This window comes from Wenzhouxiangella sp. YN9 (assembly GCF_056324165.1).
This window is the reverse complement of the sequence record NZ_JBJNIP010000100.1, coordinates 55,823-111,507: the sequence shown is the minus strand read 5'-3', so window position 1 is coordinate 111,507 and position 55,685 is coordinate 55,823. Positions and strand designations below refer to the sequence as shown.

Genomic DNA, 55,685 nt, shown 5'->3' with positions numbered 1-55,685 from the left:
CGGGGATCAGACCAGTCAGGCGCCTTATGCGGTGCAGTCGATTAGCAACATGCTGCAGGAATTCGGCGTGACCGTGCCCGGCAACATCAACCCGCAACTCAAGAACGTGGCGGCGGTCACCATTCATGCCGAGCTGCCGCCCTTTGCCAAGCCCGGCAGTGAAATCGACGTGACCGTCAACTCGATGGGCAACGCCGAAAGCCTGCGCGGCGGCAGCCTGCTGATGTCACCGCTGCGCGGTGCCGACGGCGAGGTCTACGCCATTGCCCAGGGCAATCTCGTGGTCAGCGGTTTTGGCGTGTCCGGGCAGGACGGCTCCAGCATCACCGTCAACGTGCCTTCGAGCGGGCGCATTCCCGGCGGTGCCACCGTGGAGCGCACCGTGGCCAGCGGCTTCGGCCGCGCCGAGCACGTCATGCTCAACCTGCACACGCCCGATTTCACCACCGCCCACCGCGTCGTCGAGACCATCAACGACAAGCTCGGTGAGGACACGGCGCGTGCGCTCGATGCGGTCACGGTTCAGGTGCGCGCCCCGCGCGACTCTTCGCAGCGCATCAGCTACGTGTCTGTACTCGAAAACATGGAAGTCGAGCCCGGCGACGCGCCGGCGCGGGTAATTGTCAATTCGCGCACCGGCACGGTGGTGATCGGCAATCACGTGCGGGTACTGCCCGCGGCGGTGGCCCACGGCTCGCTGTCGGTGACCATCTCCGAGCGCGCGGAAGTCAGTCAGCCCGAGGGTTTCTCGCGCGGGCAGACCGCCGTGGTACCGCAGAGTGATATCGAGGTGGAGCAGGAAGGCGGGCGCATGTTCCTGTTCGAGTCGGGAGTCACGCTCAACGAGATTGTGCAGGCGGTCAATCAGGTCGGTGCCGCACCCGGTGACCTGGTTGCCATCATGGAAGCGCTCAAGCAGGCCGGCTCGCTGCGCGCCGAGCTGGTGGTGATCTGAGCCATGAGCGCCCCGGCGGCAAGCAGCGGGTTCTACGGCGATATCCAGTCGCTGACCCAGCTGCGTCATGACGCAGCCGGCGGTCGGGAGGGTTCGCTGCGGGCCGCCGCGGAGCAGTTCGAGGCCCTGTTCATCCAGATGATGTTCAAGAGCATGCGCGAGTCCGGTATCGAGGGCGGGCTGTTCGACAGCAGCCAGATGCAGACCTATTACCAGATGTTCGACAAGCAGGTGGCGCTTGATATTGCCCGCGGCGACGGTCTCGGGCTGTCGGACATGCTGATGCGCCAGCTTGGTGGTCAAGAGGGTGCCGCAGCAACGCGCCCGGATAGCGAACCGGCGGCGCTGAATCTGCCGCCGCGCAGCGTCGTGCTGCCGCCAGCGCTGGTTGCCGACAATCGTTTCGACAATCGCGCTGACAATCGGCAGGCGCCGGCGCAAATGGAAGCCGCCAGCGAGCCGGCTGCGGTGACGCGCGCACCGGCCTTTGCCGGGCGCGAGGATTTCATCGCCACGCTCGAACCCCTGGCCGAGCAGGTGGCCCGGCGGCTCGATGTGCCGGCGCGCGCCATTGTCGCCCAGTCGGCGCTGGAAACCGGCTGGGGCCAGCATGTGATGCACGACGGGCAGGGCCGGCCGGCGTGGAATCTGTTCGGCATCAAGGCCGGGGACGACTGGCAGGGGCGCAGCGTGACCGTGCCCACCATGGAAGTGCGCGATGGCGTGGCCGTGCGCGAGGTGGCGCGATTCCGGGCCTACGATTCGCCGGCTGAAGCGATGGCTGATTACGAGCGCTTTCTGAGTCAGCGGGAACGCTATGCCGGGGCGCTCGGTTCGGGGCAGGACGTTCGCGCCTTTGCTGGCGCGCTCAAGCAGGCCGGCTACGCCACCGACCCGGATTACGCCGGCAAGATCGAGCGTATCGCCGGGCGGCTGGAGCCGGCCACGCCCATTCAAGCTTCTGCAACTGTTGCCGCTGAAGACGGTCAGGCCGGCATGAATCCGGTGAAGGGTTAGCAATCATGGTCAATGCATTCAATACCTCGTTGTCGGGCCTGCTGGCGTTCCAGCGGGCGCTGTCGACCACCTCGCACAACATCGCCAACGCCGCCACCGACGGCTACAGCCGCCAGCGCGTCAACCTGGGCACCATGCCGCCGCAGTTCTGGGGCGGCAACCATCTGGGTGCAGGCGTGCGCGTCAACAGCATCGAGCGCGTCTACGATCAGTTTCTGGGCAACGAGGTGCGCAGCGGGCTGGCCGGCAAGGCGCGGCTGGAGACCTTTCACGGTCTGGCCGCGCGTACCGGCGACCTGCTCGGCAGCGATACCCGCGGACTCTCGGCCGGCATGCAGGAATTCTTTTCATCGGTCCAGGCCCTGGCCAATGATCCGTCCTCGATTCCGGTTCGTCAGGCCATGCTCGGCGAAGCCGGCGCGCTGACCCAGCGCATCACCAGCATGGACGGTCGCTTGGCCGAGATGGGCCGCGAGGTCAGCCAGCGCGTCGAGGCCTCGGTGGATCGCATCAACTCGCTGGGGCAGGGCATTGCCGATCTCAACCAGCGCATCACCTCGGCGCCCGGTGCCGCCAGCGGCAGCCTGCCGGCGGATCTGCTCGACCAGCGCGACCGGCTGCTCGCGCAGCTGTCGGAGCAGATCGATGTCAGCGTCGATCAGCTCGACAGCGGCGCGGTCAACGTCTACATCGGCACCGGGCAGTCGCTGGTGCTAAACATCGACGTCAACGAGCTCGACGTGGGCAACGGCGCCTTCGGCCCGACCGATCAGACCGTGATGCAGGGCGGTGCCGATATCGGCCGCCAGCTCTCCGGCGGCACCCTGGGCGGACTGCTGGATTTTCGCAGCCAGACGCTCGAGCCGATACGCAACGACCTCGGGCGCGCGGCGGTGGCCCTGGCTGAATCGTTCAACAGTGTTCACCAGCAGGGCATGGATCTCAACGGCCAGCTGGGCGGGCGCTTCTTTGATGTCGGCGGTCCCAACGTGCTTCCGGCCAGCAATAACGCTGGAGCGGCAACAGTCGATGTGCGCATCGACGACGCCGCGGGCCTGAGCGGCGACGATTATCTGATGGAGTACGACGGCAGCAGCTGGTCGCTGCGCAACACCGCCACCGGCCAGGATGTGGCGCTGAGCGGCTCGGGCACCGCGGCCGATCCCTTCGTTGCCGACGGGCTGTCGATCGAGGTCAGCGGTGCGGCCGCGGCCGGAGATCGGTTTGCCATTCAGCCCACGCGCAACGCCGCGGCCGGCTTCGAGCGCCTGATCAATGACCCGGAAGCCATCGCCGCGGCCGCACCGATCACCACCGGCAGTGGCATCGACAACGTCGGCAGTGGCGAAATCTCTGGCGGAGAAGTGCTCGATATCAATGATCCCAACCTGCTCGATGACGTCACCATCACTTTCATCGACGCCAATACCTATCAGATCAACGGCAGCGGCAGCTTTGCCTACAGCGACGGCGATGACATCGACGTCAACGGCTGGCGGGTGCAGATCAGCGGCAGCCCGGCTGCCGGAGACGAATTCACCGTCGCGGCCAACAGCGGCGGCGAGGGCGACAATCGCAACGCGCTGGCCCTGGGCGATCTGCGCCAGGCCGGCGTGCTTGCCGGCGGTGCGCGCAGCATTCTCGAGCACACCGACAGCATGATCACCGAAGTCGGCGCGGCCACGGCCGCGGCCCAGGCGTCTCTTGATTCACAGGACTCGCTGCTGACCAGCTCGCAGCAGGCGCTGGAGTCGGTGCGCGGCGTCAATCTGGAAGAGGAAGCCGCCAACATGCTCAGGTATCGCCAGGCCTACGAGGCCTCGGCGCGCGTCATACAAACGGCCGACAGCATGTTCCAGTCACTGCTGGGTGCCCTGAGGTAGCTCGATATGCGAATTTCCACATCGTGGCTTTATCAGTCCGGGCTCAACGGCATGCTGGGCCAGCAATCGAAGCTGTCGCAGGTGCAGTACCAGCTGGCCACCGGAAAGCGCATCAACAACCCGTCCGACGATCCGGTGGGTGCCGCACGCCTGCAGGAAGTGCAGCGGGCGATCGATCAGCAGACGGTCTTCGTCGACAACATCGGCCGCGCCCGGCAGCGCCTGTCGGTCGAGGAAAACACGCTCTCGGCGGTTGGCAACGCGCTCCAGCGCGTGCGCGAGCTGGCCGTGAAGGCCGGCTCCGACAGCGTCGATGACAGCTCGCGCGGGATGATCGCCACCGAGTTGCGCCAGCGCATCGACGAGCTGCTGGCGCTGGCCAACAGCCAGGACGGTGACGGGCAGTACATTTTTGCCGGCGCTCGCAGCGGCGGCAAGCCGTTCGCGTTGTCCGGCGGCAGCGTTGCCTATTTCGGCGACCATACCCGCCGTGAATTGACCATCGGCCCGGGCACCACCGTAGCCGACGGTGACACCGGTGATGCCGTGTTCATGCGCATTCGCGACGGCAACGGCCGGGTGCAGGCCCGCCCCGATGGCGGCAATGCCGGCACCGGCATCATCGAGCTCGATGGGCGCATGGATCCGGGCGCCTGGACCGGCGATGACTACACCCTGACCTTCACCGCCGCCAACGCCTGGGAAGTGACCGACTCGGGAGGCGCCACCGTGACCACCGGCAGCTACGAGCCGGGTGAGGCAATCGGGTTTGCCGGCGTGGCGGTCAGCATTGCCGGCGAACCCGCAGCGGGTGATCAGTTCAGGATCGAGCCGGCGCGCAACATCAGCATGTTCGAAACCGTCGATCGCCTGGCCAGCACGCTCGAGCAGCCGGCCGTCGGCCAGGCCGGCCGGGCAGATCGCCGCCAGGTGCTCGAAGACACCCTGGTGCGGCTGGACAAGGCGGAAGAGCATCTGCTGACCGTGCGCGCCGACCTTGGTGGCCGCCTCAAGACCCTCGATCACGTCGAAGAAAACCACGAGGACATGAAGCTCACGCTCCAGGAGCTGGGCTCCGACATTCGCGATCTGGACTACGCCGAAGCGATCTCGAAGATGCAGCAGACCCTGGTGGCCCTGCAGGCCGCGCAGCAAAGCTATGTTCAGATCCAGGGGCTGTCGCTGTTCAACTATATTCGCTGATCGGCAGCAGCCGCGCCTGCCGGCGCGGTGGTTTCCGGTCGGGGCGGCCTCGGCAAGCGCTGCTGGCTGCCGCCAAGGGCGGGTTCCGGCATGGACTTTGCAGGTCCAAGGTGCAATCAGGACATCTTCAAGGAGAGCGCCCATGGCGTTGCGTGAACCGCCGGCCAGCGCCGGCGCGACGAGCAAGATCGAGCAACTGCGTGATCTGCAGGAGGCCGGTGACCTGGACCGGGCCGAATCCGGCTATCGCGACTGGCTGGCTGCGCACCCGGACGACGCCACGGCGTGGCAACTCCATGGCGTGGTCGCGTTTCAGCGCGGCCAGTTCAAGCTGGCCGTCGAGCGGCTTTCGCGCGCGCTTCAGATTCGGCCGGACTTTCCCCAGGCCCTGTCGAACCTGGGCAGCGTGATGCTGGCCATGGCGCAGATCGAGCAGGCAGAGAAACTGTTTCGCATGGCGCTCAAGTACGACCCGGACTATCCGGAAGCGGTCGGCAACCTGGGCGCGCTCCTCAATACCCGCGAGCGGTTCGACGATGCCCTGCCGGTGCTCGAGCGCGCTGTTGCGCTGCGCCCGACGCACGCCATGTCACATAACAATCTGGGCAATGCACTGGAAGAACTGGAGCGCAACCACGAGGCGCTCGACGCCTACGAAGAGGCCCGGCGGCTGGCGCCGGACAATGTGGTATTCACCGCTAACCTCGGCAAGATCCACCAGCGTCTGGGCCGACACGACCACGCCGTCGACTGCTTTGCCGCAGCGCTGGAGAGGGATCCGCACTGCGTCAGCGCGCTGTGCGGCATGGCCAGCGCCCGCCGGATCAAGCCCGAAGATCAAGAGGTGCAGCGGTTCAGCGAAGCCTTCTCCCGATTCGACAGCCTGCCGTACCGCGAGAAGGTGGACTTCCTGTTCGCCTGGGGCAAGCTCAGCGACGACATCGGCGAGCACGAGCAGGCGTTCGCCTGCTTCCGCAAGGCCAATGAATTCCGTCGTCACACCCGCCCGTATTCACGCCGCGGACATGAGCGCGAGCTCGAACGACTGCGCGACGTCTTCTCGGCCGAACGCCTGGCGGCGTACAAGAGCTCGAAATGCCAAAGTCGGGTGCCGATATTCGTGCTCGGCATGCCGCGTTCGGGCACCACGCTGACCGAGCAGATCATCGCCGGTCACCCCGCGGTTCACGGCGCGGGGGAGCTCAGGTGTCTGGAGCGCAGCGTGCGCGCCAATCTGATGCGCGAGACCGCTGGTAGTGCGGTCCTGGATCCAGGGCGACTGACCAGCGAGCGGCTCACGCGGGCGGCTTCGGCCTATCTGACCGACCTGCCGTGCGACTATCGTGATGACGAATTCGTGACCGACAAGATGCCGGCCAACTACCGCCATATCGGCGCCATTGCGCTGATGTTTCCGCGCGCGGCGATCCTCCACGTGCGCCGCCATCCGGTCGATAATCTGCTGTCCTGCTTCCAGCAGAATTTTGCCCGCGGACAGGCTTTCTCCAACGACCTGGAGGATGCGGCGCACCACTACCACGTCTATCGTCGTCTGATGGCCCACTGGCGAGACGTGCTGGGCGATCGCATTCTCGATGTCGACTATGAAGCGCTGGTGACCGACCCGGAAGGCCAGTCCCGACGCATTGCCGAATTCATCGGGCTGGACTGGAACGAGGCCATGCTCTGCCCGCACAAGGTCGAGCGCAGCATTCGCACGGCCAGTCAGTGGCAGGTGCGCCAGCCAATCCACACCGGATCGGTCGAGCGCTGGCGGCGCTACGAGGAGCAGCTCCAGCCGCTCATCGAGGCGCTGCAGGATTGCGGTATATCGGTCTGAATCCCGGAGGCGCTGTGGAGCGGCGCTCCGCACACGGCGCCTGCGGTCCAATGACGCGGTTCCATTGCCCCAGTTTTTGTGACCATCGGGATAAAACGCGGCAACCCTAAAGTTTCTCCTTCCTGGTCCGCTAAAGACATTGAACGCGACTAATGGCTCCCGCCGGCAATGCAAGGGGGCGTCGTTAGGCGGGACCAAGCGGAAACAGTGGCTACATAAGGAGGAAACTCATGGGCCAGGTCATCAACACCAACATTCTGTCGCTGAACGCTCAGCGCAATCTCAATAATTCGCAGAGCCAGCTGGCGACCTCGCTCGAGCGTCTGTCTTCCGGCCTGCGCATCAACAGCGCCAAGGACGACGCGGCCGGTCTGGCCATCTCCGAGCGCTTCACCACGCAGATTCGCGGCCTTAACCAGGCCATGCGCAACGCCAATGACGGCATCTCCTTCGCGCAGACTGCCGAAGGCGCCTTGTCGACCATCGGCGATAGCCTGCAGCGCATTCGCGAGCTGGCGGTGCAATCGGCCAACGACAGCAACTCGGCCCAGGACCGTCAGGCACTGAACAACGAAGTGCAGCAGCTGATTGCCGAAGTCGGCCGCGTGGCAGATTCGACCGAATTCAACGGTCAGGCCATTCTCGACGGCACCCTGTCGGATCTCGTTTTCCAGGTAGGTGCCAACCAGGGGCAGACCATTTCAGTTGACGGTGTGGATGCGCGTACCTCTCAGCTTGGTGCGGCTGTTGCTGAGGGCGATACCATGACTGCCTCGGATCTGGCTGCATTCACCAACGACATCACGATCAATGGCGCTGATATCGACCTTAGCGGTGTCGATGAGAACAGCTCCAGCCAGGATATCGTTGACGCCATCAACCTGGTTTCCAGCGACAGCGGCGTGTTCGCGCAGGTGGCGAGTGAAACGGAAGCCAATATCGGCGCGTTCGACAGCAACAACGCCGGCAACCTTACGATCAACAACGTCGTGATCGATCTGAGCAGTGCGAGCGATGACAGTGATGTGGTGGCCGCCATCAACGCCGTATCGGCTCAGACAGGGGTCACAGCATCGGAAGACACCGGCGTTGTTCTGACCAGCTCGGGCAGCTCCATTGATGTAGAGAGTGATACGGCTAGTCAGTTTGGCACATTGACTGGAACCACTGAGGAAACTTATCTGGCCGGCATCACCCTTTCGACTGACGTCGATGGCGCGATCACTGTTCAGGGTACAGATACGGCTGATTTCGGAATCGACAGCGTTACGTCTCAGAACAATGTACTGGGCGATGTCAACGTGCTGACGCGCTCCAACGCCTCTGACGCCCTGCAGACCCTGGACTTTGCCCTGCAGCAGGTCAGCGGCCTGCGCGCCGAGCTGGGTGCGGTGCAGACGCGTTTCGAGTCGACCATCGACAATCTGTCGATCGGCACCGAGAACCTGTCGGCTGCGCGCTCGCGGATCCAGGACGCTGACTTCGCTCTGGAGACGGCCAACCTGACCAAGGCGCAGATTCTGCAGCAGGCCGGCACCTCGGTACTGTCGCAGGCCAACGCCACGTCGCAGAACGTGCTGGCTCTGCTCCAGTAATCGCAGCGGTCATGACCAACATGACCATGGGTCAAGGGGGGCCGGGCGGCAACGTCCGGCCCCTTTATGCATGACAGAAAGGTGAGGCAACAGCCGGGAGGCAAGTGATGGATACCAGCTTGTCAGTGAACCATCCAATGATTCGCGCGGCAGCGGACGAGCGGCAGACCGCGCCGCCTGGCCAGGCGGTGGCAGGTGCCCGGGGCGCAGGCGCGCAAGCGCTTCGATCCGGTTCGATCGATACCGAAGCGCTGCAGGCGCGCATGGAAAGCCTGGCCGAGCGCCTGCAGGACTACATGCGCGAGAACGGCAGGCAGCTCGAGTTCCAGGTCAGCGACGAATCGGGTCAGGTGGTCATTCTGGTGCGCCATGCCGAAAGCGGCGAGGTGCTCAGAAGCATTCCGCCTGAAGAGGCGCGCGCTCTGGCCGAGCAGGCCAGCCTGCAGCAGCAGGCAAGATTGCTCAGCCTGGAAGCATAGAGGGCACGGATTTTGCACAAGTTCGGGACAGGGCAGCACGACAGAGCCGCGCAACAGGAACAGCGCGACACTAGAGGCAGCCAAAAGAGGCAGCCAGAAGACGTGACAAGAACAGCTGGAACGACCGCTATGAATAACACGCATTTTGCATCCGGCATTGCAGCCGAAGGAGACAGGGCATGATTCAGTCAATGGGCGTGGGTTCGGGCCTGGACCTCGATTCGCTGGTTCAGCAGATCGTCAGCGCCGAGCGGCAGCCGGTTGCCAGCCGTCTCAACCGTCATGAGGCGCGCTACAAGATGGAGCTGTCCGCCCTGGGCAACTTCAAGGGCGCGCTGTCGGGGCTGCAGTCTGCGGTGGAGGGCCTGACCGAAGGCGGCGCGATGAGCTCGGGGCGCAGCGCCAAAAGCAGCAGTACGGAAACCTTTGGCGCCGCGGCCGAGAGCAAGGCGGTTGCCGGCAGCTACAGCGTCGAGGTGCGCTCGCTGGCCACCGCGACCAAGCTTGCTTCCGGTCCCTTTGCCGACTCGCAGACAGCCGTGGGCACGGGCCAGCTGACGCTCGCCCTCGGCGATGCCGCTTTCAGCCTGAACATCGATTCGGGCAACAACACGCTGGCGGGCATTCGCGACGCCATCAACACAGCGGCAGACAATACCGGCATCTCGGCCACCATCATCAATGAATCCGGCGGCAGCCGGCTGGTGCTGACCGGCCAGGATACGGGGGCGGAGAACGACGTCACCATCACCGCTTCCGGCGGCGACGGCGGACTCGACAGCCTGGTGCACGACCCGAACGGTTCGGGCACGAGCAATCTTGCCGTCATCGAGACGGCGACTGACGCGCACGTGCGCGTGGAAGGCTTTGATCACTACAGCGCCAGCAACAGCGTCACCGGCGTGATCGATCACGTGACTCTGGATCTGAAGAAAGCCGATGTGAGCAATACACATGTGCTGACCATCAGCGAGAACCTCAGCTCGGCGCGGGAGCGGCTCGATGAGTTCATCGACAAGTACAACACCCTGATCGATGTCACCAACAAATTGACCGCCTATGACCCCGAAAGCGATCGTGCCGGCCCACTGCAGGGCGACGCCGGCGTGCGTGGCGTGATGTCACAGATCCGCAGCATCATCTCCGGCCAGGTGGGACAGGTTGCGGGCCAGCGCGACTCACTGGCAGTGTTCGGCATCACCACGGCGGCCGACGGCCAGCTCGAAGTCGACTCGGAAAAGCTTGATGGCGTGCTCGAGGCGCGGCCGGACGCGCTCGCCTCGCTGCTGGGCGGTGACAAGGGTATTGGCACCAGCCTGGACAGCTATCTCGGCAGCGTGCTGGGCAGCGGCAACCTGCTTGCGTCGCGCCAGGATGGCCTCAGCGACCGGCTCGATCAGATTGCCGATGAACGGCTGCGGCTCGATGATCGCATGGCGCAGGTCGAGGCTCGCTATATCAAGCAGTTCTCGGCAATGGATTCACTGGTGGCTCAACTCAATCAGACATCGGGTTTTCTCCAGCAGCAGCTGGCCAATATGCCGCTGGCGCAGAAGAAGTGATGGCGGCTCTCAAGTCGAATGCCGACGCGCCGCTACAGGGCCTGAAACCCGATCACGATTGCCAAACAGGTGGAACCCATGCTCGAAGCCTATCGCCAGAACAACGCGCTCAACGCTGAATACGCCGATCCGCACCAGCTCGTCAGCATGCTCTTCGACGGCGCCATGGAGCGCTTGTCCCGCGCCATCGGCCATATCGAGCGCGGTGAGACGGCGGCCAAGGGCGAGTGCATTTCGCGCGCGGTCTCCATTATCGCCGCGCTGCAGGACAGCCTCGATCACGATATCGGCGGCGAGTTCTCGCAGCGCCTCGAGGCGCTCTACGATTACATCACGCGGCGCCTGACCGAAGCCAACCTGCACCACAACAGCGCGATCATTCGCGAAGTGCAGGAACTGATCCAGCCGGTGCGCGAGGCCTGGAAGGCCGTGGGCCCGGAAGTGCGCGGCGCCTCCGGGCAGCGCTCGGCAGCGAGCGCATCATGACCGCGATGCCGTCCACTCGGCTGGACCGGATTCGCGAGCTGAACCTGGCCATCCGCGAAGAGGTGCAGCAGGCCAACCTGGCCGGCGCCAGCGAGCTGGCCGCGCAGCGTCACCGGCAGCTGATGGCGCTGTTTGCTAATATTCGCGAAGCGGCCGAGGATGAGGCGCTGGTGACCGAACTCTACACCACGCTTGAAAGCGACCGCCAGCTGATGCGTGATCTGGCAACTCTGCGTGAGCGCCTCGAGCATGAACTCGGCAGCGCCCGCAAGTCGACCCGTTCAGCGCGCGCCTATCTGGAAGCACAGCCGGGCTAGAGCCGCTGCCGCCTGCAGGGCGTGGCAAGCCCGGCTTCGATCGGCCTGGATCGGCCCGGATCCGGGCGCCCAGGCGCATTGATCAACCGGGAGCGGCACATGGTCACCTATGAAGACAATCTGCCCCTCAAGTGGGCACCCGCCAGCGGCAGCGAACCCGCTGCCGACTGTGGCCGCAATCGGGCCAATCTGCTGGTGCTGGAGTCGGTTGCGGCGATCGAGGAAAAGCCCTCCGAGCACGCTTTCGAAGACTGTCCGGAAATACAGCAGGAACTGCGCCGCCTCGACGTCAAGTTGCATGTGCTGATGGAAATGGTGGCCCGGCTGCTGCGCGAGGAAGAGAGCCTGGGGCCCTCCCGCCCGGTACGCATTGCCCTCAAAACCCTGGAGTTTCGCGCCGCCGATGGCGAAGCCGCAGCCGGACAATCGGGAACGGTCAGCCTTCAGCTGCACTCAGGTGTGCCGACGCCGCTGGTCATGAACGGCCAGGTGGTGGAAGAGCTCGAGCGCGACGGCGAACGCTGGGTGTGCTTCGAGCCCGACCGCCTTTCCGAACCGCTGCGCGACGCGCTGTCGCGCCATGTCTTTCGTCATCACCGCCGCCAGGTTGCCGCCAGCCGCCGCGAGTAGTTTTCCGGGCAGCCGGCTTTTGCTGCTGGCAAGAGCCTGCCGCTTGCAGGTATATTGTCCCTTCATCATGACTTCTGAACCTGAGCACAGCAGCGGCGCCTCGTCGCGCCCGGGTTATCTGCTGCCGGGCGGGCTGGTGCTGGCGTGTCTGTGCCTGGCGTTGTGGCTGTGGTTTGCGCCGCAGCCGACAGCGCCGGCACTGTCTGCCGCTGTGCTCACTGCGCTGGTGATTGCCGTTGCAATGACGCTGCCGACCAAACGCCACTCCGGCCGCTTTCGCCGGGCTTCGTCCGCTGCCGGGGGTGCCGCCGAGCCGTTGTCGGAACAGCCTGGCGCTGTCGACGGCATCCAGGCCGGGGAGCTTCGCTTTCTCAAGGTCTTTCGCTACAACCCCATCGCCATGGCGCTGGTCCGCCCCGATCAGCGCATTGCCTACACCAATCGACAGTTTCGCCTGCTCAGCGGCCTGGACGAATCCGCGCTGGTCGGCCGCGCTGTCGAGCACATGGTGTGCGGAAACGGCCGGGAGGCGCTGCGCGCCATGATTCAGCGAACCCTGGACAACCGCGCCGAAGACGAATGGCAGGAGTTTCGTTTTGTCGGCACCGGCGGACGGCACTGCTGGACGCGATTGAGCACCGAGTGCATCCAGGATGCGCAGGGGCAGGTGATCTACGCGCTCGTCATGGCCGAAGACATCAGCGAGCGCCGGCGCTTCGATGCCGAGCGGGCGGCCTATCAGAAGCGTCTTGAAGGGCTTTCACGTCGCCTGCTCGACGCCCAGGAAGAAGAGCGGCGCCACGTCGCGCGTGAGCTGCACGACGAGCTCGGACAGACCATGACCGCCATCAAGCTGGGGCTGCAGACGCTGCGCCTGGCGCCTGAACCATCGCAGCAGCAGATCGATCATATTTCTGCGCGCGTGGATGATCTGATTGATCAGGTGCGTCGCCTCTCGCGTGAACTGCGACCGTCGCTGCTCGATGATCTGGGCCTGGAAGCCGCGCTCCGCTGGCTGATCGACCAGCACCGGCGCGATCACGACATGCACGTTCACTTCACGGTCGAAGGCCTGAAAGAGCGGCCTTCTCATCGAGTCGAGTCCGCCTGTTTCCGGATTGTTCAGGAGGCGCTGACCAACGTCATGCGCCACGCCCGGGCAACGGCGGTTTCCGTGCGCCTGCGGCGCTGCGGTGACCAGCTCGAGTTCAGCATCGACGACGACGGCTGCGGGTTCGATCCCGGGCTGGCACGGGCGCAATCGAGCGGCGGTCGCAGCGTTGGCCTTTTGAGCATGCACGAGCGCGTGACCCTGCTCGGCGGCGAGTTCCGGATTGATTCGGAAATCGGGCTGGGCACGCGCGTTTCCGGCTGTATTCCAGTGGCCGATGCGGCGGCCGAAGAGCGCTTGTCCAGCGTGGGCGACCAACAACATGATCAGGAAGTGCAACATTGAAGCTCCGGGTCTTGCTGGCCGATGACCATCATCTGGTACGTTCGGGCATGCGCGCGCTGCTCGAAAGCTTCGACGGTATCGAGGTGGTGGCCGAAGCCGCCGACGGCTGGGAGGCAATCGATCTGGCTCGCGAGCACCGGCCCGACCTGGCGCTGATGGACATCGCCATGCCAGAGCTCAATGGTCTCGAGGCGCTTGCCGAGCTGCGCCAGCGGGTGCCGGAAACGCAGGTCATCATGCTGTCGATGCACGCCCATGAGGAATACGTCTTGCAGGCCCTGCGGCAGGGCGCCAGCGGTTATCTCCTCAAGGACTCGGCGCCGCTGGAGCTGCAGCTGGCGGTGCGTGCGGTCGAGCGCAACGAGACCTACCTCAGCCCGGCCATTTCCCGGCAGGTCATCGACGATTACCTCAGCCGAATCGACCAGGGCGACAGCCCGCTGGACCGGCTGACTCGTCGCCAGCGCCAGGTTGTGCAGCAGATCGCCGAGGGCTATTCCACGCGCGAAATCGCCGCGCGGCTCAACGTCTCGGTCAAGACCGTCGAAAGCCATCGGGCCAACCTGATGCGCCGGCTCGAGGTCCGTGATGTGGCCGCCATCGTGCGCTTTGCCGTGCGCTACGGCCTGGTAGCCGACCGAAACTGAGATCGTCTTCAATCCCCCCGCAAAAAGATCAGGGTATCCCCGATGCCGATTTCAGGGTTTGCCTGATCGCCTTTCCGGCGCGGTGACGTAAAACTGTCATCAACGTCTTTAGCGACGCAAAATTGACGACCTTAAAGGGGGGTCCCATGATGCAACCCGCACTGCAGGCGCGGGTCAGTGCACAACTGACCGTCACGCCCCAGCTTCAGCAAGCCATCGGACTGCTTCAGCTGTCCTCGCAGGAACTCGAGCTCGAGTTGCGCAACGCGCTGGAAAACAACGTCTTTCTCGAGGCCGAAGACCTTGAAGACGAGGACGGGCAAGCAGCCGACGACCACACTCTGCAAGAATCCGGCCAGCTGCCCGACGACTGGCCGGTCAGTACTGCGTCAACGGCTTCCGGGCCGCTGCCCGAGCCGGATTACGCCGCCCCCGAAGCCGACCTGAAAGATCACCTGGCCTGGCAGCTGGACTTGTCTTCGCTGTCGCAGCGCGACCGCTTCATCGCCGCGGTCATCATCGATGCGCTCGATGACGACGGCTACCTTGCAGCAACGCCCGAGGCCCTGCTTGAAACTCTGGCGCAGGCGGCGGTCGACGCAGATGAGCTCGAAGCCGTGCGCCAGCAGATTCTGCAGCTCGATCCGGTCGGCTGCGGTGCGCTGGATCTGGCTGAGTGCCTGGCGCTGCAGCTTGAAGGCCGCGCGGCCTGCCAGACCGTGAGTGCCTGCGCCCGGGCCCTGATCGGCCTTGATCTGGCCGAGCTTGCCGAAGCCGACAGCAACCGTCTGGCCGAGCGTCTGGATTTTGCGCCGGAAACGGTGGCGCGCGCCCTTGAGCTGGTACGCGGCCTGCAGCCCTATCCCGGGCGGCGTCTCAGCGGTGTGGCGGCAACCACCATCGTGCCCGATGTGCTGATCCGGCGCCGTCGCGGGCGCTGGGTAGTCGAGCTCAACCAGCAGGTGCTGCCGCGGCTGCGCCTCAACCGGCTCTACGAGGGTCTGATGGCGGAGTCGCGACAGGCGGGCGCGCATGCGGGCATGAGCGGCCAGCTGCAAGAAGCGCGCTGGCTGGTCAAAAGCGTGCAGATGCGCAACGAGACCCTGCTCAAGGTGGCCGCCGCCATCATGCAGCACCAGCACGGGTTCCTCGAGCGCGGTGAACTGGCCATGAAACCGATGGTATTGCGCGAGATCGCCGCGGCAGTGTCAATGCACGAGTCCACGGTCTCGCGCGTGACCACGCGCAAGTACATCCAGACGCCGCGCGGCAATTTCGAGCTGAAATACTTCTTCTCCAGCCGCCTGGCCACGCGCAATGGCAGCAGTTGTTCGGGCACGGCAGTGCGCGCCCTGGTGCGCCGCCTGATCGAGCAGGAAGAGCCCTTGAAGCCGCTCAGCGACGGCCAGATCGGCAAGCTGCTGGCCGCTCGCGGGGTACGCATTGCCCGGCGCACGGTGGCCAAATATCGCGAGGCGCTTGATATTCCACCGCTGGCCGAGCGCCAGGCGCTGGCCCGCAATCTGGTCGCCCGGCAGGCGCGGGCGCGGGTCTAGCGGCGCCAGGGTTTTTCGACTGCAGTCCGTTGTGCAGCAACAGTTTCAAAAAGGGGTCAATTCACCATGGATCTTTCCATCGAGTTTCCGGCTGATGCAGCCGTCAGCGATCTGAGCACCACCGCCGTCGACGCCAGCGGCCCTGATGACAGCGAAGGCCTGGTCGGGGAGTCGGTTGCCATGCATCAGGTTCGCCAGCTCATCCGCCAGGTTGCGCGCTTCGACACCAACGTGATGGTGCTCGGCGAGTCCGGCACCGGCAAGGAGCTGGTCGCCCGCGCAATTCACGACCGCTCCGACCGCGCCGACAGGCCTTTTGTGCCGGTCAACTGCGGTGCCATTCCATCTGAGCTGCTCGAAAGCGAGTTGTTCGGGCACGAAAAGGGCGCCTTCACCGGCGCAATTTCGCGCCGCCGCGGGCGCTTCGAGCTGGCCGAAGGGGGCACCCTGTTTCTCGACGAGATCGGCGACATGCCGGTGGCCATGCAGGTCAAGCTGTTGCGGGTGCTGCAGGAGCGCAGTTTCGAGCGTGTCGGCGGCACCGAAACGCTGCGCTGCAACGTGCGCGTGGTGGCGGCAACGCACCGCGACGTCGAACAGCGTATTGCCGAAGGCGAGTTCCGCGAGGATCTGTTCTACCGGCTCAATGTCTTTCCGATTCATATCCCGCCGCTGCGCGAACGCGTCGAGGATCTGCCCGCGCTGGTCGAGCACTTTGCCGTGCTCAACGAGGCTCGCGGCACCGGTGAGGTGGCTTTTACCGACGGCGCGCTGGCGTCGCTGGCCCAGCACCCCTGGCCGGGCAACGTGCGCGAACTGGTCAACCTGGTCGAGCGCATGGCCATCCTCAGCTCCGGGCGCAAGGTTCAGGCCCGCGACCTGCCGGCACGCTATCGCGTTGACTGCGAGGAGCTGGCTTCGCCGGCCCCGGAAACCGGACTGCAGGTGCCGTTCGAGGAGCGGGTGCTGCCGCAGCTGCCTGAAGACGGCCTCGACCTGAGACAGTACCTGGCCAACATCGAGTCTGCCCTGATCAGCCAGGCGCTGGCCGCTACGGCCGGCACGGTGGCCCACGCCGCCGAGGTGCTGAGCCTGCGGCGCACCACGCTGGTCGAGAAAATGAAGAAATACGGCCTCGAGTCGGCGGACTTCTGACGGCCCGTCCGGCCGTCCTGGAACGAGTTTTGCTTGCTGAATGGGTATGCCGCACAACATGGAGGCCCAATGACGGAATCAGCGCACCGGCTCGAAGAAGCGTTCGGCGCATTCAACCGTCTTTCCGAAGAGCTGACCGGCGCTTACCGTGATCTGGAACAGCGCACCGCCGGTTTGGCCGAGGAGCTGGCGAAATCGCGGCGCGAAAAGGAGCGTCAGCGAGCCGAAAAAGAGCGCCTGGCCGACCGTCTGGGCGCGCTGGTCGACTCGCTGCCCGGCGGCGTGATGGTGCTCGACGAGGCCGGTCGGATTGGTGAAAGCAACGCTCGGGCGCAGCAGTGGCTGGGCGCCGACATTGACGGCGAGCGTCTGCCGGCAGTGCTGGCTCGGGCGGCGGCGCAGCCGCAGACCGACGCCGACGAGCTGCGGCTGGCTGACGGTCGCGAACTGACGGTGTCAAGACAGGCGGTCGAGGGCGGCCTGGAAACCATCGTGCTGTTGACCGACGTGACCGAGCAGCGTCGGCTGCAGGCGCGCCTGGCGCGCAACCGCCGGCTGGCGGCGATGGGCGAAATGGCCGCGCGCCTGGCCCATCAGGTGCGAACGCCGCTGTCTTCGGCCCTGTTGTATGCCGCTCATCTGAGCGATCGGGAACTGAGCGCCGAGCGCCGCCGCAGATTCGGGCAGCGGCTGATCGACCGCCTGCGCGACCTCGAGCACATGACGCGCGACATGCTGGGTTTCGTGCGCGGCGGCTGTGGCCCGACCGAGCAGCTGGCGGTTGCCGAACTGCTGCAGGAGCTGCGGGCCGCGCTGGCGGCCGCCATGGCCGGCGGCGCGCGGCTGGAGGTGGTCGACCGCAGCGCCGGGGCGTGCCTGCAGGGCGACCGTCAGGCGCTGGTCGGCGTGCTCTGCAATCTGATCGAGAACGCATGGCAGGCCGGCGACCGGTACACGCAGGTGACGCTGGAGGTCGAGCGTGGAATCGATGGCCTGGTGCTGTTGCGGGTGCGCGATAACGGCCCCGGCATCGAGCCGGAAGACCAGCTGCGCATCTTCGAACCTTTCTTTACCCGCCGCGGCGGCGGCACCGGCCTGGGGCTGGCGGTGGTTCGCTCGGTGGTGCAGTCGCACCAGGGTGAGGTCCATCTTGCATCCACGCCGGGGCAGGGCAGCTGTTTCACCCTCGAGCTGCCGCGCGTGGCGCGCGGCAGTCGTGACTATCCGGCGGCGGCCGTTGCTGGAGAGCAGTCATGAGTGATTTCCGCATTCTTCTGGTCGAAGACGACCAGCCCCTGCGAGAGGCACTGCAGGAAACCCTCGAGCTCGAACATTTCGACGTGCTGACTGCCGCCGACGGCCGCGCGGCGCTGGAGGTGCTCGAGCACACAGCCATCAGCCTGGTGATTTCCGACATCCAGATGCCGGGCTGGGACGGTCTGGAATTATTGCGCCGGCTGCGCCGACAGCATTCGGACCTGCCGGTGATGCTGATGACCGCCTTCGGCAGCGTGCCGCAGGCGGTGTCGGCGGTGCGCGCCGGCGCGGTGGATTATCTGATCAAGCCGATCGAGGCCGATCAGCTGATCGAGCGCGTTCAGCGTTTCCGTGGTCGGCCTGAAGACTCTGCAGAGCTGGTTGCCCACGATCCACTCTCGCGCAGCCTGGCCGATATGGCGCGGCGGGTGGCCGCTGCCGAGGTCAGCGTGTTGCTTTCCGGCCCCAGCGGCAGCGGCAAGGAAGCCTACGCCCGCTACATCCATCACCATTCCGGTCGCGGCGAGGGCCCGTTCGTGGCCGTCAACTGCGCGGCCATTCCCGAAACCATGATCGAGGCCGAGCTGTTCGGCCACGAGAAGGGGGCGTTTACCGGCGCCGATCGGGCGCGCGTGGGCCGGTTCGAGTCCGCCAATGGCGGCACGCTGATGCTCGACGAGATTTCGGAGCTGGATATCGGCCTGCAGGCCAAGCTGTTGCGGGTGCTGCAGGAGCACGAAGTCGAGCGCCTGGGCGGCAGCGGCAGCATCAAACTCGACGTGCGCGTGATCGCCGCCACCAATCGGGATCTGGCCAGCGAGGTGCGGGTCGGGCGCTTTCGGGAGGATCTGTTCTATCGGCTCAACGTGTTTCCGCTCAGCCTGCCGGCGCTGGCCGAGCGGCCGGGCGATATCCAGCCGCTGGCCGAGCGCGCCCTGGCGCGCCATCATCGTGGCCGGGGCGTGGTGCCGGCCCTGACCGGGGAGGCCCTGGCTGCGCTCGAGGCGCACGCCTGGCCAGGCAACGTGCGCGAGCTCGATAACGTGATTCAGCGCGCTCTGGTGCTGGCCGGGGGGCGCGAGGAGATTCGCGCCGGCGACCTGTTTTTCGAGCATGTCACCGCGGCCGCGGCAGGGCCTGCCGAGGACAGTGGCGGCGACCTGCAGCGCTCGGTAGCCGATCGCGAGGCCGAGGTCATTCTCGACACCCTGCGCCACGAAGCCGGGCATCGCGGTCGCACCGCCGAGCGCCTGGGCATCAGCCCGCGCACTCTGCGCTACAAGCTGGCCCGGCTGCGCGAGGCTGGGCTGCGCATTCCCGGTGACGGTGGCCCGGAATTTGCAGCAGACAGGGCATCGGTCTGAGCGGCCGGCAAGAAGGAGATGGATCAATGAGCGATATGTCGATTCAGCAGGTTCTGTCGCAGATGCGCGCGCTCAAGAGCGCCTCCGGCCTGGAGCAGGGGCAGCCGGCAGCGCAGGGCGGCAACGAGGTCAACTTTGCCGAAATCATGAGCCGCTCGCTCGAACGGGTCAACGAAAGCCAGCAGACGGCGGCCGGAATGTCGGCGGCGTTCGAGCGCGGCGAATCGGACGCGGATCTCACTGAAGTGATGATCGCGATGCAGAAAGCGCGGGTGTCGTTCGAGGCCATGAGCGAGGTGCGCAACAAGCTCGTCGACGCCTACAAGCAAATTCAGAACATGCCCATTTGATAAGGGCCGGGACGCAAGGAATTTCAAGCAATGGCGGCACAGGATCTGGTGGCTGGCAGGGATCAGGGCAGCGGGGCCTCAACGGCCTCGGTCTCGGGCCTGAACGTGATCGATCAGGTACCCGGTCTGCGGCAGCTGTTGCTGCTGGTGGGCCTGGCGGCCGCCGTGGCCGTGGGCGTGGGCATTGCGTTGTGGTCCTCGCAGGACACCGGCTATGGCCTGCTCTACGGCAATCTCGATGATCGCGATGCCGCCCAGGTGGTCCAGGCGCTGGAGGCCGCTGGCATCGAGCACCGTTATGAGTCCGGCCGCGGCGCCATCATGGTGCCGACCGATGCCCTGCACGAGGCGCGTTTGCAGCTTGCCTCGCAGGATCTGCCGGCCGCCTCCGGCGCCGGCTTCGAGATGTTCAATGAGTCCGGCGGGTTGACTGAAAGCCAGTTCATGGAAGGTGCGCGCTATCAACGCGCGCTCGAGGTCGAGCTGCAGCGCACGGTGGCCAGCATCAGCGCGGTACGCGCCGCGCGGATTCATCTGGCGATGCCGCGCGACAGCGTCTTCGTGCGTGACCGCCGCCCGGCCAGCGCCTCGGTGCTGGTGCAGATGCATCCCGGTCGGCGGCTGGAGTCGGGCCAGGTGATGGCGATTGTCAACCTGGTGGCCTCGTCGGTGCCCAACATGGCGCGCTCACAGGTCGCGGTAATCGACCAGCACGGCATGCTGCTGTCGGCAAGGCTCAACGAGGAAGAAGACCCGGCCAACGCCGCGCTTGATCGCGTGCAGCGCATCGAGGAGCGCCTCAGTCGGCGCATCGAGCAGCTGCTCACGCCGGTGGTTGGTTACGGTCGCGTGCGTGCCCAGGTGGCCGCCGATCTGGAGCTCTCCAGCACTGAAGAAACCCAGGAACGCTACGACCCGGCCGGCCAGGTCATTCGCAGCGAGCAGGGCAGCGAGCAGCGCGGTGATGCCGACGCAGTCACTGCCACCGGTGTGCCGGGGGCGCTCAGCAATCAGCCGCCGGCGGCCGCCGGTCAGGCCGGAAACAATGGCGCCACCAACCAGGACGGCAGCGTCGACGGCAACCAGCCGCCGGTGACCAGCCGCGATTACGTTCGCAACTACGAGGTCGATCGCACCATTCGCCACATTCTGGCGCCGGCCGGCGAATTGCGCCGCCTGTCGGTTGCGGTGGTGGTCGACGAGCAACGCGTGACCAATGACGATGGTGAAGTGGTGAGCCAGCCGCACTCGGCAGAGGCGCTCGAGCGCATGACCACGCTGGTGCGTGAGGCGGTCGGTTTTGACCCGGCCCGTGGCGACACCGTCAGCGTGGTGAACGCGGCATTCCAGACGGCCGAGCTGGGTGAAGACGCCAGCACCGACACGTCTTCCTTCATGGACCGGATCGACCTGATGGGGCTGGCCCGGATTGGCGCCGGTGTCCTGGTGGTGCTGCTGCTGATCATGGCGGTGATCCGTCCGCTGTTGCGCCAGCTTGTGCAGCTGCCGGCCAAGCGCCAGCTGGTAACGCATTCGCCAGCCAGCCTGAGCCACGACGCCAGCGCGGCGCAAGACGACAGGAAGTCGCTGGTCAGCGATCCGAGCCAGCAGTATGAGGAATGTATCGCCGCGGCCAAGTCGGTGGTCTCGCAGGACCCCAAGCGGGTGGCCCAGGTGGTCAAGCAGTGGGTAGGCGAGGATGAGTAGACAGAAGCCGGGAGAGCTCAACGGCACCGAACGCGCGGCGATTCTGCTGATGTCGCTGGGCGAGGAGCAGGCCTCGGAGGTGCTCAAGCACATGGGTGCGCGCGACGTGCAGCGCATCGGCACCTCCATGGCAACACTCGATTCGGTGTCGCGTGATCAGGCCCTGGATGTGCTCGACGCCTTCATTGCCACGGTAGAAGACAAGACCTCTCTGGGCGTGGGCTCCGACGATTACGTCCGGCGGGTGCTGGAGCAGGCGCTGGGCGACAAGGCCTCGGGTCTGATCGATCGCATTCTGCTGGGGCGCAAGAGCAAGGGGCTCGAAGCGCTCAAGTGGATGGATCCGCGCAGCGTCGCCGAGATGATTCGTCAGGAACACCCGCAGATCATTGCCATCGTGCTGGCCTACCTCGAGGCCGATCACGCCGCCGAGGTGCTCGACACGCTGCCCGAGCGGGTGCGTCCGGACGTGATCATGCGGATTGCCACGCTCGACGGCATTCCGCCGTCGGCCTTCAACGAGCTCGACGAGGTGATGGAAAAGCAGTTCTCCGGCAATGAAAACCTCAAGTCATCGAGCGTGGGCGGGGTGCGTGCCGCCGCTGAAATCCTCAACCTGGTCGACGGCAATATAGAAGAGTCGGTGCTGGCCGGTGTCAATGAAGTTGACGAGAGCCTTGGCCAGAACATCCAGGAACAGATGTTCGTGTTCGACAACCTTGCAGACATCGACGACCGCGGCATTCAGACGCTGCTGCGCGACGTGCAGTCCGACACCCTGGTGCTGGCGCTCAAGGGTGCCGAATCGACGGTGCGCGAGAAGATCTTCAAGAACATGTCAAAGCGTGCCGGCGAGATGCTCGAGGAGGATCTCGAAGCCAAGGGGCCGGTCAGGTTGTCCGATGTCGAGGCCGCGCAGAAGGAAATCCTGGGAACGGCCCGCCGCCTGGCCGATCAGGGCCAGCTCGACCTGGGCGGCAAGGGCGAAGAGTATGTCTGAGATTCTGGCGCGCGAAAAGCTTGACAAGCTGGAGCGTTGGCAGGCGCCGGATGTGGCCCGTGCCGGCGGCCGGGACAGGCCGGCCGGAGAGCAGCGCCGGCCTTCGGTCTACAGCGCGCGCGCGCTAGAAGCGCTGCAGAAGCAGGCCTGGGACGAAGCCTGGGCCGAAGGTCTGGCCGCCGGTCGCCAGGCTGGCGAGGAAGAGGTGCAGGCGCGCGCACGCCAGCTTGAATCACTGATCGAGGCGATGCAGCAGCCGCTGGAGGCAGTGGATGAGGAAGTCGAATCCGAGCTGGTGCAGCTGGCCCTGGCTGTCGCCCGGCAGATCATACGGCGGGAGCTGCGCAGCGAGCCCGAACACGTGATTGCGGCGGTGCGTGAGGCGCTTGCCGAACTGCCCGCCAACAGCCGTCAGGTACGCGTGCATCTGCACCCGCAGGATGCCGAGCTGGTTCGCCACACCCTGGCCAACCCGGCCGGTGAAACCAGCTGGGAGCTGCGCGAGGATCCGATGCTCGAGCGCGGCGACTGCCGCGTGAGCAGCCAGACGGCCAGCGTCGATGCGACCCTGGAGACGCGGCTGGCAACCGTGGCCGCTCGCGTGCTGGGTGGCCACCGCGAGAGCGACGCGCCCGCGAGCGATCCCGGGCCGGAGGATGGTGAGCCGGCATGAACAGCGCTCGGGCAGACAATTGGGCCGGCCGGCTGCGCCAGCGCCAGCAGGCGGTGGCCGGGCCGTCGGTCAACGCCTGCGGCAAGCTCAAGCGTGTAGTCGGCCTGACCCTCGAGGCCGTGGGCGTCGAGGCCGCGCTGGGCGAGCGCTGCTGGGTGCTGGGTGAAAACGACAGAAAGCTCGAGGCGGAAGTGGTGGGCTTTGCCGAAGACAGCGTCTATCTCATGCCCACCGAAGAGATTCGCGGCCTGTCGCCCAATGCCCGCGTGATGGCGGGTGGCGGTCGCCTGGATGCGCCGGTTGGCCAGGGCTTGTTGGGCCGCGTTGTCGACGGCGCCGGCGTGCCGCTGGACGGGCGCGGTCCGATCATGACCGGGCAGCGCGCGCCCCTGGCCGGGGAGCCGATCAATCCGCTCGATCGCCAGCCCATTCGTGAGCCGCTGGACGTGGGCGTGCGTGCCATCAACTCGCTGTTTACCGCCGGTCGCGGCCAGCGTCTGGGCCTGTTTGCCGGTTCGGGCGTGGGCAAGTCGACCCTGATGGGCATGATGACCCGCTTTACCGAGGCCGATGTCATTGTCGTTGGCCTGATCGGTGAGCGCGGCCGCGAGGTGCGCGATTTCGTTGAAACCACGTTGGGCGAGGAGGGCATGCGCCGCGCGGTGGTCGTGGCCACGCCGGCCGATCGGCCGCCCTTGATGCGCATGCGCGGCGCCTGGATGGCCACCACCATTGCCGAACATTTTCGCGACCAGGGTCTCAAGGTGCTGCTGCTGATGGATTCGCTGACGCGATTTGCCCAGGCCAAGCGCGAAATCGCCTTGGCGGTGGGTGAGCCGCCGGCGACCAAGGGTTATCCGCCTTCGGTATTCGCCAGCCTGCCAACCCTGGTCGAACGCGCCGGCAACAGTGGTCACGGCGGCGGATCGCTGACCGCCTTTTACACCGTGCTGGTCGAAGGCGATGACACCAATGATCCGATTGCCGACGCCTCCCGGGCCATTCTGGACGGTCATATCGTGCTCGATCGCCAGCTGGCCGAATCCGGCATTTTCCCTGCCATCGACGTGGAATCGTCGATCTCGCGGGCAATGAACGAGATCACCGACGCCGGCCACCAGCAGCTGGTGCGCCGCTACCGGCAAGTTCATGCCGCTTACCGGCAAAACGAGGACCTGATTGCCGTCGGTGCCTACCGCAAGGGGAGTGATCCGCGCATCGACGAAGCGGTCGCGTTGCGTCCGGGAATGCTCGATTTTATCCGTCAGGACAGCAACCGCGCGGTCTCGCTGCGTGAAAGCCTGACGGCATTGGAACGGATCATGACGGGTTCGTCGGAGGAGCGCGACGCTGGCACATAACTTGCTTGTATATTGGCAGTGAATGAGGAGTTCGTGAATCAATGACCCGTTCAGAGCGTTTGCATCGCGTTGCCAATCAGATGGAGCAGGAGCAAAGCGCCAGCTCCAGGCGCATGGCCGATCTGCGTTCGTCCCTGCTCAATGAAGAGTCCCGGCTGGAGACGTTGCGCGCGCATCTGGCCAGCTATCGGCAGGGTTTCAGCGAGTCGCATCGCAACGGCGCGCTGGCGGTCAACGTGCGCAACTACGCGCACTTTACCGATCGGCTGCAGCTGGCCGTCGATGAGCAGACGCAGCGCGTTGCGTTGGCACAGCAAGCCTACGAGCGCCAGCTGGCGGTATGGAAAGAGCAGCGCGCCCGCGTCAAGGCCGTCGAGAGCGTAGCCGATAAACAGGCTGTTCGTGAGCAACGCCTGGCCGAGCGCGTCGAGCAGCGCTTCATCGACGATCTGGTGACCCGGCGCTTCGTGACCTCGGGCTCCTGAACATGACGCAGGCTTCCCTGCCGGTGTTGCTGGCCCTGCCGCAGCTCGATCCATCAGCGGCAGCCATGCTGCGGCCCGATATGAGCGATGACGGTTTTGCCGGCATTGCAGCGCTGTTTGACCTCGATGCCGCTTCGGCTCTGGCGCCTGACGCGCAGCCGGGGTTGCCGGCAGCTACCGCTGCCACAGGCGGCGAACTTGACGGCGAGAAAGACCAGGGTGGTCAGGGGCTTGATCCGGATCGGTGGCTTGCGCTGTTGAACGGCCGGCATGCCGGCCAGCTGGCATCGGGTTTGATACACAATGAAGCGGCTCTGGCTGCGGCGCAAACGGGAGCTTCGGCGCCGGAGGCGGCGCAGGCGAGCGGCCAGCCCCCGAGTCTGTCCGGTAACGCCCGCTCGGGCAGCCAGAGCGCATTGCTGCAGGCTTTTCTCGCGGCCAGTGCTGAGGGTGAAAGCCTGGAGCCGATGTCTGCAGTGGCGCGACGGTTGATGAGTGCGGAGTCGGCCGGGCAGAAGCCCGGGCTCGGCCTGTCGCAGACAACCCATCGCGCCGAGGGTGATGCGAACACCCTGCTTGATCGTCTGACCGCGCAGCAGCATCGCCGCGGCCCAACGGCGGCGTTGACCGACCGGCAGGCCGCGCCGGCCAGGGAAGCCCTGCCTTCAAGCCTGGCGCTCACGACGGCTGCCGAGAACGCACCCGAGGCGGGCTCGAAGCTGATTCAGGAGCTGACGGCCTCGAGTCCTGACGCGTCGTTGACGCGGGAGGCCGGGCGGACGCTGCTGGAAACGCAGGCCAGGGCGGCGGATACAGCCCGCGCGACTCAAGCTGCCGATTCCGGGCTGGCGGCCCGGGGTGAGCTTGCCGGCCTCCAGCCCGGCTCGAACCCGCTGCAGGCAGCGCTGACCGGCGCCACCCTGGCGCCGGGGCCGCAGGGCTCGGCTGCTGCCAGCCAGACCTTTGATCACGTCGCCTTGATGCTGCGGCAGGGCAGTTCCGAAGCTCGGCTGCAGCTCAAGCCGCCGGAGCTCGGCCAGGTGGATATCCGCATCGAGGTCGACGGCAAGGAAGCCCGCGTTCACCTGACCGCGCAGCAGGCGCAGACCCGCGAGGCGCTCGAGCAGCTGCTGCCGCGCTTGCGTGAGTCGCTGGCCGGGCAGGGGGTCGAGCTCAGCGAGGCGCATGTCGACCATTCCGGCGGGCAGTTTTCCGGGCACCGGGACGACGCGCCCGGCGATGACGAAGCTTCTTCCCGCGGCAGCCGTTCGGCGCACGCCGCAGACAACGGCTCTGCAATCGATGACCGAGCTGCTGCGCCGCCGATGGGCTTGCGCGGCCTGGTCGATCTCTACGCCTGATTCATCGGCCCGATCGGGCCGAGCGCTCGGCACTCTGTCTGTCAGCCCGTCACGAGCCCGGGATTCTGCCTGCGTCGGAAAGCCGACGCCCGGCCGGCCCGGGCCCTGGCACGGCTTTTGCTCCTTACAGGACGAGATTTCAGTTCTGGCAATGGAGCAAGCACGATGGCGGAAAAAGACGACACACCGGCGGTAGCCAAGGGCGGCCTGTCCCGATTGCTGATCGTGGCGCTGCTGGTGGGTATCGTGTCCGCCGGCGCAGCCGCCGGGGGCGTGTATTTCATCGTTCAATCGCAGGCCGATGCATCGGCCGGCGGCAACGATCAGCCCGAAGCCGAAGCCCCTTCCGGTCCGGCCATCTATCACGAGATCACGCCGTCTTTCGTCGTCAATCTGGACGACGGCGGCAGCGTCCGGTTTCTTCAGGCCAGCATCCAGGTGATGAGCCGGGACAAGAAAGTCATCGCCGGCCTGGAGCGACACACGCCGCTGCTGCGCAACAACCTGCTGATGTTGTTGTCGGGCGCGTCGCGGCAGGAGATCGCCACGCGTGAGGGCAAGGAAGCGCTGCGCGAAGCCGCGCTTGAGGAAGTGCGCGAGGTCCTTGACTCCGAGGGCGAGCCCAGCGCGGTGGAGGAATTGTATTTCACGGCTTTTGTCGTGCAATAGGCGGGTGCGTTCATGAGCAGAAACGACATTCTTGACCAGGACGAAATCGATGCCCTGCTGCACGGCGTCGACTCCGGCGCGGTCGACACCGAAGAGGGAACGGCGGCCGAAGGCGAGATCCAGTCCTTTGACTTTGCCAATCACGATCGCATCGTGCGCGGCCGCATGCCGACGCTGGAAATGATCAATGAACGCTTCGCGCGGCACTTTCGCATCGGCCTGTTCAACATGCTGCGGCGCTCGGCCGAGATTTCGGTCGAAAGCGTCGACATGATGAAGTTTCAGGAGTACATGCGCACGCTGCCGGTGCCCACCAGCCTCAACCTGATGAACATCAAGCCGCTGCGCGGCACCAGTCTGCTGGTGCTGGATGCGCGGCTGATCTTTGCCGTGGTCGATACGTTCTTCGGCGGCGACGGCCGCTTCCACGCCAAGATCGAGGGGCGCGAGTTCACGCCGGTGGAAACGCGCGTCATTCAGCGCATGCGCGAACGCATTTTTGAAGACCTGGCCGAAGCCTGGAAGCTCGCCATGGATGTGGAGTTCGAGTTTCACAACATGGAGGTCAACCCGCAGTTCGCCAATATCGTCAGCCCCTCCGAGATTGTGGTTGTCACCCGCTTTACCGTCGAGCTGGAAGGAACCAGCGGCGAGCTGCACGTCACCATTCCGTATTCCGCGGTAGAGCCGATTCGCGAGGTGCTGGACTCGGGCATGGCCTCTGACCGCATGGTCCGTGACGAGCGTTGGATGAACGCCCTGCGCGAGGAAATTCGCGATGCCGAGGTCAGCATGAAAGTGGAACTGTGCAAGAAGCGGGTGACGCTTTCCGACCTGGTGAGCATGCGGCCGGGGGACGTGATTCCGATAGACCTGCCCGACGAGGTGCCGGTGTATGTCGAAGGCGTGCCGTGCTTTCGCGGCGCCCTTGGATCGGCCAGAGACAACTATGCAGTCAAGATCATGAACCGAGTGGAGCGTAATCGCGGAGAGTCGAAGCCATGAATGATGCAAGCAACAGACACGACAGCCAGCGCGAAGAGACCGAAGAAGAGCGCCAGGTCCGTGAAATGGAAGAAGCCCAGCGCGCAGGCGAGCACGCGCAGGCGGAAGCAGAAGCGGAGGAGACTGAAAAAGCGCAGTTCGAACAGCTTGACGATAACGCCCCGCTGGCCGGATCGGATGTCAATCTCGACGTGATTCTGGACGTGCCCGTCGCGCTGTCGATGGAAGTCGGACGCACGCAGATCAGCATTCGCAATTTGCTGCAGCTCAATCAGGGCTCGGTGGTGGAGCTCGATCGCACCGCCGGTGAACCGCTGGATGTCTACGTCAACGGCACCCTCGTGGCGCACGGTGAGGTGGTGGTAGTCAATGAAAAGTTCGGCATTCGTCTGACCGACGTCATCAGTCCGTCCGAACGAATCAAGAACCTGAAATGAACACGACTCGCCTGACGTCTGCCCTCGGTCTGGCGCTGGTCGGCGCTCCAGCGCTGGCCAGCGAGCTGGCGCCGGTGGGCGGCAGCGGCCAGCTCTTGCGCACGGCGCTGGGGCTGATTCTGATACTGGGCCTGGTGTTCGCGCTGGCCTGGGCGGCGCGGCGGATCTCGGGCGGGCGCCTGGGCGTGCGCTCGGGTGATGGCCCCATTCACATCGTCGGCCAGCAGGCGCTGGGCGTGAAAGAGCGGCTGCTGCTGGTCGAAGTCGACGGACGTCGCATCCTGCTGGGCGTCAGCCCCGGCCGCATTGGTCACCTGGCCGATCTGGGGCAGGCCGAAGCAGGCTTCGACGAACACCTTGCCGGCAGCCGGCGCGAGGCGCGGGAGTGATGCGCTGGCTGACGTGTATCGTGCTGCTGATGCCGGCGCTGTCGCTGGCCGCGCCGGGCATCGATATCGTCACGGTCGAGCCGGCAGCCGAAGGCGGGGGCCAGACCTGGAGCATCACGCTGCAGGTGTTGGTGCTGATGACCCTGCTCACCCTGCTGCCTTCGATCATGCTGATGTTCACTTCGTTTACCCGCATCATCGTGGTGCTGGCCATCCTGCGCCAGGCCATGGGCATGGCGACCACGCCGCCCAACCAGGTGTTGATCGGCCTGGCGCTGTTTCTGACCCTGTTCGTGATGGCGCCGGTGTGGACCGAGCTCTATACCGAGGCGGCTGTGCCTTACATGGAAGAGGACATCGAGCTTGAAGAAGCGCTCGAGCGCGGCCGTGAGCCGATTCACCGCTTCATGCGTCATCAGGTGCGCGAAACCGATCTGGCCCTGTTCGCCGGCCTGGCCGGCAACAACGAAGGCTTCGAGTCGGCCGAGGACGTGCCGTTCCGGATTCTGGTGCCGGCTTTCCTCACCAGCGAACTGAAAACGGCTTTCATGATCGGCTTTCTGGTTTTCATTCCTTTCGTGATCATCGATCTGGTGGTCGCCAGCGTGCTCATGTCGATGGGCATGATGATGCTCTCGCCGATGCTGATCTCGCTGCCGTTCAAGCTGATGCTGTTCGTGCTGGTCGACGGCTGGGGCCTGATCATGGGCACGCTGGCCTCGAGTTTCTATATGGGAGGTGGCTAGCATGAGCCCGGACATGGTGGTCGATATCGGTCAGCAGGCGCTCTGGGTCGTGGTGCTTCTGCTGGCGCCGTTGCTGCTGTCGGCCCTGGCCGTGGGCCTGGCCGTGGGCATGTTTCAGGCCGCCACGCAGATCAACGAAATGACGCTGAGTTTCATTCCCAAGCTGGCGGTGGTGGCGCTGGCCCTGGCCCTGGCCGGACCCTGGATGCTGGATCTGATCGTCAACTTCACGCGCACGTTGATCATGAGCATCCCCGAGCTGATCGACCTGGGCTGACCATGCCGGTGGTCACCGAATCGCAGCTGCTGGCCTGGCTCGGCGAGGTGCTCTGGCCGATGTTCCGGATTGCCGGCATGCTGATGATCGCGCCGATGTTCGCCGCCGGTTCGGTGCCGGCGCGCGTTCGCATGCTGTTGTCACTGACGCTTGCGCTGGCGGTTTATCCGCTGCTGCCACCGATCGGGAACGTGCCGGGGTTTTCTCTGGAAGGCCTGCTGGTGGGCGCGCAGCAGGTGCTCATCGGCCTGGCGGCCGGGTTCATCATTCAGCTGGTTTTCGATGGTGTGGTGATCGGTATCCAGACGGCGGCCATGAGCATGGGGCTGGGGTTTGCCCTGTTCATCGACAACGACAGCGGTGCCCAGGTGCCGGTGCTCAGCCAGTACCACCTGATTGCCGCCATGCTGATTTTTCTCAGCCTCAATGGTCATATCCTGCTGGTCGAGATGATCATCGACAGTTTTGCGGCGCTGCCGGTGGCGCCGCTCGGCTTCGATCGCGACGCCGCCTGGCAGATCGCCGGCTACGGCGGCCAGATGTTCGTCGGTGCGCTGCGGGTGGCCCTGCCGGCGGCAACCGCTGTGTTGATCGTCAATCTCAGCATTGGCGTGATCAGCCGCGCGGCCCCCAGCCTGAATCTGTTCGCCGTCGGTTTTCCGATGACGATGCTCACCGGCTTCGTGATTCTGATGGCCACGCTGCCGGCCCTGGCCAATACGCTGGCGGCGCTGCTCGATCACGCCTTTGCTGCGGTTTACGATCTTTGGGGGTAGGCGGGTATGGCCGAGCAGGACGAGCAGCAGGAACGCACTGAACAACCGACGCCGAAACGGCTCAAGGACGCCCGCGACAAAGGGCAGGTGCCGCGCTCGCGCGAGCTGACCATGACGCTGGTGATGCTGGTGGGATCCGGCTTTCTTCTGCTTTCGGGTGGCTGGGCCGCCGAGCGCGTCATGGGCGTGCTCGAAACCGGCTTTACCGTTGAGCGTGCGCGGCTGTTCGACGAAGCCTTCATGACCGAATACCTGGGTGAGCAGATCGCCTCCGGGCTGGCCACGGTGGCGCCCCTGCTGGGCGTGCTGCTGGTCACCGCGCTGCTGGCGCCGGCGACGCTCGGCGGCTGGGTGTTCAGCGGCAAGGCCCTGGCGCCGAAGTTCGAACGTCTCAATCCCGGCAAGGGCCTCAAGCGAGTGTTCGGCCCCAAGGGGTTGATGGAGCTGGCCAAGGCCATGGGCAAGTTTGCCGTGGTGGCGCTGGCCGCCGGTCTTTTCATCCGCCACGCCATCGCCCACCTGATGGCGCTGCCTTCAATGGGGGTGCAGGCGGGCATGGCCGCGAGCGTGCAGCTGATCGGCCTGGCCCTGATGACCCTCAGCGCCACCCTGATTGTGATTGCGCTGGTGGACGTGCCGTTTCAGCTGCACAGTCACCACAAGCAGCTGCGCATGACGCGCAAGGAAGTCAAGGACGAAATGAAGGAGACCGACGGCAATCCGGAGGTCAAGGGCAAACGCCGCAGCATGCAGCAGGAGCTGGCCAGTCAGCGCATGATGGAAGCCGTGCCCGAGGCAGACGTGGTGGTGACCAACCCGACGCACTTTGCCGTGGCCCTGCGCTATGAAACCGAGCGCATGGCGGCCCCGGTGGTGGTCGCCAGCGGGGCCGATCATCTGGCGCTGGCGATTCGGCGCAAGGCCGAGGAAGCCGGCGTGCCGCGCATCGAGGCCCCGCCGCTGGCGCGCGCGCTTTACCGTCATGCCGACGTCGGGCAGCCGATTCCTCCGGCGCTCTACGTAGCGGTTGCCGAAGTGCTCAGCTGGGTCTACCGGGTGCAACGTGAGCCCGGCGGCGAGAGGCTGCCGGCGCCCAATCCCGAGGTGGATGAAACGCTGTCGCAGTAGCGAGGGCTGGCCCGCATTTTGCATCACTGAGGGCATGAACAGAGAAAACGGGGAAAATTCGTGATGAACCGGGCTGCCATCATGCCCGCCCTGCAGCGTGCCGGCGCCCTCGGTCTGGGCGCACCCCTGCTGGTGCTGGTATTGCTGGCGATGGTGGTGCTGCCGCTGCCGGCGCTGATGCTGGATGTGCTGTTCACATTCAATATCACGCTTTCCATTGCCGTCATCCTGGGCGTGCTCTACATCATGCGGCCGCTCGACTTCGGCGTTTTTCCGACGGTGCTGCTGTTCGGTACGCTGCTGCGGCTGGTGCTCAACATTGCGTCGACCCGCGTGGTCCTGCTCGAAGGTCATACCGGAACGGATGCGGCCGGTCAGGTCATTCAGGCTTTTGGCGAGTTTGTCATCGGCGGCAACTATGCGGTCGGGCTGGTGGTTTTCACCATTCTGGTGGTGATCAACTTCGTGGTGGTCACCAAGGGTGCCACGCGCGTTTCGGAAGTCAGTGCCCGCTTCACGCTCGACGCCATGCCGGGCAAGCAGATGGCCATCGATGCCGACCTCAATGCCGGCATCATTTCGCAGGAAGAGGCGCGCGAGCGGCGCGAGGAGATCCGTCAGGAAACCGACTTCTACGGCGCCATGGATGGCTCGAGCAAGTTCGTGCGTGGTGACGCCATCGCCGGCATCCTGATCCTGTTCATCAATATCATCGGCGGCCTGCTGATCGGCATCGCCCAGCACGGCATGTCGCTTCGCAACGCAGTCGAGGTCTACACCCTGCTGACCATCGGCGACGGTCTGGTGGCGCAGATTCCGTCGCTTTTGCTGTCGACCGCGGTGGCGGTCATCGTCACCCGGATGTCGCGCTCGCAGGATATGAACAAGGCGGTGCTCGATCAGGTGTTCGGGCAGCCCCGCGTTCTCGCCCTTACCGCTGGTGTACTAGCAGCCATGGGGCTGGTGCCGGGTATGCCCAACCTGGCGTTCCTGAGCCTGGCAGGCATTGCCGGCGGCGCCGCCTGGCTGCGGCACCGCAAGCGCGTTGAGACCGCGGCGGCCAGCCAGCGATCGGCGCAGCGCGAGGCCGAGACGCAGCCCGAGCAGCCGCGTGAGCTGCAGTGGGAAGACGTCGCCCAGGTCGATCCGATTGGCCTGGAGGTAGGGTATCGCCTGGTGCCGCTGGTCGACGCCCGCCAGGGCGGCGAGCTGATGAACCGCATCAAGGGGGTGCGCAAGAAGCTGTCGCAGTCCATGGGCTTTCTGGTGCCGCCGGTACATATTCGCGACAACCTGGAGTTGGCGCCCACCCGCTATCGGCTGACGCTGTTCGGCGTGGTGGCCGCCGAGGGCGAGGTCCATCCCGACCGCGAACTGGCCATCGACCCCGGCGGCGTCAGCTCGCGGCTGCAGGGTACCGAAACCCGGGATCCGGCCTTCGGCATGCCGGCGGTCTGGGTGGAGCCCAGTGTTCGCGAGCACGCACAGACACTGGGCTACACCGTGGCCGATGCGTCCACGGTGATCGCCACGCATCTGAGCCATGTGCTCAAGCAGCGCGCACACGAATTGCTGGGTCATCAGGAAGTGCAGCAGCTGCTGGACGTGCTCGCCAGGAGTGCGCCCAAGCTGGTCGAGGATCTGACGCCCAAGACGCTGCCGCTGGCCGTGGTGGTGCGCGTGATGCAGCGCCTGCTGGCCGAGAAGGTGCCGGTGCGCAACGTGCGTGCCATCTGCGAAACCCTGGTCGAGCACGGCGCGCGTACGCAGGATCCTGATGAGCTGTTGGCCGAGGTGCGGCAGACGCTGGGGCGACAGATCGTTCAGGAGATCAACGGGCTGGGCGAGCAGATGTCGGTCATGACGCTGGCGCCGGAGCTGGAACAGCTTTTGCAGGATGTGGTGCAGCAGGGTGATTCCGGGGTCGTGGAGCCCGGACTGGCGGAAAAGCTGCAGGAAGCGCTGCAGTCGAGCACCCGACAGCAGGAGGCCAGGGGAGAACCCGCCATCCTGCTGGTACCGCCAAGAATTCGCAACATGCTGTCACGTTTCGCCCGACAGGCCGTACCGGGCCTGCACGTGCTCTCGCACGGCGAGATTCCAGAAGACAAGCAGCTGCGGCTGATCGGTCAGGTTTCGCGTTGATGCCAGGCCGGGGCCGTCTGAACAAGTGCAGCAGGAGAGACAGGACGCCATGAAGATCAAGCGCTACGTTGCCGACGATATGCGACAGGCACTCAAGCTGGTGCGCGACGAGCAGGGACCCGATGCGGTCATTCTCTCGACCCGGCATCTTGATGAAGGCCTGGAGCTGATTGCCGCGGTGGACTACGACGAGACTCTGGTCGAGTACGCCATGGGCCGCGGCGCCGGCCGCGGAAACGAAAAGCGCCGCCAGACGCGGGACACCTGGCAGTACGAGCCGCCGGGTCAGGATGCGCCTGAGCCCGACCCGTCGGCGCCGGATCAGGTCAGCCTCAGCTCCGAGCTGGCAGTCGAGGACGCGCCGCAGGATGTCGTCGAACTGTCTGGCCAGGCGCAATCGCGGGCCGCTGCCGGCGACGGCGCCGCGGCTCCCGGCGCGGCGCCGCGGCAGCAGAATGCGGCTGCTGACGCGGTACCGGCTGCCGCCGTGTCGGAATCTTCACTGGTGGGCATGCGGCGTGAGATCAACGTGCTCAAGCGCATGCTCGAGACTCAGATTTCCAGCCTTGCCTGGAACGACATGTCGCGTAGGAACCCGCTGCGCGCCGCGGTGCTGCGCGATCTGATCCGCATGGGCCTGGCGCCGGATCTGGCCCAGGACCTGGCCAGCAAGGCGCCGGTCAGGGAAGGTGACAGCGCGGCCACCTGGCGCGGCGCCCTGGGCCTGCTGGCGCGGCGCATGAAATTCTTTGAAACCGACCCGCTGGCCGCCGGCGGGGTAGTGGCTCTGGTCGGACCCACGGGGGTGGGCAAGACCACCACCATTGCCAAGCTGGCCGCCCGCTACGCGCTCAAGAACGGGCTCGAAAAGATGGCACTGATCAGCGCCGATGACTATCGCATCGGCGCCCAGGAACAGCTGTTCATTTACGGCCGGCAGCTCAACGTGCCGGTCTATGTTGCCCGCAACGCCGACGAGCTGCGGCAGCGCGTCGAGCGGCTCTCGCATGCCGATCTGATCATGGTGGATACCGCCGGGGTCAGTCAGCGTGATACCCGCCTGGTGCGGGCGCTGGAGTCGCTGCAAATGGAAGGCCGGCCGGTTTCCTCCTACCTGGTGCTGGCCGCCAATGCGCAGATGGAATCGATTGACGAAGCGGTGGCCGCGTTTTCGCGCATGCCGCTGGCCGGCGGCATCGTCACCAAGATCGACGAGGCGGCCAGCCTGGGCGGCATGCTGTCGGTACTGGCGCGTTACAGGCTGCCGGTGGCCTGGTCGGCCGACGGCCAGGAAGTGCCCGAGAATCTGCGGCGGGCGAGTGCCCGCCATCTGATCAGCCAGGCTGTCAGCCTGATGAAAAAATCGCGTGCCGGCCGTGAAGATCACGCCCTGGCGCGCCACATTGCCGAAGCGAGGTATGCCAATGCTTGAAGGGGGAAGAAATCAGGCGGCCGGGCTGGAAGGGGTGAGCGCGAAAGGCTCGCGTCAGCCGGTTCAGGTCATCGCCGTGGCGTCCGGCAAGGGTGGAGTGGGCAAGACCAATGTGTCGGTCAACCTGGCTGCCGCCCAGGCGCGGCGTGGCCGCAAGGTGTGGCTTCTGGACGCCGATCTGGGGCTGGCCAATATCGATGTCCTGCTGGGCCTGAGTCCGCGGCGCAACCTTTCGCATGTGCTTGCGGGGGAATGCGATCTCGAAGACATCATCGTCGACGGGCCAGCCGGCATCCGCATCATTCCCGCCGCCTCGGGGGTGCAGGACATGACAACCCTGCCGCCGGAGGCCTGCGGCGGTCTGATCAGCGCCTTTTCCGAGGTCACCGGCAGCGCCGACCTGCTGATTGTCGATACCGCCGCCGGCATCAGCTCGGCGGTCACGCTGTTCGCCCGCGCCGCGCATCAGGCATTGATCGTGGTCTGTGACGAACCGGCTTCCCTGACCGACGCCTACGCGTTGATCAAGGTGCTCTCCCGCGATTACGGCATCGAGCGCGCCCAGGTGCTGTCCAACATGGTCCGCAGCGCCGCTGAAGGACGCGCGCTCTACCGCAAGCTGGCGCGCGTGGCCGATCGTTACCTCGACATCACGCTGCACTACGCCGGGCACGTCCCGCACGATGACTTCCTGCGTCGGGCACTGCAGCAACAGCAGCCCGTAGTCACGGCTTTTCCGGGCTGCCGCGCCACCGAGGCATTCAAGAATCTGGCCGAACAGGCCGATACATGGGGTGTGCCATCGGGTGCCGGCGGCCATCTCGAGTTCTTTCTTGAGCGCGTGGTGGGTGCCGAGCCCGGGCAGGCGGAGGCCGCGCGATGAACGCCACGGCCGAGTATGAAGCAGTGCGCAGCCTCTCCAGCGAGGACCTGGTGGAGCAGTATGCCGATCTGGTCCGGCGGATTGCCTATCACCTGGCCGGCCGTCTGCCGGCCAGCGTCGAAGTGGCCGATCTCATTCAGGCCGGGATGCTCGGCCTGATCGAGGCTGCCGGCCGTTACACCGGCAGCCGGGGCGCGCGTTTCGAGACCTATGCCGGCATCCGGATTCGCGGCGCCATGCTCGATGAGCTGCGCAAGACCGACTGGACGCCGCGCTCGGTACACCGCCGGGTGCGCGAGATGGTCGAGGCCATCCGGCAGCTGGAAATTCGCCTGGGTCGGCGCCCGCGCGATATCGATATTGCCGCGCAGATGGGCGTCAGCCTGGACGAGTACCACGACATTGCCCGTGAGGCGGTTTTCTGCCGGATGCTGAGCACCGAGGACCTCTCGCCGGTCGACAGTGATTCGGGGGTGGTGGCCGACAAGACGCAATCACCCGAGGGTGAGCTGCAGGAGGACGCCGCGCAGGCGGCCCTGACCGAGGCGATCGCAGCGCTGCCGGCAAGGGAACAACTGGTGATGAACATGTATTACGACGACGAGCTCAACCTCAAGGAAATCGGCGCAGTGCTGGAGGTGAGCGAGTCGCGCGTCTGTCAGCTGCATGGCCAGGCGCTGGCCAGGCTCAGGGCGCGCTTGTCGGACTGACGGATAAACGACACAGCAACGGAGACGCTACGTTGGACAAGAACATGCAAATTCTGGTCGTGGACGATTTTTCCACGATGCGGAGAATCGTCAAGAATCAGTTGCGCGAGCTCGGTTTCGGCAACGTCACCGAAGCCGATGACGGGCGCACGGCCCTGCAGGTGCTCAAATCCAGGCGCATTGATTTTGTGGTTACCGACTGGAACATGCCGGATGTGAGCGGGCTGGAGCTGCTCAAGGCCATTCGCGCCGACGACGCGCTCAAAGCGCTGCCGGTGTTGATGGTCACGGCTGAAGCCAACCGCAGCCAGATCATCGAGGCCGCCGAGGCCGGCGTGAACGGCTATGTGGTCAAGCCGTTTGCCGCCGAAACCCTCAAGGACAAGATTCAGCGCGTGTTCGAGCGCCTGGGGGCGTCGACATGAACAGCGGCAGCGACGATCGCAGACCGGCGGATTATCTGCCCACCATCGAGGCGCTGGCCGCGGCCGCGCGCGGTAACGACGAGGCCATTTTCTACGCCAGCCTGGACGAGCTGACCGCCATGCGCGAGACCAGCCTGTTCCAGGATATCGGGCGGCTGACGCGCCAGTTGCACGAAGCCCTCAACAGCTTTCAGGTCGACGCGCGCGTGGAGACGCTGGCCAGCGAGGAAATACCCGACGCTCAAAGCCGGCTCGATGAAGTGATTCACATGACCGAAGCGTCGGCTCACAAGACCATGGACCTGATCGAGGAGACCATGCCGCTGGCCGAACGTCTGACCGAGGACAGCACGCGCCTGGTGGGCGACTGGCAGCGCTTTCGCGCCCGCGAGATGGCCGCCGACGAATTTCGCAGCCTGGTACGCGAGACCGAGGAGTTTCTCGACAGCTCCGGCCACACCTCCGGTGAGATTCGCAAGCGGCTTTCACAGATGCTGATGGCCCAGGATTTTCAGGACCTGTCGGGGCAGGCCATTCGCAAGGTCATCGAGCTGGTCAAGGAAGTCGAGAGCACGCTCGTCAACATGATTCGTCTGTCGGGCAGGCAGTCCGGCGAAACGGGGGCGACGGCAGACCAGTCCGGCAGAAAGCACGAGGAAGAAGACCGGGTGACCAGCCAGGACGAAGTGGATGACGTTCTCTCGAGCCTGGGCTTCTAGCAGGTGAGATCATGAGCTTTCAGTTCGACGACAGTATTCGCGACGACTATCTCAACGAGGCCGGGGAACTGGTCGAGCAGTTGGGTGAGCAGCTCGTCGAACTGGAGCGGCGGCCGCGCGACAAGGCGCTGCTCGATACCGTTTTTCGCGCCTTTCATACCGTCAAGGGGGGTGCCGGCTTTCTCGATATCGAACCACTGGTGACCCTGTGTCATTGTGCCGAGGAAGTGTTCGATGCGCTCAGACGTCAGGAGCTGGAAATGCGCACCGAGATCATGGATTCGGTGCTGCACTCGCTCGATGAGGTGGTGGCCATGCTGGCGGCCATGCGCGACGGTCAGGAACCGGCCCCGGCGCCGCCCGCACTGCTTGATCAGCTGCGCGGGTTCGTGCACGAAAAAGCAGCCACTGCAACAACAGCGCCCCGCGCGCAGGATGATCGCAGCGGCGACATTACCGACGATGAGTTCGAGGCCATGCTGGCCCAGGCAGGCGCGGCCGCCGAACCGCCTCCGGCGGCGCAGGGCGAGACGGCTGCGGGCTTGCCGGAATCGGCACAGTCGAGCGCGGACGCGTCGCCGAGCGACGATATCACCGACGAGGAATTCGAAGCCCTGCTCGACGAGTTGCACGGTGAAGCCGCCCCCGGCGGCGATGATGCAGCCGATACCGGCGAGGTGGAGCTCGGCAGCGCGCCCGAGGATGCTGACGGGTCTGATGAAATCACCGAAGAGGAGTTCGAGGCGATTCTCGATCAGGTGGCCCGCGAGTCCGGCGGCACCGACTCGGCGGCGAGTATGCCGCAGGCGCAGGGCGCCGAATCGCCCGAGCCTGCGAGCGCTGCGGAAGACCCGGCAAGCCCACCGGCAGCGGCCCCAACGGCCCAGCGATCGGCGCCGCCGGCCGAGGCCGCGCCTGCCCGGTCGGCCGCGCCTGCGCCGGTGGAGTCGACCGTTCGGGTGGATGTCGCCCGGCTGGATCGCGTCATGAACCTGGTCGGTGAGCTGGTGCTGGTGCGCAACCGGCTCAGCAATCTGGGCGAGCAGCTCAAGCATGAAGAACTGCAGAGCACGGTGGCCAACCTCGATCTGGTGACCTCCGATCTGCAGATGGGGGTGATGCAAACGCGCATGCAGCCGATTCGCAAGGTGTTTTCGCGCTTTCCGCGCCTGGCGCGGGATATGGCCCGGTCGCTCGACAAGGAAATCGAGCTGACCCTGCACGGCGAGGATACCGATCTGGACAAGAATCTGGTGGAAGCGCTCGCCGATCCGCTGGTCCATCTGGTGCGCAACGCCATGGATCACGGCATCGAAACGCCGGAGGTTCGCGCGGCTGCCGGCAAGCCGCGCACCGGTCGGGTCGAGCTCAGTGCCGAACAGGAGGGCGATCACATTGTCATTCGCATCAGTGACGATGGCGCGGGCATCGACGCCGAGGGGCTGCGCGACAAGGCCGTCAGCCGTGGCTTGATCACCGCCGAGGCGGCCGCAAGGCTGAACCGTCGCGAGTGTCTCGATCTGATGATGTTGCCGGGGCTGTCCAGCCGCGAGGAAGTCTCCAATATTTCCGGCCGTGGCGTCGGCATGGACGTGGTCAAGACCCGCATCAGTGAACTCAACGGCAACGTCGAGATCGAGTCCGAGCGTGGAAAGGGTTCCACCTTCAAGGTTCAGGTGCCGCTGACCCTGGCCATTCTGCCGGCGCTGATGGTGCGGCTGCGTCAGCGTCGCTTCGCTTTTCCCCTGTCGCATGTGGTCGAGGTGTTCTTTCTCGATCCCGGGGCGGTGCGTCAGGTCGAAGGGCGCGATGTCATCATGGTGCGGGGCAAGCCGCTGCCGCTGGTTTTTCTTGGTGATTTCATGGAGCTGGCCGACGACGGCCCGGCGAGCGAGCGCGGTTACGTGGTGGTGCTGCAGGTCGGCAGCGACAAGATCGGCTATGTCACCGACGAGGTGCTGGGCCAGGAAGAGGTTGTCATCAAGCCGCTTGGCGCGCTGCTGCACGGGCTGCCGGGCTTTGCCGGTGCCACCATTACCGGCGATGGCCATATTGCCCTGATCATCGACATCAACGGCTTGATGAAGCGCTTTGCCCCCGGGGAGGCCTGAATGGATATTCTCAGTGCAATCGGTCTGTTTCTGGCGCTGGTGGCAATTGTTGGAGGTTCGATCCTCAAGGGCAGCGGGCTGGCGGCGCTGTGGTCGGCCGCGGCTTTCGTGATCGTGATTGTCGGCACCGTTGCCGCCACCCTGCTGCAGACACCGATGGACGTGATGAAGCGCGCGCTCGGCATCGTTGTCTGGGTGCTGCGCCCGCCGTCGGTCGAGTCCGAACCGATGCTGGAAAAGATTCTCGAGTGGAGCCAGACCGCTCGCAAGGAAGGGCTGCTCGGGCTCGAGCCCAGCGTCGAGCTGGAGACCGATCCTTTTATCAGCAAGGCGCTGCAGCTGGTGGTTGACGGCAGCGAACCGGAAACGATCCGCAGCATCATGGATGTCGATATCGGCACCCGGGAAGACGCCGACACCCGCGCCGCCAGGGTCTTCGAGGCAATGGGCATCTATGCGCCCACGCTCGGCATCATTGGCGCGGTGATGGGGCTGATTGCAGTCATGCAGAACCTTGCCGATCCTTCCAAGCTGGGTTCGGGCATTGCCGTGGCGTTTGTGGCCACCATTTACGGCATCGGCTCGGCCAATCTGTTCTTCCTGCCGGTGGCCGGCAAGCTCAAGGGCCTGATCGGCCGCCAGACTCAGCTGCGCGAGATGATCGTCGAAGGCGTGATTTCCATTGCCGAGGGGGAGAACCCGCGCAATATCGAGACCAAGCTCAAGGGCTTTGTCCAGTAAGGGGGGCATGCATGGCGCGCAAGAACAGGAAGGAAGACCACCTCAATCACGAAGCCTGGGCGATTCCCTATGCCGACCTGATGACGCTGCTGCTGGCTTTTTTCGTTGTGATGTATGCCATTTCCTCGGTCAACGAAGGCAAGTATCGAGTGCTTTCCGAGTCGCTGGTGGCCGCCTTCAGCGGGGCGCCCAAGAGCATGAAGCCGATTCAGCTGGGTGAAAACAAGGCCACCACTGCCGGCGAGGGGCGCCTGAACGTCGAGCCGCGCAGTATCACCGACCCCGGCATCCTGCAGATGCCCATGGAGTCGATGCAGACACAGCCCAATGCGCCAACCACGGCCTCTGAGCTGGATACCCGTGCGCGCGAGCTCGAGGCGCGCCTGAACGTGATGGCCGACGAGATACGCCAGGCGCTCAGCGACCTGATCGAGATGGATCTGGTGCGCGTTCGTCAGACGCCTTTCTGGCTCGAAGTGGAGGTCAAGACCGACATCCTGTTTCCGACCGGTGTTGCACAGATTTCCGAATCGGCCCGGCCGACGCTACGGCGCCTGGGCGGTATTCTCGAGCCTTTTTCCAATCCGGTTCGTGTGGAAGGACATACCGACAACGTGCCGATCAAGACCAGTCGGTTTCCCTCCAACTGGGAGTTGTCAGCGGCGCGCGCAGCCAGCGTGGTTCGACTGCTGCAGAGTACCGGCATCGAGCCGATCCGCCTGGCGGCCATCGGCCTGGGTGAGCATCGTCCGGCCGGCGACAACGCCACCGAAGAGGGCCGCAACCGAAACCGCCGGGTCGTGATCGTGGTTCTCGCCGACGATCAGCTCCCGGAGCAGTTCGCCCAGGACAGTGATTCAGGCGAGCCGACGCAATCGCAAGACCAGGGCGCCGAAAGTTCCGGCGCGGAGAGTGCATTATGAAAACCTGGGCAGTCGCCAACCAGAAAGGCGGCGTGGGCAAGACGACAACGACGGTCAGCCTGGCCGGCTGGCTGATCAAGGCCGGGCATTCGGTACTGGTCGCCGATCTGGATCCGCATGCCTCGCTGACCGGGTACTTCGGTTTTGACCCCGAGGCCCTGGAATGGAGCATCTATGATCTGTTTTCCGGCGACGACAGCCCCGCCGTTGAGCGCCTGATCCTCGAGACTTCGCAGCAGGGGCTCAGCCTGTTGCCGGCCGCTCCTGCCATGGCGACGCTCGACCGCCAGCTGGGTACCCGCCAGGGGCAAGGGCTGGTACTGGCCACGGCACTGAAGGGGCTGCGCGATCGTTTTGACTGCGTGCTGCTCGATTGTCCGCCGACGCTGGGCGTGCTGATGATCAACGCCCTGGCGGCTGCGGGTCTGGTGATCGTGCCGACGCAAACGGAATATCTCGCGCTCAATGGCCTCGATCGAATGCAGCGCACGCTGAAAATGGTCAACAAGGCACGCCCTGAGCCGCTGCCGCACATTGTCGTTCCCACCATTTTTGATCGGCGCACGCGCGCGTCCATTCAGGTGCTGCGCCAGCTGCGCGAGGAATATGCAAGCCATCTGTGGGGCGAAGCCATTCCGGTCGATACCCAGTTTCGCGAGGCCAGCAAGGCCGGCGTGCCACTGCCGCAGATGGATGCGAACAGTCGCGGTGCACAGGCGTTTCGGCGGCTGTTGCGCCATATCGAGCGGCTGGATGCGCGCGCCGATGACGGCGTCGGAATGCGGAGGACGGGATGAGCGACCGTGGTTCCAGGCGTCATCTGGTCGCCTCCTCGCAGGCGGTGCAGGACTATCTCGATCAGTTGTTCGGGCAGGTGCGCGAGCGTGGCGGGCAGGACGATTCCGACGCGCCGGCCGCCGCAGAACGGCCGGATTCGCCGACGCCCGGAGCGCGGGGTTCGCAGGCATCGGGTCCGGGTGCGGCCCGGCCGGAGAAGGCCCGGCCCGCGCCAGCGGAGAACGGCAATCACGACGCGCTGGATGCGCTCGATGAGCCGGACGATGATCTGGCGGGGCTGGACGACGGACGCACCTTTTATCTTTTCGAGGTGGCCGGACTGACGCTGGCCATTCCGCAGGCGCGTTTTGAAAGTGAAATCGCGGTGCCCGAGATCATGACCCCACCGCTGGGGCATGACTGGCGCCGGATCGCCGAAACGCCCTCTGGGCCGCTGATCGTGGTCGATACCGCCGCTTTGATTCTTGATCAGCATGACCGCGGTTTTCCCGACGATCGGGTCACGCATCTGATCGTGCTCGACAGCGGCAACTGGGCACTGGCGGCTCATGGTCCGGGCGTGCGCGAGCCCATTGCCCTGGATCAGGTTCACTGGCGCAGCACGTCCGGCCGGCGCCCCTGGCTGGCGGGTACGCATTCGGCCCGCGGCTGTGCGCTGCTCGATCTCGACGAGATCGGCCGCATGGCGCTTTGAGAACGGCGCGGCGACTGCAGCAACAGGAGATGGAAACATCATGAGCATCAATATCGAACAATTGCGGGCGGCACAGACCGAGGGCGCGGGAACGGATCGTGCCCACTGGGACGAGTGGCTGCAGTTCTCGCTGGGACAACAGCAATACGGTCTCAACGTGCTGCAGATACGCGAGATCATCTGCGCCACTGAAATCACGCCGGTGCCGGGGGCGCCACGGCATGTGCTGGGCATCATCAACGTGCGCGGTTCGATCATCACGGTTGTGGACACTCGCCAGCGGTTGGCGCTGCCGCTGCGCGAGATGCGTGACAGCGACTGGATTCTGGTGATGGATGTCGACGGACAATCGATCGGTTTGCTGGTGGATGAGGTATCCGAGGTCATCGATGTGGACCCGCGCCGGATCGAGTCGATGCATACCAATGACTCCGCCACCGACGCGCGCCACGTCAACGGCGTGCTGTCTCATCAAGACGGCATGCTGGTGCTGCTCGATGCCGCCAGTGTGGTGGGCCTGAAGGACGGTGTCTCCGGTGCGCGCCGTGGTTGAGCGACTGCGACGGCTGCAGCCGCTGCATCCCGCCCGCCCGGTCAAGCGGCGACAGCAGCCGCCGGGCGGGGAGCATCAGGATGACGACCGGCACGACAATGAAACCGGCAGTCAATCCGAAGTGGATGAGCGCGATGACCGTCAGCCGCCGGAGCCACCGCAAACCGATGATGATGCCCCCATCGGTGGCCGCAAGGGCGGGCAGGTGGATGAATACGCCGCGCCTGCCAACCCCGGGTAATATTAACCGGGGTTGGCGCCGGCTCAATAAGACGACTCTTCGGCCGTTGGCATGGCAATCACGGCTGCCGGGTCGTGCTCCGGCTCGTTGGCTGCCCACTGCCTGATCGAGGGCATGGTCGGGTCCGGGCGGCCGATGAAGAATCCCTGAGCAGAATCCACGCCAAGCTCTTCGAGCCACCTGAGCGTTTCCAGATCTTCGACGAACTCGGCCACCGTGTTCTTGCCCAGCCGTCGTGAGATGTCAGCCATGGAGCGCACCAGCTTGCGGTCGATATGGTCATTGGTCAGGTTGGCGATGAAGCTGCCGTCGATCTTGACGGTGTCGACCGGAAACTGCTTGAGGTGAGCGTAGCTGTTGAAGCCGGCGCCGAAGTCGTCGAGCGCGAAGCGACAGCCCAGGTCGCGCAGTTGCTGCACCATCTTGCGCGTCTCTTCCAGATTGCCGATGGCAGCGGTCTCGGTGATTTCAAAGGTGATTCTCGAGGGGTCGCCCTTGATCTGTTCGAGCTTGCGCTTGAAGAAGGGAACCAGGCTGGCGTCGTTGAATGCCTTGCCCGAGAGGTTGACGTTGAGGCGAATCGGCTCGCTCGAGCCCGCCAGCACCTGCAGCGCCTGCGAGACCACCCAGCGGTCGATGTCGTGAATCAGGCCGGTTTCCTCAGCCACGGTAATGAACTCCGCCGGCGCCATCAGGCGGCCGTCTTCGCCGAGCATGCGCAGCAGCACTTCATATTGTTCAATGCGCCCGGTGCGGATATCGAGCACCGGCTGGAAGACCAGCCGGAAGCGTTCTTCGCTGAGCGCTTCGCGAATCATCGGTACCCAGTGCAGTGCGCGCCGCTCGCTGACCAGCGCACGATCCTGCTCGTTATAGACATGCACGGCGTTGCCGTGCTGGCTCTTGGCCACGAAGCAGGCCTGGTAGGCGTGAGTCAGGGCTTCGTCGGGAAGGGTATCGTGCGCCGGCGACAGCATGGCAATGCCGATACTGGCCGTGAGCGGGTAGAAGTGCGCGGTATCCAGAAAGCGGGCCTCGGTCAGCCGCTTGCGCAGTTTTTCGCCGGTGTCGATCGCCTGTGCCTGGCTGCAGTCGCGAAGCAGAACGGCAAACTCGTCGGAGCCGGAGCGCGCGACCACATCCTGGCTGTTGGCAACTTCGCGAATGACGCGCGCAATGCGATTGAGCAGTCGGTCACCGGCCTGATGGCCCTCGTAGGTATTGACGATCTTGAAGCGGCCGATATCGATGTAGAGCAGCGCGGTCTCTCCGCCCTGGTCGGGTTGAATGGCCTTGAGCTGCTGCTCGAGATAGGGGCGGTTGAACAGGCCGGTCAGTTCGTCGTGATGGGTCCGATACTTGAGCCGGGCGTTGGTGATGCGATGTTCGGTCCGAGCCAGCTCGAGATGACGTTCGAGCTTTTTCCGGGAGCGTCCCAGACGCTGCAGACGCGCAGCGGTGCGCAGCCGCATGCACAGTTCGCGCGGCCGCAGCGGCTTGATGATCACGTCGGCTGCGGCATCCAGCCGGGCTTCGTCGAGCCGGGCTTCGTCGAGCAGCAGCAGCAGGGGAATGGCCGCGCCGGCCGGCAGCGCATGCAGGTTTTCGGCAAACACCTGTGCCGGCAGATCGGGTGTGGCCAGGTCAAACACGCAAACGCAGGTCTTGCGGCGCAGTTCATCGGCCTGCGATTCGACGTGGCGCAGCGCGTCGATGGCGTGGTCGAAGGAGGTTATCGCCAGCCTGCGCCCGCTGGGGTCGATACAGTCTTCAAAGGGTGCGCCGGCGTTGGCGTCGGGTGATACCAGCAGAACCTGTGTGCCCGGTTGCCTGTTTGCTTTGGCGCTCATCCTTACCCCCGAATCGGTATCGTTTGCCGTGCTCTGACCTCATGCGTGGCCTGGGCGTCCGCGCCCGAGGCTGGCCCTGGCGCGAATGCAGTGCCCGCTTTCAAGGCACAGCGGCAGGCCACGGAGAAACTTTAGCGATATCGGCGGCGCTTGTTGCCGGCTTGCGGCGGCCATCATGGCGTCTGCCGGAAAGCGTGATGTGCATCACCTCTACAGCGCTGTCCGTGCTGGCCTGGCGCGATCCTTGCAGGTGGGTTTGCCAGTGGCCGCCGGCGGTTAAAGCTCAGGCGCCGGCGGCCGCTATCAAGACTGGAAGGCCGCCGCCGGCGGCGCCCGATCAGGGCCCTGTACTGCCGTCTGGCCGCACAGGGCTTTCGGGCAGGACACCATCGAGAATCAAGGAAGGGCTCCATGTTCAGGAATCTGACGATCAAACTCAAGCTGATGCTGCTGGTGGGCATGCTTTTGACGATGCTGTTGCTCGGGGCCGCCATCGGTCTGGGCAGCATGAGCTGGATTGACGGCCAGCTCGAAGTGGTTTACAGGGAAAACACCGTTCCGACCCAGCAACTCAGCCAGATGCGCACGCGGCTGGTTGAAAATCGCATGCGCATTTCCGAGGCACTGCTCACGCCGGACGCCGGGTTCGTACGCGATCAGGTGGCCGCCATTCGTCAGAACATGGAGCGGATCGACGCGGCCTGGGATCGCTTCATGGAGCAGGATCTGACCGCGGAAGAGACGCAAACTGCAGACGCCTTCGCTGCCAGTTGGGAGGCCCTGGTCGATGGCCTGGGTGACGTTCTGGCGGTGCTCGACGATGATGACGCGGCGACCGCAGAGATGATGTTCCTGATGCAGCTCAGGCCGCTGTTCGAGCCGGCGCTGCAGGAGCTCGAGGCAATGGTCGATCTGCAGATCGACATGGCCGAGAGCGTGGTCGAGGACGTGCAGGCGCGTTACGGGTGGATTCGCAATCTGGTCATCGCCGCGATTGTCGTCGCCTTCATCCTGGCGCTGCTGCAGGCCTTCTGGCTGATTCGGCGAATTACCCATCAGCTGCAGACGGCGATCGATACCGCTGACCGCCTGGCCGACGGTGATCTGGTTCACTCCATTGAAACCGAAAGCAACGATGAGATCGGACAGCTGCTCCGGGCGATGCAGCGAATGGCCGGCAAGCTGTCGCAGATCGTCACCGAGGTCAACGGCGCTTCCGGGTCTCTGGCTTCGGCCTCCGAGGAGGTTTCCGCCACCGCTCAGAGCCTGAGCCAGGGCTCGAGCGAACAGGCCTCGAATGTGGAACAGACCACCTCGTCGGTCGAACAGATGTCGGCTTCGATCGAGCAGAACAACGAAAATGCCCGCATCACCAATGAAATGTCTTCCAAGGCCGCGGCCGAGGCAGCCGAAGGCGGTGAGGCCGTTGGTAAAACCGTTGAGGCAATGAAGGAGATCGCCGAGAAGATCTCCATCATCGACGAGATTGCCTACCAGACCAACCTGTTGGCGCTCAACGCCGCCATCGAGGCGGCGCGCGCCGGTGAACACGGCAAGGGTTTTGCCGTGGTCGCCGCCGAGGTGCGCAAGCTGGCCGAGCGCAGTCAGGTGGCGGCACAGGAAATCGGCGAGGTCGCGCAGGGTTCGGTGGGTCTGGCCGAGCAGGCAGGTCAGCTGCTCGAGGCCATGGTGCCCTCGATTCAGAAAACCGCCGAGCTGGTGCAGGAAATCTCGGCGGCGAGTTCCGAGCAGGCCGCCGGGGCATCGCAGATCACCGATGCCATGGAACAGCTCAACGCCACGACGCAGCAATCGGCGTCGTCATCCGAGGAGCTGGCTTCGACGTCGGAGGAGATGAGCAGCCAGGCCCAGCAACTCCAGCAGCTGATGGCCTATTTCAGCGTCAACGGGGCCCGAACCGCAGAGCTCCAGCACCAGGACCTGCCGCCGGCGGCGTCGAGCCGGGGCGGGCCTGCGGCGATGGAGTCCGCGCGCGCGAGCGATCAGCAGGCTTTCGACCCGGCCGTCGCGATGGCGGCAGCCCCGGATGACGAAGCCGAGTTCGTACGCTTTTGAACCGACCTGTGGTGAGCGATATGTCTGCAAGTTCCGCACTGGTTGCAACCGGACAGGGCGGTCAGGGGGCTCAGGAGCAGAATCAGTACCTGACGTTTCGCCTGGGCGATGAGATGTATGCCTTCGGCATTCTCAACGTGCGCGAGATTCTGGAGTACAAACGGCCAACGCGCGTTCCGATGATGCCTGATTTCATCGAGGGCGTGATCGGGCTGCGCGGCGAAGTCGTTCCGGTCGTCAACCTGGCCTGCCGATTCGGTTTGCCGGCGACCGGGGTCACGCGGCTGAGCTGCGTTGTCGTGATCGAGATCCGCTCCGACACCTTGTGCCAGGACATTGGTGTGCTGGTCGACAGCGTCTCCGAGGTGGTTGATATCTCGCCGCAGAGCGTGCGGCCGGCGCCGGAATTCGGCAAGCGGATCGGCGCCGATTTCGTGCGCGGCATGGGCAAGGTCAATGACGAGTTCGTGATTCTGCTGGCCGAAGATCGCGTGCTGTCGATGGATGAGCTCAGTCAGGTCAGCAGGGCACGGGAGATCGGTGAGGAAATGCGCGCCGGTGATGCTGTGCCCGGGCGCTGATGGACATCAATGGTTGTCAACCGACAGACATGCGGATGGGACAGTGAGAGCGCAAGGGTCGACAGGGCTGGCCGTCCCCGCGGGGTTCGGCGCGCCGCCCATCAGCGAAGCGGAGTTCGATCTGTTTCGCAAGCTGATGCGCGAGGCGGCCGGCATTCATCTTTCGCCGGGCAAGCAAGCGCTGGTGGTCGGACGCCTGAGCCGGCGGCTGCGCGAGCTCGGTCACCGGAGTTTCAGCGAGTATTTCGACTGGCTCAGCCGCCCTTCGGCCGACCCGGCGGCGCGCGCCGAGCGCCAGCTGGCCATTGACCTGCTGACCACCAACGAAACCTATTTCTTTCGTGAACCCCGGCATTTCGATCTCATCCGGGATCGGATCATTCCTTCCTGGCGCGGCCAGCGGGTGCGTTTGTGGAGTGCGGCGTGTTCCAGCGGCGAAGAGGCCTATACCCTGGGCATGCTGCTGGCTGTTCACGGCAGCTGCGAGTGGGAAATCCACGGTACCGATATCAGCACGCGCGTCATCGAGTCGGCGCGGCGTGGCATTTACCCGATGGCGCGCGCTGAGCGCATACCCGGGCGTTATCTCAAGGCCTGCTGCCTCAAGGGCGTGGGCTCACAGGCCGGTAATTTCCTGATCGATTCCGAAATCCGCCGCCGGACCCGGTTTGCGGTCGGCAATCTGCTCGATGACCAGTCTGCGCCGGGAACGTTCGACCTGATCATGCTGCGCAACGTGTTGATCTATTTCCATCCGGAGGTCAAACGGCAGGTGGCGCGCAACGTCGTGCGCCAGCTGCGTCCGGGCGGCTGGCTGATGGTCGGCCACGCCGAAAGCCTCAGCGGCCTGGTGTCGGGGCTCGAGACGGTCATGCCCTCGGTCTATCGTCGCGCGGGTCCGCCATGAGGCCGCCGCTGCAGGAGGATGCTGCCGAGCAGGTCACGCTCAAGCCCGGCGAGCTGCACTTCACGCGCGAGCCGGCCATCATTCGCACGCTGCTGGGATCGTGCATTGCCATCACGCTCTGGCATCCGCGTCGCCGGATCGGCGGCATGTGCCACTACCTGCTGACCGAACGCAGTCAATACGAGCGCGCCCGCCGCCATCCCGCGGGCTATTACGCGACCGATGCGGTGAGCTATTTTCTCAGCCAGGCGAAAGCCAACGGCTGCCGCCCCGGGGAATTCGAAGCCAAGCTGTTTGGTGGCGGCAACATGTTCGATGGCATTCAGGAGCGGCTGGGCTCGATCAACGTCGCCCGGGTCAATGCCGCCGAAGGGCGACGGCTGCTTGAGCACAGTGGTTTTGCCATCAAGGCGGCCGATGTTGGCGGCTCGCGCTATCGCAAGGTTCATTTCGATCTGTCCAGCGGTTTTGTCTGGGTACAGTACGGCGGCCGCAGGGCCGCATCACTCACTTTGGGGGACAACCGAAAATGACTCTCCACAACGGTGACCGGCCGGCTGCCGGCGGCCCCATCAAGGCCATGGTGGTGGACGACTCCGCGCTGGTGCGCAGGCTCGTGAGCGATGTGCTATCGGCTGATGACGGCATCGAAGTGATTGCCACGGCGCACGACCCGATTTTCGCGTTGCGCAAGATGCAAAAGGAATGGCCGGACGTGATCGTGCTCGATATCGAGATGCCACGCATGGACGGGCTGACATTTCTGCGCAAGCTCATGAAGGCCAGGCCCACGCCGGTGGTGATCTGCTCAACCTTGACGGTACAGGGGGCGGAAACCACGATGCAGGCGCTCAGTGCCGGTGCGGTCAGCATCATTGCCAAGCCCGCCAGTGGTTTGAGTGAGTTCTTCGACGGCGGCGCCAACGATGTCGTCGCCGCAGTCAAGGCCGCGGCCCAGGCGCGCCTGAAGAACCTCGGGCGAGGCCTGCCGGAGAAGACGGACTCGTCGTCCGCGCTGTCCGACCCGGGCCGACCGGCAGCGCTCAGCCAGACCACCCAACAGGTGGTGGCGATCGGCACCTCCACCGGTGGCACCCAGGCGCTGGAGCGCGTGCTGACCGCATTGCCGGCCGTCACGCCGGGAATCGTGATCGTGCAGCACATGCCCGAGAAGTTCACCGCGATGTTCGCCCAGCGGCTCGATTCGATCTGCCGCATCGAGGTTAGCGAGGCGCGACACGATGACCGCGTGGTCGCCGGCCGCGCACTGATTGCGCCGGGAGGACGACACATGGAGCTCGTCCGGCGCGGCGCGCACTATCATGTTCGACTCAATGACAGCGAGCCGGTCAACCGTCATCGCCCGTCGGTGGACGTGCTGTTCAACTCGGTGGCCCGCTACGCCGGGCGCAATGCCGCCGGCTTCATTCTCACCGGCATGGGCGACGATGGCGCCCGCGGCCTGCTGGCGATGGCAAAGGTCGGTGCGCACACGGTGGCTCAGGACGAGGAAAGTTGTATCGTCTTCGGCATGCCGCGCGCGGCCATTGAAATGGGCGCGGCCTCGCGCGTGCTTGCGCTCGATCAGATGGCGGCCGAAATCATGCGCAAAGTGGCCGTGGCTCACTCCTGAAGCCGCCGGGCCGTTAGAATGGCCGCTTCGATTTGCATTTGGAGTATCGGAGTCGATGGAACTGACCGCAATCAAGACCCTGCTGGACGACCTGGAGTGCCGTATCGAGGCGCTGAGGGGGTATCTTTGACTACGATGGCCAGAGAGAAAAGCTGGAAGAGGTTACCCGCGAGCTCGAGCAGCCTTCCGTATGGGATGATCCCGACCATGCCCAGAAGCTGAACAAGGAGTTCTCGGATCTTGACCGCTCGGTGAGCGCGCAGCGCAGCGTCATCGAAGGGATCAGCGACGCCGCAGAGCTGCTGGAGTTGGCGCTCGAAGAGAATGATCAGGACACGCTCGAGAGCGTGGCCGAAGATCTGCAGAGCATTGAAAGGCAGGTCGCCGAGCTGGAGTTTCGCCGCATGTTCTCCGGCGAAATGGATGACCGACCCTGCTTTATCGATATTCAGGCCGGCTCCGGGGGCACCGAGGCGCAGGATTGGGCGGGAATACTGCTGCGCATGTATCTCAAGTGGGCCGAGCACCGCGGCTGGAAAACCGAGCTGATCGAGGTCTCCGGCGGCGATGTGGCGGGCATCAAGAGCGCGACCGTGCGCGTGGAAGGCGACTATGCTTTTGGCTGGTGCCGGACCGAAACCGGCGTGCACCGGCTGGTACGCAAATCGCCCTTCGACTCGGGTCATCGGCGCCATACCTCGTTTGCCAGTGTGTTCGTCTCGCCCGAGATCGACGACTCCATCGAAGTCGATATCGATCCGTCGGATCTGCGGGTGGATGTCTACCGCGCCTCCGGTGCCGGCGGCCAGCACGTCAACCGGACCGAGTCGGCGGTGCGCATTACCCACGAGCCCAGCGGGATTGTCGTCCAGTGTCAGAACGATCGTTCGCAGCACAAGAACCGCGACCAGGCCATGAAGCAGCTGCGCGCCAAGATCTACGAAATGGAGCTGCAGAAACAGCGCGATCAGGCACAGGCAACGGAAGAAGAAAAGTCCGACATCGGCTGGGGCAGCCAGATCCGCAACTACGTGCTGGATCAGTCCCGCATCAAGGACCTGCGCACCAGCATCGAGCGCTCCGACACCCAGAAAGTGCTCGACGGCGACCTCGATGAATTCGCTGCCGCGTCACTGCAGGCGGGGCTGGAATGAAATCCTGTGCCGCAGATCAACACAGATAAAGAAATGCAATAGCGAAAGGGAAGAAAGGAAGAGCACGGTTGATTGGTCGCAATCGAGCCCCTGAAAGCTTGACTCGGTGTAGCGGGATCCAAGGAATGGATGTCCTTCCAATCTGAGTGTATCTGTGTTCATCTGTGGACAGTTTATTTTTGAGCGAGTACAGATGATTGACAAGGAACAAGAAAGCACGCCGGAAATGGACGAGAACCGGCTGATTGCCGAGCGACGCGAGAAGCTCCATGCGTTGCGCGAAACTGGCGAGGCATATCCCAATGATTTTCGCGCCAATGCCGACGCGGCCTCGCTGCTTGAGCGCTTTGCCGACGAGGCGCAGTGGGATCAGGCCGCGCTCGAAAAAAACGACGAGCGCTTCAGCCTGGCCGGGCGCATCGTCTCGCGTCGGATCATGGGCAAGGCCAGCTTTACCCATATCCAGGATGCCTCGGGTGCGCGCATTCAGCTGTACCTGCGCCGTGACGATCTGCCCGAAGGCGTGTATCAGGCGTTCAAGCAGTGGGATATTGGCGATATCGTTGGTGTGAGCGGGCGCATGATGCGCACGAAAACCGGCGAGCTTTCCATTCACGCCGATCAGCTCCGGCTGCTGACCAAATCACTCAGGCCGCTGCCGGAGAAGTGGCACGGCCTGACCGATCAGGAAATGCGCTACCGCCAGCGTTATGTCGACCTCATCGTCAATCCCGAGGTGCGCGAGACTTTCGTGCGCCGAACCCTGATCATTCGCGCCATTCGCCATTTTTTTGACGACCACGGTTTCCTCGAGGTCGAAACGCCGATGATGCATCACATCCCCGGCGGTGCCACCGCGCGGCCGTTCGTCACTCACCACAACGCGCTCGATATCGACCTGTACCTGCGCGTCGCCCCGGAGCTGCACCTCAAGCGTCTGCTCGTGGGCGGGCTGGAAAAGGTCTACGAAATCAACCGCAACTTCCGTAACGAAGGCGTTTCAACCCGGCACAATCCCGAGTTCACCATGCTCGAGTTCTACTGGGCGCACGCCGATTACAACGACATGATCCGGCTGACTCAGGAGTTGTTCAACGAGCTTGTGGCGGCGCTGCCGGGTGCGGTCGACGGCCAGATTGAATACCAGGGCCAAAAGATCGACTTCAGCGGAGACTTCGAGCGCATCACGGTCGCCGATGCCGTGATCGAACACTATGACGAGATTTCGGCGGCCGATGTCAAGAACGCCGGCGCACTGCGCGCCGTGTGCCGTAAACACGGCCTGCACGTCGAAGACGGCTGGGGCTGGGGGCGCCTGCTGATGGAGCTGTTCGAGCACCGTGTCGAGCACACGCTGATTCAGCCGACCTTCGTGACCCAGTACCCGATCGAGGTGTCGCCGCTGTCGCGGCGCAACGACGCCGACCCCGATTTTGCCGATCGCTTCGAGCTGGTCATTGCCGGGCGCGAGATTGCCAACGGGTTTTCGGAACTCAATGATCCCGAAGACCAGGCCGAGCGCTTTCACGCCCAGGTTGCCGCGCGTGACGCCGGCGATGCCGAGGCGATGCACTTTGATCACGACTACATCCGGGCGCTGGAATACGGCATGCCGCCGGCGGCCGGCGAGGGCATCGGCATCGACCGCCTGGTGATGCTGCTGACCGACTCGCCCTCGATCCGTGACGTGCTGCTGTTTCCCTACCTGCGGCCGGAAGCCTGAGCCGGCCCTGACGGGCCGAACGCGGCAGTGGAATGACCGTCAGCTGGCACTGGCCGGCTCATGCGCGCGCGGCGGTTGCCGCCGGCGCTGTACTGGTGGCCTTGGCCCGGTTGGGCTGCTGCCAGCGCTGGCGCCACTGACGAGCGCCTTCAGGGAAGCGCTGCTGGACGATTCGCCGCAGCTCCTGCGCCCGGCCGGGCTGGTCGAGGCTGTCTTCCAGAATCCTTGCGGCCTGCATCCAGGCATCGACGATGTGGCGGAACTTCTGATCGTCGGGCGGCAGGCTGATCAGCAGCCGGAAGGCCGTCTGGTGCTCGCCGCGTTCGTCCAGTTCCAGCGCCAGGCGATAGCGTGTTTCGCTGGCCCGCGGCATCCACTGGTTGAGGCGGTGGTGGTTGCGCTGCCACAGGTCGGTTGCCGCCGCTGTCTGCCGGGTGCGCACCAGACGCCGCATGCGGCGCTCGAGGTGGTTGAGAAACTCGGCCGGCCCGGCAGTTTTGGCCACGAGCTGATCGAACATGTCGTTGAGCTCGGGTTCGTCGGGATAGCGGGTCAGCGCCGCTCCCAGCGCCTGTCGTGCATCCCGGGTGCGCTTTTCCAGAAGCAGAATGCGCGCATCGGCGATCATCAGCGCCGGCTCATGGGTCTCGGGTTCGGGTCGGCGCGGCCGGTCGATGGGGGCAACGCCAGCAGCATAATCGAGCACCCGGCGGTGCGTGCGGGCGAGCATGCCCGTCCGGCTGCCCAGCGCCAGGGCCAGCAGCGCGCCTGCAAAGGCCGCCAAGCCGTCCAGCACTCTGGCGCCACTGCCGTCGAGCAGTCCGGCCAGCACAACCAGAACGAGCGCTGCCCCGGCGCTGGCCAGCGCCAACAAAGCACAGGGTGCGGCCACGCGTTCGAGCATGGGCCACAGCCGCGCCGGCTTGAGCGCTGCGGCCGGCGTGTCGCTGACCACTGCAGCCAGCACCGCGGCCGGCAGAAACGCCGCCATGCCCAGCCAGGCGAACACGACCAGTGGCGGGTAGGGCGTGAGAACTGCCAGGCACAACAGCAGTGCGCAGGGCAGCCCCGCCGGCAGCAGCCGGCTTCCGGATTCAATCGCTTCGAGGTGGAAAACGTCCGCCAGGCTCGGGCGTTCGAGCCGACCCTCACCGGCCCGCCGGGCCAGGACGAGCATGCCGTGGAATACCGCTGCTGCCGCAGGCAGGCTCAACAGCAGCCCGACAAGTGTGCCGGAGCTCAGCGCAGCGACGGCGGCAGCACCCATTGCCAGCAGCAGCGACGGCAGCGCCAGCGCCTGGCTCAGCGCAACAACAAAGGAGGGCTGCTCGTCTTGCTGAAGGCGCCCCTGCATGATCCGCTCGCACAGCGGGCAGTGAACATCATGGGGCAGTTGATCCGCGTAGGGTCTGCAGTCGCTGCACAGCGGCAGTTGGCAGGCGCTGCAGTACCAGCGAACTTCATGTTGCGGATGAAACCGGCACGACAGACCTGTTGGGTGCTTCATAGAGTGTCACTCCACTATCACCCCCTTTGAGTTTGCGAATCGGGTTTGCCGCAAGCCTACCAGCAAGTGGGCGCAAGGGAAAGCGCGGGTCGATGGACCAATGACATCAAGGC

54 protein-coding genes (1 of these 54 cut by a window edge) are annotated in these 55,685 nt (G+C 65.0%); 52 read left to right on the top strand and 2 right to left on the bottom strand.

Annotated elements, in window-relative coordinates:
- The 45 genes from ACEWQ0_RS09030 to ACEWQ0_RS08810 form a co-directional block, all read left to right on the top strand.
- Nucleotides 1-955, top strand: the 3' portion of a protein-coding gene (locus ACEWQ0_RS09030) for a flagellar basal body P-ring protein FlgI (RefSeq protein WP_476485149.1). Its footprint begins 155 nt before the window's first position; the window shows 955 of its 1,110 coding nt (coding positions 156-1,110); its start codon lies off the left edge, out of view; the stop codon is at nucleotides 953-955.
- 3 nt (nucleotides 956-958) lie between these two features.
- On the top strand, nucleotides 959-1,972 hold the full coding sequence (gene flgJ / locus ACEWQ0_RS09025; protein WP_476485148.1) for a flagellar assembly peptidoglycan hydrolase FlgJ: 1,014 nt from the start codon (nucleotides 959-961) through the stop codon (nucleotides 1,970-1,972).
- 5 nt (nucleotides 1,973-1,977) lie between these two features.
- Nucleotides 1,978-3,855, top strand: a complete 1,878-nt coding sequence (flgK, locus tag ACEWQ0_RS09020) for a flagellar hook-associated protein FlgK (RefSeq protein ID WP_476485147.1) — start codon at nucleotides 1,978-1,980, stop codon at nucleotides 3,853-3,855.
- Nucleotides 3,856-3,861: 6 nt separating this feature from the next.
- Nucleotides 3,862-5,058 (top strand): flagellar hook-associated protein FlgL, encoded by a 1,197-nt coding sequence (flgL, locus tag ACEWQ0_RS09015; protein ID WP_476485146.1) that lies wholly within the window; start codon nucleotides 3,862-3,864, stop codon nucleotides 5,056-5,058.
- A 142-nt stretch (nucleotides 5,059-5,200) separates the two neighbouring features.
- Nucleotides 5,201-6,898 (top strand): sulfotransferase, encoded by a 1,698-nt coding sequence (locus ACEWQ0_RS09010; RefSeq protein ID WP_476485145.1) that lies wholly within the window; start codon nucleotides 5,201-5,203, stop codon nucleotides 6,896-6,898.
- Nucleotides 6,899-7,128: 230 nt separating this feature from the next.
- A complete protein-coding gene (locus tag ACEWQ0_RS09005) occupies nucleotides 7,129-8,493 on the top strand; it encodes a flagellin N-terminal helical domain-containing protein (protein WP_476485144.1) in 1,365 nt (454 codons plus the stop codon).
- Nucleotides 8,494-8,600: 107 nt separating this feature from the next.
- The gene (locus ACEWQ0_RS09000; RefSeq protein ID WP_476485143.1) at nucleotides 8,601-8,972 is read left to right on the top strand and encodes a flagellar protein FlaG; all 372 of its coding nucleotides are present in this window, start codon (nucleotides 8,601-8,603) and stop codon (nucleotides 8,970-8,972) included.
- Between the two features lie 179 nt (nucleotides 8,973-9,151).
- The gene (gene fliD, locus ACEWQ0_RS08995; RefSeq protein ID WP_476483356.1) at nucleotides 9,152-10,534 is read left to right on the top strand and encodes a flagellar filament capping protein FliD; all 1,383 of its coding nucleotides are present in this window, start codon (nucleotides 9,152-9,154) and stop codon (nucleotides 10,532-10,534) included.
- 78 nt (nucleotides 10,535-10,612) lie between these two features.
- Nucleotides 10,613-11,020 carry a flagellar export chaperone FliS gene (fliS, locus tag ACEWQ0_RS08990; protein WP_476485142.1) on the top strand — a complete coding sequence of 136 codons (408 nt, stop codon included), beginning with the start codon at nucleotides 10,613-10,615 and terminating at the stop codon, nucleotides 11,018-11,020.
- Nucleotides 11,017-11,337 (top strand): hypothetical protein, encoded by a 321-nt coding sequence (locus ACEWQ0_RS08985; RefSeq protein WP_476483354.1) that lies wholly within the window; start codon nucleotides 11,017-11,019, stop codon nucleotides 11,335-11,337. Before fliS ends, ACEWQ0_RS08985 begins: the two co-directional genes overlap by 4 nt.
- A 99-nt stretch (nucleotides 11,338-11,436) precedes the next feature.
- The gene (locus tag ACEWQ0_RS08980; protein WP_476485141.1) at nucleotides 11,437-11,967 is read left to right on the top strand and encodes a PilZ domain-containing protein; all 531 of its coding nucleotides are present in this window, start codon (nucleotides 11,437-11,439) and stop codon (nucleotides 11,965-11,967) included.
- A 67-nt stretch (nucleotides 11,968-12,034) separates the two neighbouring features.
- On the top strand, nucleotides 12,035-13,423 hold the full coding sequence (locus ACEWQ0_RS08975; protein WP_476485140.1) for a PAS domain-containing sensor histidine kinase: 1,389 nt from the start codon (nucleotides 12,035-12,037) through the stop codon (nucleotides 13,421-13,423).
- Nucleotides 13,420-14,070, top strand: a complete 651-nt coding sequence (locus ACEWQ0_RS08970) for a response regulator (protein ID WP_476483351.1) — start codon at nucleotides 13,420-13,422, stop codon at nucleotides 14,068-14,070. Before ACEWQ0_RS08975 ends, ACEWQ0_RS08970 begins: the two co-directional genes overlap by 4 nt.
- A 146-nt stretch (nucleotides 14,071-14,216) precedes the next feature.
- Nucleotides 14,217-15,626 (top strand): RNA polymerase factor sigma-54, encoded by a 1,410-nt coding sequence (locus tag ACEWQ0_RS08965; RefSeq protein WP_476485139.1) that lies wholly within the window; start codon nucleotides 14,217-14,219, stop codon nucleotides 15,624-15,626.
- 66 nt (nucleotides 15,627-15,692) lie between these two features.
- Entirely contained in the window at nucleotides 15,693-16,781 is a 1,089-nt protein-coding gene (locus ACEWQ0_RS08960) for a sigma-54 interaction domain-containing protein (protein ID WP_476485138.1), read from the top strand.
- A 69-nt stretch (nucleotides 16,782-16,850) separates the two neighbouring features.
- A complete protein-coding gene (locus tag ACEWQ0_RS08955) occupies nucleotides 16,851-18,038 on the top strand; it encodes a sensor histidine kinase (RefSeq protein WP_476485137.1) in 1,188 nt (395 codons plus the stop codon).
- Entirely contained in the window at nucleotides 18,035-19,402 is a 1,368-nt protein-coding gene (locus ACEWQ0_RS08950) for a sigma-54-dependent transcriptional regulator (protein WP_476485136.1), read from the top strand. Before ACEWQ0_RS08955 ends, ACEWQ0_RS08950 begins: the two co-directional genes overlap by 4 nt.
- A gap of 26 nt (nucleotides 19,403-19,428) precedes the next feature.
- Complete coding sequence (gene fliE / locus ACEWQ0_RS08945) at nucleotides 19,429-19,752, top strand: flagellar hook-basal body complex protein FliE (protein ID WP_476483346.1); 324 nt, start codon at nucleotides 19,429-19,431, stop codon at nucleotides 19,750-19,752.
- A 30-nt stretch (nucleotides 19,753-19,782) separates the two neighbouring features.
- On the top strand, nucleotides 19,783-21,459 hold the full coding sequence (gene fliF / locus ACEWQ0_RS08940; protein ID WP_476485135.1) for a flagellar basal-body MS-ring/collar protein FliF: 1,677 nt from the start codon (nucleotides 19,783-19,785) through the stop codon (nucleotides 21,457-21,459).
- The gene (fliG, locus tag ACEWQ0_RS08935) at nucleotides 21,452-22,459 is read left to right on the top strand and encodes a flagellar motor switch protein FliG (RefSeq protein WP_476483344.1); all 1,008 of its coding nucleotides are present in this window, start codon (nucleotides 21,452-21,454) and stop codon (nucleotides 22,457-22,459) included. Before fliF ends, fliG begins: the two co-directional genes overlap by 8 nt.
- Nucleotides 22,452-23,132: a flagellar assembly protein FliH gene (locus ACEWQ0_RS08930; protein WP_476485134.1), complete on the top strand. Its 681-nt coding sequence runs from the start codon at nucleotides 22,452-22,454 to the stop codon at nucleotides 23,130-23,132. Before fliG ends, ACEWQ0_RS08930 begins: the two co-directional genes overlap by 8 nt.
- Entirely contained in the window at nucleotides 23,129-24,493 is a 1,365-nt protein-coding gene (fliI, locus tag ACEWQ0_RS08925; RefSeq protein ID WP_476485133.1) for a flagellar protein export ATPase FliI, read from the top strand. The genes ACEWQ0_RS08930 and fliI overlap by 4 nt, the downstream gene beginning before the upstream one ends.
- Before the next feature lie 41 nt (nucleotides 24,494-24,534).
- Nucleotides 24,535-24,978, top strand: a complete 444-nt coding sequence (fliJ, locus tag ACEWQ0_RS08920; RefSeq protein ID WP_476483341.1) for a flagellar export protein FliJ — start codon at nucleotides 24,535-24,537, stop codon at nucleotides 24,976-24,978.
- 2 nt (nucleotides 24,979-24,980) lie between these two features.
- Entirely contained in the window at nucleotides 24,981-26,339 is a 1,359-nt protein-coding gene (locus ACEWQ0_RS08915) for a flagellar hook-length control protein FliK (RefSeq protein ID WP_476485132.1), read from the top strand.
- A gap of 165 nt (nucleotides 26,340-26,504) precedes the next feature.
- On the top strand, nucleotides 26,505-27,008 hold the full coding sequence (locus ACEWQ0_RS08910) for a flagellar basal body-associated FliL family protein (RefSeq protein ID WP_476483339.1): 504 nt from the start codon (nucleotides 26,505-26,507) through the stop codon (nucleotides 27,006-27,008).
- 12 nt (nucleotides 27,009-27,020) lie between these two features.
- Entirely contained in the window at nucleotides 27,021-28,013 is a 993-nt protein-coding gene (gene fliM / locus ACEWQ0_RS08905; RefSeq protein ID WP_476483338.1) for a flagellar motor switch protein FliM, read from the top strand.
- A complete protein-coding gene (gene fliN / locus ACEWQ0_RS08900) occupies nucleotides 28,010-28,450 on the top strand; it encodes a flagellar motor switch protein FliN (RefSeq protein WP_476485131.1) in 441 nt (146 codons plus the stop codon). The genes fliM and fliN overlap by 4 nt, the downstream gene beginning before the upstream one ends.
- Nucleotides 28,447-28,839, top strand: a complete 393-nt coding sequence (gene fliO, locus ACEWQ0_RS08895; RefSeq protein ID WP_476483336.1) for a flagellar biosynthetic protein FliO — start codon at nucleotides 28,447-28,449, stop codon at nucleotides 28,837-28,839. Before fliN ends, fliO begins: the two co-directional genes overlap by 4 nt.
- On the top strand, nucleotides 28,839-29,585 hold the full coding sequence (gene fliP / locus ACEWQ0_RS08890; protein WP_476483335.1) for a flagellar type III secretion system pore protein FliP: 747 nt from the start codon (nucleotides 28,839-28,841) through the stop codon (nucleotides 29,583-29,585). The genes fliO and fliP overlap by 1 nt, the downstream gene beginning before the upstream one ends.
- 1 nt (nucleotide 29,586) lies before the next feature.
- Nucleotides 29,587-29,862 (top strand): flagellar biosynthesis protein FliQ, encoded by a 276-nt coding sequence (gene fliQ / locus ACEWQ0_RS08885; protein WP_476483334.1) that lies wholly within the window; start codon nucleotides 29,587-29,589, stop codon nucleotides 29,860-29,862.
- Between the two features lie 2 nt (nucleotides 29,863-29,864).
- The gene (gene fliR, locus ACEWQ0_RS08880) at nucleotides 29,865-30,638 is read left to right on the top strand and encodes a flagellar biosynthetic protein FliR (RefSeq protein WP_476483333.1); all 774 of its coding nucleotides are present in this window, start codon (nucleotides 29,865-29,867) and stop codon (nucleotides 30,636-30,638) included.
- Nucleotides 30,639-30,644: 6 nt separating this feature from the next.
- Nucleotides 30,645-31,766, top strand: a complete 1,122-nt coding sequence (gene flhB / locus ACEWQ0_RS08875) for a flagellar biosynthesis protein FlhB (RefSeq protein WP_476483332.1) — start codon at nucleotides 30,645-30,647, stop codon at nucleotides 31,764-31,766.
- Nucleotides 31,767-31,829: 63 nt separating this feature from the next.
- A complete protein-coding gene (gene flhA / locus ACEWQ0_RS08870) occupies nucleotides 31,830-33,911 on the top strand; it encodes a flagellar biosynthesis protein FlhA (protein WP_476485130.1) in 2,082 nt (693 codons plus the stop codon).
- 49 nt (nucleotides 33,912-33,960) lie between these two features.
- Nucleotides 33,961-35,343: a flagellar biosynthesis protein FlhF gene (gene flhF / locus ACEWQ0_RS08865; RefSeq protein WP_476483330.1), complete on the top strand. Its 1,383-nt coding sequence runs from the start codon at nucleotides 33,961-33,963 to the stop codon at nucleotides 35,341-35,343.
- Nucleotides 35,336-36,226 carry a MinD/ParA family protein gene (locus tag ACEWQ0_RS08860; protein WP_476485129.1) on the top strand — a complete coding sequence of 297 codons (891 nt, stop codon included), beginning with the start codon at nucleotides 35,336-35,338 and terminating at the stop codon, nucleotides 36,224-36,226. The genes flhF and ACEWQ0_RS08860 overlap by 8 nt, the downstream gene beginning before the upstream one ends.
- Nucleotides 36,223-36,936, top strand: a complete 714-nt coding sequence (locus ACEWQ0_RS08855) for an RNA polymerase sigma factor FliA (RefSeq protein WP_476485128.1) — start codon at nucleotides 36,223-36,225, stop codon at nucleotides 36,934-36,936. Before ACEWQ0_RS08860 ends, ACEWQ0_RS08855 begins: the two co-directional genes overlap by 4 nt.
- 32 nt (nucleotides 36,937-36,968) lie before the next feature.
- The gene (locus ACEWQ0_RS08850) at nucleotides 36,969-37,361 is read left to right on the top strand and encodes a chemotaxis response regulator CheY (protein ID WP_476483327.1); all 393 of its coding nucleotides are present in this window, start codon (nucleotides 36,969-36,971) and stop codon (nucleotides 37,359-37,361) included.
- Entirely contained in the window at nucleotides 37,358-38,080 is a 723-nt protein-coding gene (locus ACEWQ0_RS08845; protein WP_476485127.1) for a protein phosphatase CheZ, read from the top strand. Before ACEWQ0_RS08850 ends, ACEWQ0_RS08845 begins: the two co-directional genes overlap by 4 nt.
- Before the next feature lie 11 nt (nucleotides 38,081-38,091).
- A complete protein-coding gene (locus ACEWQ0_RS08840) occupies nucleotides 38,092-40,191 on the top strand; it encodes a chemotaxis protein CheA (RefSeq protein WP_476485126.1) in 2,100 nt (699 codons plus the stop codon).
- A complete protein-coding gene (locus ACEWQ0_RS08835) occupies nucleotides 40,192-40,932 on the top strand; it encodes a flagellar motor protein (RefSeq protein ID WP_476485125.1) in 741 nt (246 codons plus the stop codon).
- 11 nt (nucleotides 40,933-40,943) lie between these two features.
- Nucleotides 40,944-41,855 carry a flagellar motor protein MotD gene (gene motD / locus ACEWQ0_RS08830; protein WP_476483323.1) on the top strand — a complete coding sequence of 304 codons (912 nt, stop codon included), beginning with the start codon at nucleotides 40,944-40,946 and terminating at the stop codon, nucleotides 41,853-41,855.
- Nucleotides 41,852-42,652 (top strand): ParA family protein, encoded by an 801-nt coding sequence (locus ACEWQ0_RS08825; protein WP_476485124.1) that lies wholly within the window; start codon nucleotides 41,852-41,854, stop codon nucleotides 42,650-42,652. The genes motD and ACEWQ0_RS08825 overlap by 4 nt, the downstream gene beginning before the upstream one ends.
- A complete protein-coding gene (locus tag ACEWQ0_RS08820) occupies nucleotides 42,649-43,347 on the top strand; it encodes a hypothetical protein (protein WP_476485123.1) in 699 nt (232 codons plus the stop codon). Before ACEWQ0_RS08825 ends, ACEWQ0_RS08820 begins: the two co-directional genes overlap by 4 nt.
- A 40-nt stretch (nucleotides 43,348-43,387) precedes the next feature.
- Nucleotides 43,388-43,900, top strand: a complete 513-nt coding sequence (locus ACEWQ0_RS08815; protein WP_476483320.1) for a chemotaxis protein CheW — start codon at nucleotides 43,388-43,390, stop codon at nucleotides 43,898-43,900.
- Nucleotides 43,893-44,141: a hypothetical protein gene (locus tag ACEWQ0_RS08810; protein WP_476485122.1), complete on the top strand. Its 249-nt coding sequence runs from the start codon at nucleotides 43,893-43,895 to the stop codon at nucleotides 44,139-44,141. Before ACEWQ0_RS08815 ends, ACEWQ0_RS08810 begins: the two co-directional genes overlap by 8 nt.
- Nucleotides 44,142-44,164: 23 nt before the next feature.
- Here the strand turns inward: ACEWQ0_RS08810 and ACEWQ0_RS08805 are convergent, their stop codons facing one another.
- Complete coding sequence (locus ACEWQ0_RS08805) at nucleotides 44,165-45,991, bottom strand: putative bifunctional diguanylate cyclase/phosphodiesterase (RefSeq protein WP_476485121.1); 1,827 nt, start codon at nucleotides 45,989-45,991, stop codon at nucleotides 44,165-44,167.
- Nucleotides 45,992-46,402: 411 nt separating this feature from the next.
- On the opposite strand from ACEWQ0_RS08805, the gene ACEWQ0_RS08800 reads away from it, so the two are divergent.
- From ACEWQ0_RS08800 to lysS, 7 genes are all read left to right on the top strand, one after another.
- Entirely contained in the window at nucleotides 46,403-48,067 is a 1,665-nt protein-coding gene (locus ACEWQ0_RS08800) for a methyl-accepting chemotaxis protein (RefSeq protein WP_476485120.1), read from the top strand.
- Nucleotides 48,068-48,087: 20 nt separating this feature from the next.
- Nucleotides 48,088-48,648, top strand: coding sequence for a chemotaxis protein CheW (locus tag ACEWQ0_RS08795; protein ID WP_476483316.1), 561 nt, complete (start codon nucleotides 48,088-48,090; stop codon nucleotides 48,646-48,648).
- A gap of 43 nt (nucleotides 48,649-48,691) precedes the next feature.
- Nucleotides 48,692-49,555, top strand: a complete 864-nt coding sequence (locus ACEWQ0_RS08790) for a CheR family methyltransferase (RefSeq protein WP_476485119.1) — start codon at nucleotides 48,692-48,694, stop codon at nucleotides 49,553-49,555.
- Nucleotides 49,552-50,088, top strand: coding sequence for a chemotaxis protein CheD (locus ACEWQ0_RS08785; RefSeq protein ID WP_476483314.1), 537 nt, complete (start codon nucleotides 49,552-49,554; stop codon nucleotides 50,086-50,088). The genes ACEWQ0_RS08790 and ACEWQ0_RS08785 overlap by 4 nt, the downstream gene beginning before the upstream one ends.
- Nucleotides 50,085-51,188, top strand: a complete 1,104-nt coding sequence (locus ACEWQ0_RS08780) for a protein-glutamate methylesterase/protein-glutamine glutaminase (protein WP_476485118.1) — start codon at nucleotides 50,085-50,087, stop codon at nucleotides 51,186-51,188. The genes ACEWQ0_RS08785 and ACEWQ0_RS08780 overlap by 4 nt, the downstream gene beginning before the upstream one ends.
- 55 nt (nucleotides 51,189-51,243) lie before the next feature.
- Nucleotides 51,244-52,342 (top strand): peptide chain release factor 2 gene (gene prfB / locus ACEWQ0_RS08775; protein ID WP_476485117.1). Its coding sequence is split into 2 segments (ribosomal slippage): nucleotides 51,244-51,315 and nucleotides 51,317-52,342, totalling 1,098 coding nucleotides; the frame shifts between segments, so codons are not numbered across the junction.
- Between the two features lie 193 nt (nucleotides 52,343-52,535).
- A complete protein-coding gene (gene lysS / locus ACEWQ0_RS08770) occupies nucleotides 52,536-54,065 on the top strand; it encodes a lysine--tRNA ligase (RefSeq protein WP_476483311.1) in 1,530 nt (509 codons plus the stop codon).
- Between the two features lie 58 nt (nucleotides 54,066-54,123).
- Here the strand turns inward: lysS and ACEWQ0_RS08765 are convergent, their stop codons facing one another.
- Nucleotides 54,124-55,419, bottom strand: a complete 1,296-nt coding sequence (locus ACEWQ0_RS08765) for a hypothetical protein (protein ID WP_476485116.1) — start codon at nucleotides 55,417-55,419, stop codon at nucleotides 54,124-54,126.
- Nucleotides 55,420-55,685 lie beyond the last annotated feature (266 nt).

What these genes read in the sequence shown, in the direction of transcription:
- fliF (WP_476485135.1), top strand. Translation starts at nt 19,783, where the DNA reads ATGGCGGCACAGGATCTGGTGGCTGGCAGGGATCAGGGCAGCGGGGCC.
- fliM (WP_476483338.1), top strand. Translation starts at nt 27,021, where the DNA reads ATGAGCAGAAACGACATTCTTGACCAGGACGAAATCGATGCCCTGCTG.
- fliJ (WP_476483341.1), top strand. Translation starts at nt 24,535, where the DNA reads ATGACCCGTTCAGAGCGTTTGCATCGCGTTGCCAATCAGATGGAGCAG.
- ACEWQ0_RS08825 (WP_476485124.1), top strand. Translation starts at nt 41,852, where the DNA reads ATGAAAACCTGGGCAGTCGCCAACCAGAAAGGCGGCGTGGGCAAGACG.
- flgK (WP_476485147.1), top strand. Translation starts at nt 1,978, where the DNA reads ATGGTCAATGCATTCAATACCTCGTTGTCGGGCCTGCTGGCGTTCCAG.
- ACEWQ0_RS08820 (WP_476485123.1), top strand. Translation starts at nt 42,649, where the DNA reads ATGAGCGACCGTGGTTCCAGGCGTCATCTGGTCGCCTCCTCGCAGGCG.
- ACEWQ0_RS08765 (WP_476485116.1), bottom strand. Translation starts at nt 55,419, where the DNA reads ATGCAGGGGCGCCTTCAGCAAGACGAGCAGCCCTCCTTTGTTGTTGCG.
- ACEWQ0_RS09005 (WP_476485144.1), top strand. Translation starts at nt 7,129, where the DNA reads ATGGGCCAGGTCATCAACACCAACATTCTGTCGCTGAACGCTCAGCGC.
- ACEWQ0_RS08985 (WP_476483354.1), top strand. Translation starts at nt 11,017, where the DNA reads ATGACCGCGATGCCGTCCACTCGGCTGGACCGGATTCGCGAGCTGAAC.
- ACEWQ0_RS08780 (WP_476485118.1), top strand. Translation starts at nt 50,085, where the DNA reads ATGACTCTCCACAACGGTGACCGGCCGGCTGCCGGCGGCCCCATCAAG.
- ACEWQ0_RS08815 (WP_476483320.1), top strand. Translation starts at nt 43,388, where the DNA reads ATGAGCATCAATATCGAACAATTGCGGGCGGCACAGACCGAGGGCGCG.
- fliN (WP_476485131.1), top strand. Translation starts at nt 28,010, where the DNA reads ATGAATGATGCAAGCAACAGACACGACAGCCAGCGCGAAGAGACCGAA.
- ACEWQ0_RS08950 (WP_476485136.1), top strand. Translation starts at nt 18,035, where the DNA reads ATGAGTGATTTCCGCATTCTTCTGGTCGAAGACGACCAGCCCCTGCGA.
- flhB (WP_476483332.1), top strand. Translation starts at nt 30,645, where the DNA reads ATGGCCGAGCAGGACGAGCAGCAGGAACGCACTGAACAACCGACGCCG.
- flgJ (WP_476485148.1), top strand. Translation starts at nt 959, where the DNA reads ATGAGCGCCCCGGCGGCAAGCAGCGGGTTCTACGGCGATATCCAGTCG.
- fliG (WP_476483344.1), top strand. Translation starts at nt 21,452, where the DNA reads ATGAGTAGACAGAAGCCGGGAGAGCTCAACGGCACCGAACGCGCGGCG.
- flgL (WP_476485146.1), top strand. Translation starts at nt 3,862, where the DNA reads ATGCGAATTTCCACATCGTGGCTTTATCAGTCCGGGCTCAACGGCATG.
- ACEWQ0_RS08960 (WP_476485138.1), top strand. Translation starts at nt 15,693, where the DNA reads ATGGATCTTTCCATCGAGTTTCCGGCTGATGCAGCCGTCAGCGATCTG.
- ACEWQ0_RS08930 (WP_476485134.1), top strand. Translation starts at nt 22,452, where the DNA reads ATGTCTGAGATTCTGGCGCGCGAAAAGCTTGACAAGCTGGAGCGTTGG.
- fliQ (WP_476483334.1), top strand. Translation starts at nt 29,587, where the DNA reads ATGAGCCCGGACATGGTGGTCGATATCGGTCAGCAGGCGCTCTGGGTC.
- ACEWQ0_RS08855 (WP_476485128.1), top strand. Translation starts at nt 36,223, where the DNA reads ATGAACGCCACGGCCGAGTATGAAGCAGTGCGCAGCCTCTCCAGCGAG.
- ACEWQ0_RS08840 (WP_476485126.1), top strand. Translation starts at nt 38,092, where the DNA reads ATGAGCTTTCAGTTCGACGACAGTATTCGCGACGACTATCTCAACGAG.
- ACEWQ0_RS08910 (WP_476483339.1), top strand. Translation starts at nt 26,505, where the DNA reads ATGGCGGAAAAAGACGACACACCGGCGGTAGCCAAGGGCGGCCTGTCC.
- motD (WP_476483323.1), top strand. Translation starts at nt 40,944, where the DNA reads ATGGCGCGCAAGAACAGGAAGGAAGACCACCTCAATCACGAAGCCTGG.
- ACEWQ0_RS09000 (WP_476485143.1), top strand. Translation starts at nt 8,601, where the DNA reads ATGGATACCAGCTTGTCAGTGAACCATCCAATGATTCGCGCGGCAGCG.
- fliP (WP_476483335.1), top strand. Translation starts at nt 28,839, where the DNA reads ATGCGCTGGCTGACGTGTATCGTGCTGCTGATGCCGGCGCTGTCGCTG.
- ACEWQ0_RS08845 (WP_476485127.1), top strand. Translation starts at nt 37,358, where the DNA reads ATGAACAGCGGCAGCGACGATCGCAGACCGGCGGATTATCTGCCCACC.
- ACEWQ0_RS08915 (WP_476485132.1), top strand. Translation starts at nt 24,981, where the DNA reads ATGACGCAGGCTTCCCTGCCGGTGTTGCTGGCCCTGCCGCAGCTCGAT.
- fliR (WP_476483333.1), top strand. Translation starts at nt 29,865, where the DNA reads ATGCCGGTGGTCACCGAATCGCAGCTGCTGGCCTGGCTCGGCGAGGTG.
- fliS (WP_476485142.1), top strand. Translation starts at nt 10,613, where the DNA reads ATGCTCGAAGCCTATCGCCAGAACAACGCGCTCAACGCTGAATACGCC.
- ACEWQ0_RS08860 (WP_476485129.1), top strand. Translation starts at nt 35,336, where the DNA reads ATGCTTGAAGGGGGAAGAAATCAGGCGGCCGGGCTGGAAGGGGTGAGC.
- ACEWQ0_RS08980 (WP_476485141.1), top strand. Translation starts at nt 11,437, where the DNA reads ATGGTCACCTATGAAGACAATCTGCCCCTCAAGTGGGCACCCGCCAGC.
- fliD (WP_476483356.1), top strand. Translation starts at nt 9,152, where the DNA reads ATGATTCAGTCAATGGGCGTGGGTTCGGGCCTGGACCTCGATTCGCTG.
- fliE (WP_476483346.1), top strand. Translation starts at nt 19,429, where the DNA reads ATGAGCGATATGTCGATTCAGCAGGTTCTGTCGCAGATGCGCGCGCTC.
- ACEWQ0_RS08785 (WP_476483314.1), top strand. Translation starts at nt 49,552, where the DNA reads ATGAGGCCGCCGCTGCAGGAGGATGCTGCCGAGCAGGTCACGCTCAAG.
- ACEWQ0_RS08955 (WP_476485137.1), top strand. Translation starts at nt 16,851, where the DNA reads ATGACGGAATCAGCGCACCGGCTCGAAGAAGCGTTCGGCGCATTCAAC.
- ACEWQ0_RS08975 (WP_476485140.1), top strand. Translation starts at nt 12,035, where the DNA reads ATGACTTCTGAACCTGAGCACAGCAGCGGCGCCTCGTCGCGCCCGGGT.
- ACEWQ0_RS08805 (WP_476485121.1), bottom strand. Translation starts at nt 45,991, where the DNA reads ATGAGCGCCAAAGCAAACAGGCAACCGGGCACACAGGTTCTGCTGGTA.
- ACEWQ0_RS08835 (WP_476485125.1), top strand. Translation starts at nt 40,192, where the DNA reads ATGGATATTCTCAGTGCAATCGGTCTGTTTCTGGCGCTGGTGGCAATT.
- lysS (WP_476483311.1), top strand. Translation starts at nt 52,536, where the DNA reads ATGATTGACAAGGAACAAGAAAGCACGCCGGAAATGGACGAGAACCGG.
- flhA (WP_476485130.1), top strand. Translation starts at nt 31,830, where the DNA reads ATGAACCGGGCTGCCATCATGCCCGCCCTGCAGCGTGCCGGCGCCCTC.
- ACEWQ0_RS08795 (WP_476483316.1), top strand. Translation starts at nt 48,088, where the DNA reads ATGTCTGCAAGTTCCGCACTGGTTGCAACCGGACAGGGCGGTCAGGGG.
- ACEWQ0_RS08965 (WP_476485139.1), top strand. Translation starts at nt 14,217, where the DNA reads ATGATGCAACCCGCACTGCAGGCGCGGGTCAGTGCACAACTGACCGTC.
- ACEWQ0_RS08800 (WP_476485120.1), top strand. Translation starts at nt 46,403, where the DNA reads ATGTTCAGGAATCTGACGATCAAACTCAAGCTGATGCTGCTGGTGGGC.
- fliI (WP_476485133.1), top strand. Translation starts at nt 23,129, where the DNA reads ATGAACAGCGCTCGGGCAGACAATTGGGCCGGCCGGCTGCGCCAGCGC.
- fliO (WP_476483336.1), top strand. Translation starts at nt 28,447, where the DNA reads ATGAACACGACTCGCCTGACGTCTGCCCTCGGTCTGGCGCTGGTCGGC.
- flhF (WP_476483330.1), top strand. Translation starts at nt 33,961, where the DNA reads ATGAAGATCAAGCGCTACGTTGCCGACGATATGCGACAGGCACTCAAG.
- ACEWQ0_RS09010 (WP_476485145.1), top strand. Translation starts at nt 5,201, where the DNA reads ATGGCGTTGCGTGAACCGCCGGCCAGCGCCGGCGCGACGAGCAAGATC.